General features: G+C 53.8%; 44 protein-coding genes (2 of these 44 running past the window's edge). 19 read left to right on the plus strand and 25 right to left on the minus strand.

Annotated elements, in window-relative coordinates; genetic code table 11:
• From JMJ04_RS08680 to JMJ04_RS08695, 4 genes are all read right to left on the minus strand, one after another.
• A protein-coding gene (locus JMJ04_RS08680) for a S53 family peptidase (protein ID WP_201370140.1) crosses the window boundary here: on the minus strand, positions 1–1,347 show its beginning. 1,863 nt of this gene lie to the left of the window's left edge; the window shows 1,347 of its 3,210 coding nt (coding positions 1–1,347); it begins with the start codon at positions 1,345–1,347; its stop codon lies beyond the left edge, outside the window.
• A gap of 567 nt (positions 1,348–1,914) precedes the next feature.
• Positions 1,915–5,124, minus strand: a complete 3,210-nt coding sequence (locus JMJ04_RS08685) for a S53 family peptidase (protein WP_201370141.1) — start codon at positions 5,122–5,124, stop codon at positions 1,915–1,917.
• Between the two features lie 151 nt (positions 5,125–5,275).
• Complete coding sequence (locus JMJ04_RS08690; protein ID WP_201370142.1) at positions 5,276–7,522, minus strand: S53 family peptidase; 2,247 nt, start codon at positions 7,520–7,522, stop codon at positions 5,276–5,278.
• 26 nt (positions 7,523–7,548) lie between these two features.
• A complete protein-coding gene (locus JMJ04_RS08695; protein WP_201370143.1) occupies positions 7,549–8,487 on the minus strand; it encodes a protease pro-enzyme activation domain-containing protein in 939 nt (312 codons plus the stop codon).
• A gap of 655 nt (positions 8,488–9,142) precedes the next feature.
• Between JMJ04_RS08695 and JMJ04_RS08700 the strand changes: the two genes are divergently transcribed.
• The 4 genes from JMJ04_RS08700 (at position 9,143) to JMJ04_RS08715 (ending at position 11,597) form a co-directional block, all read left to right on the plus strand.
• Positions 9,143–9,640: an NUDIX hydrolase gene (locus JMJ04_RS08700; RefSeq protein ID WP_007912934.1), complete on the plus strand. Its 498-nt coding sequence runs from the start codon at positions 9,143–9,145 to the stop codon at positions 9,638–9,640.
• Positions 9,641–9,779: 139 nt separating this feature from the next.
• Positions 9,780–10,055, plus strand: coding sequence for a hypothetical protein (locus tag JMJ04_RS08705; RefSeq protein ID WP_201370144.1), 276 nt, complete (start codon positions 9,780–9,782; stop codon positions 10,053–10,055).
• A 232-nt stretch (positions 10,056–10,287) separates the two neighbouring features.
• Positions 10,288–10,692 (plus strand): aspartate 1-decarboxylase, encoded by a 405-nt coding sequence (panD, locus tag JMJ04_RS08710; protein ID WP_007912939.1) that lies wholly within the window; start codon positions 10,288–10,290, stop codon positions 10,690–10,692.
• A 251-nt stretch (positions 10,693–10,943) separates the two neighbouring features.
• Positions 10,944–11,597 (plus strand): RecX family transcriptional regulator, encoded by a 654-nt coding sequence (locus JMJ04_RS08715; RefSeq protein ID WP_201370145.1) that lies wholly within the window; start codon positions 10,944–10,946, stop codon positions 11,595–11,597.
• Between the two features lie 86 nt (positions 11,598–11,683).
• Here the strand turns inward: JMJ04_RS08715 and JMJ04_RS08720 are convergent, their stop codons facing one another.
• Positions 11,684–13,969 carry a serine/threonine protein kinase gene (locus JMJ04_RS08720; RefSeq protein WP_201370146.1) on the minus strand — a complete coding sequence of 762 codons (2,286 nt, stop codon included), beginning with the start codon at positions 13,967–13,969 and terminating at the stop codon, positions 11,684–11,686.
• Between the two features lie 489 nt (positions 13,970–14,458).
• Between JMJ04_RS08720 and groES the strand changes: the two genes are divergently transcribed.
• Positions 14,459–14,761, plus strand: a complete 303-nt coding sequence (groES, locus tag JMJ04_RS08725; RefSeq protein ID WP_007912946.1) for a co-chaperone GroES — start codon at positions 14,459–14,461, stop codon at positions 14,759–14,761.
• Positions 14,762–14,898: 137 nt separating this feature from the next.
• Entirely contained in the window at positions 14,899–16,482 is a 1,584-nt protein-coding gene (gene groL / locus JMJ04_RS08730; protein WP_374226808.1) for a chaperonin GroEL, read from the plus strand.
• 227 nt (positions 16,483–16,709) lie between these two features.
• Here groL and JMJ04_RS08735 read toward each other — a convergent pair whose 3' ends face one another.
• Entirely contained in the window at positions 16,710–17,771 is a 1,062-nt protein-coding gene (locus JMJ04_RS08735; protein ID WP_201370148.1) for a hypothetical protein, read from the minus strand.
• Positions 17,772–17,963: 192 nt separating this feature from the next.
• On the opposite strand from JMJ04_RS08735, the gene JMJ04_RS08740 reads away from it, so the two are divergent.
• Complete coding sequence (locus tag JMJ04_RS08740; protein WP_201370149.1) at positions 17,964–18,743, plus strand: class I SAM-dependent methyltransferase; 780 nt, start codon at positions 17,964–17,966, stop codon at positions 18,741–18,743.
• 62 nt (positions 18,744–18,805) lie between these two features.
• Here the strand turns inward: JMJ04_RS08740 and JMJ04_RS08745 are convergent, their stop codons facing one another.
• The 5 genes from JMJ04_RS08745 to JMJ04_RS08760 all read right to left on the minus strand — a co-directional run bounded on the left by JMJ04_RS08745 (position 18,806) and on the right by JMJ04_RS08760 (position 27,602).
• Complete coding sequence (locus JMJ04_RS08745; RefSeq protein ID WP_236038140.1) at positions 18,806–19,399, minus strand: WD40 repeat domain-containing protein; 594 nt, start codon at positions 19,397–19,399, stop codon at positions 18,806–18,808.
• Entirely contained in the window at positions 19,357–19,962 is a 606-nt protein-coding gene (locus tag JMJ04_RS46465; protein WP_236038186.1) for a WD40 repeat domain-containing protein, read from the minus strand. The genes JMJ04_RS08745 and JMJ04_RS46465 overlap by 43 nt, the downstream gene beginning before the upstream one ends.
• Before the next feature lie 321 nt (positions 19,963–20,283).
• Positions 20,284–21,828 carry a carboxypeptidase M32 gene (locus JMJ04_RS08750; protein ID WP_201370151.1) on the minus strand — a complete coding sequence of 515 codons (1,545 nt, stop codon included), beginning with the start codon at positions 21,826–21,828 and terminating at the stop codon, positions 20,284–20,286.
• Between the two features lie 15 nt (positions 21,829–21,843).
• On the minus strand, positions 21,844–23,772 hold the full coding sequence (locus JMJ04_RS08755) for a S9 family peptidase (protein ID WP_201370152.1): 1,929 nt from the start codon (positions 23,770–23,772) through the stop codon (positions 21,844–21,846).
• 170 nt (positions 23,773–23,942) lie between these two features.
• Entirely contained in the window at positions 23,943–27,602 is a 3,660-nt protein-coding gene (locus JMJ04_RS08760) for a WD40 domain-containing protein (RefSeq protein WP_201370153.1), read from the minus strand.
• Between the two features lie 263 nt (positions 27,603–27,865).
• Here JMJ04_RS08760 and JMJ04_RS08765 point away from each other — a divergent pair, with 263 nt between their 5' ends.
• Both JMJ04_RS08765 and JMJ04_RS08770 read left to right on the plus strand, forming a co-directional pair.
• Complete coding sequence (locus JMJ04_RS08765) at positions 27,866–28,564, plus strand: hypothetical protein (protein WP_201370154.1); 699 nt, start codon at positions 27,866–27,868, stop codon at positions 28,562–28,564.
• 174 nt (positions 28,565–28,738) lie between these two features.
• On the plus strand, positions 28,739–30,082 hold the full coding sequence (locus JMJ04_RS08770) for a hypothetical protein (RefSeq protein WP_201370155.1): 1,344 nt from the start codon (positions 28,739–28,741) through the stop codon (positions 30,080–30,082).
• Positions 30,083–30,148: 66 nt separating this feature from the next.
• On the opposite strand, the gene JMJ04_RS08775 is transcribed toward JMJ04_RS08770, so the two are convergent.
• From JMJ04_RS08775 to JMJ04_RS08785, 3 genes are all read right to left on the minus strand, one after another.
• Entirely contained in the window at positions 30,149–30,631 is a 483-nt protein-coding gene (locus JMJ04_RS08775) for a peroxiredoxin (RefSeq protein ID WP_201370156.1), read from the minus strand.
• A gap of 100 nt (positions 30,632–30,731) precedes the next feature.
• Positions 30,732–31,142 (minus strand): DUF3037 domain-containing protein, encoded by a 411-nt coding sequence (locus tag JMJ04_RS08780; protein ID WP_201370157.1) that lies wholly within the window; start codon positions 31,140–31,142, stop codon positions 30,732–30,734.
• Positions 31,120–31,902, minus strand: a complete 783-nt coding sequence (locus tag JMJ04_RS08785; protein ID WP_201372347.1) for a HipA family kinase — start codon at positions 31,900–31,902, stop codon at positions 31,120–31,122. The genes JMJ04_RS08780 and JMJ04_RS08785 overlap by 23 nt, the downstream gene beginning before the upstream one ends.
• 506 nt (positions 31,903–32,408) lie before the next feature.
• Here JMJ04_RS08785 and JMJ04_RS08790 point away from each other — a divergent pair.
• Together JMJ04_RS08790 and otsB are read left to right on the plus strand one after the other, a co-directional pair.
• The gene (locus tag JMJ04_RS08790) at positions 32,409–34,580 is read left to right on the plus strand and encodes an amylo-alpha-1,6-glucosidase (RefSeq protein WP_201370158.1); all 2,172 of its coding nucleotides are present in this window, start codon (positions 32,409–32,411) and stop codon (positions 34,578–34,580) included.
• A gap of 92 nt (positions 34,581–34,672) precedes the next feature.
• The gene (otsB, locus tag JMJ04_RS08795; RefSeq protein ID WP_201370159.1) at positions 34,673–35,500 is read left to right on the plus strand and encodes a trehalose-phosphatase; all 828 of its coding nucleotides are present in this window, start codon (positions 34,673–34,675) and stop codon (positions 35,498–35,500) included.
• 201 nt (positions 35,501–35,701) lie between these two features.
• Here the strand turns inward: otsB and JMJ04_RS08800 are convergent, their stop codons facing one another.
• A complete protein-coding gene (locus JMJ04_RS08800) occupies positions 35,702–37,273 on the minus strand; it encodes an alpha,alpha-trehalose-phosphate synthase (UDP-forming) (protein WP_201370160.1) in 1,572 nt (523 codons plus the stop codon).
• 911 nt (positions 37,274–38,184) lie between these two features.
• Between JMJ04_RS08800 and JMJ04_RS08805 the strand changes: the two genes are divergently transcribed.
• From JMJ04_RS08805 to JMJ04_RS08820, 4 genes are all read left to right on the plus strand, one after another.
• Positions 38,185–39,336 (plus strand): hypothetical protein, encoded by a 1,152-nt coding sequence (locus JMJ04_RS08805; RefSeq protein ID WP_201370161.1) that lies wholly within the window; start codon positions 38,185–38,187, stop codon positions 39,334–39,336.
• A 12-nt stretch (positions 39,337–39,348) separates the two neighbouring features.
• A complete protein-coding gene (hisC, locus tag JMJ04_RS08810; RefSeq protein ID WP_201370162.1) occupies positions 39,349–40,461 on the plus strand; it encodes a histidinol-phosphate transaminase in 1,113 nt (370 codons plus the stop codon).
• Positions 40,462–40,767: 306 nt separating this feature from the next.
• Positions 40,768–42,072 carry a phosphopyruvate hydratase gene (gene eno, locus JMJ04_RS08815; RefSeq protein WP_201372348.1) on the plus strand — a complete coding sequence of 435 codons (1,305 nt, stop codon included), beginning with the start codon at positions 40,768–40,770 and terminating at the stop codon, positions 42,070–42,072.
• A 187-nt stretch (positions 42,073–42,259) separates the two neighbouring features.
• Entirely contained in the window at positions 42,260–43,129 is an 870-nt protein-coding gene (locus tag JMJ04_RS08820; RefSeq protein ID WP_201370163.1) for an alpha/beta fold hydrolase, read from the plus strand.
• 72 nt (positions 43,130–43,201) lie between these two features.
• Here JMJ04_RS08820 and JMJ04_RS08825 read toward each other — a convergent pair whose 3' ends face one another.
• Both JMJ04_RS08825 and JMJ04_RS08830 read right to left on the minus strand, forming a co-directional pair.
• Positions 43,202–43,486, minus strand: a complete 285-nt coding sequence (locus JMJ04_RS08825) for a hypothetical protein (RefSeq protein ID WP_007913004.1) — start codon at positions 43,484–43,486, stop codon at positions 43,202–43,204.
• A gap of 40 nt (positions 43,487–43,526) precedes the next feature.
• On the minus strand, positions 43,527–44,297 hold the full coding sequence (locus JMJ04_RS08830) for a hypothetical protein (RefSeq protein WP_201370164.1): 771 nt from the start codon (positions 44,295–44,297) through the stop codon (positions 43,527–43,529).
• Positions 44,298–44,723: 426 nt separating this feature from the next.
• Between JMJ04_RS08830 and JMJ04_RS08835 the strand changes: the two genes are divergently transcribed.
• Both JMJ04_RS08835 and iscB read left to right on the plus strand, forming a co-directional pair.
• Positions 44,724–45,554 carry an XdhC family protein gene (locus tag JMJ04_RS08835; protein ID WP_201370165.1) on the plus strand — a complete coding sequence of 277 codons (831 nt, stop codon included), beginning with the start codon at positions 44,724–44,726 and terminating at the stop codon, positions 45,552–45,554.
• Positions 45,555–45,909: 355 nt separating this feature from the next.
• Entirely contained in the window at positions 45,910–47,235 is a 1,326-nt protein-coding gene (gene iscB / locus JMJ04_RS08840; RefSeq protein WP_201370166.1) for an RNA-guided endonuclease IscB, read from the plus strand.
• Between the two features lie 18 nt (positions 47,236–47,253).
• On the opposite strand, the gene JMJ04_RS08845 is transcribed toward iscB, so the two are convergent.
• The gene (locus tag JMJ04_RS08845) at positions 47,254–48,660 is read right to left on the minus strand and encodes a glycoside hydrolase family 18 protein (protein WP_201370167.1); all 1,407 of its coding nucleotides are present in this window, start codon (positions 48,658–48,660) and stop codon (positions 47,254–47,256) included.
• 203 nt (positions 48,661–48,863) lie between these two features.
• A complete protein-coding gene (locus tag JMJ04_RS08850) occupies positions 48,864–49,808 on the minus strand; it encodes an LLM class F420-dependent oxidoreductase (RefSeq protein WP_201370168.1) in 945 nt (314 codons plus the stop codon).
• Between the two features lie 150 nt (positions 49,809–49,958).
• Here JMJ04_RS08850 and JMJ04_RS08855 point away from each other — a divergent pair, with 150 nt between their 5' ends.
• Positions 49,959–50,777 carry a helix-turn-helix transcriptional regulator gene (locus tag JMJ04_RS08855; protein ID WP_201370169.1) on the plus strand — a complete coding sequence of 273 codons (819 nt, stop codon included), beginning with the start codon at positions 49,959–49,961 and terminating at the stop codon, positions 50,775–50,777.
• A gap of 287 nt (positions 50,778–51,064) precedes the next feature.
• On the opposite strand, the gene JMJ04_RS08860 is transcribed toward JMJ04_RS08855, so the two are convergent.
• On the minus strand, positions 51,065–51,520 hold the full coding sequence (locus tag JMJ04_RS08860) for a carboxymuconolactone decarboxylase family protein (RefSeq protein ID WP_201370170.1): 456 nt from the start codon (positions 51,518–51,520) through the stop codon (positions 51,065–51,067).
• A 471-nt stretch (positions 51,521–51,991) separates the two neighbouring features.
• Between JMJ04_RS08860 and JMJ04_RS08865 the strand changes: the two genes are divergently transcribed.
• Complete coding sequence (locus JMJ04_RS08865) at positions 51,992–53,269, plus strand: MDR family MFS transporter (protein ID WP_201370171.1); 1,278 nt, start codon at positions 51,992–51,994, stop codon at positions 53,267–53,269.
• Between the two features lie 35 nt (positions 53,270–53,304).
• Here the strand turns inward: JMJ04_RS08865 and JMJ04_RS08870 are convergent, their stop codons facing one another.
• The 5 genes from JMJ04_RS08870 to JMJ04_RS08890 all read right to left on the minus strand — a co-directional run.
• On the minus strand, positions 53,305–54,066 hold the full coding sequence (locus JMJ04_RS08870; RefSeq protein ID WP_201370172.1) for an SIR2 family NAD-dependent protein deacylase: 762 nt from the start codon (positions 54,064–54,066) through the stop codon (positions 53,305–53,307).
• A gap of 370 nt (positions 54,067–54,436) precedes the next feature.
• A complete protein-coding gene (locus tag JMJ04_RS08875) occupies positions 54,437–55,072 on the minus strand; it encodes a LysE family translocator (RefSeq protein ID WP_201370173.1) in 636 nt (211 codons plus the stop codon).
• Positions 55,073–55,090: 18 nt separating this feature from the next.
• Entirely contained in the window at positions 55,091–55,594 is a 504-nt protein-coding gene (locus JMJ04_RS08880) for a GNAT family N-acetyltransferase (protein WP_201370174.1), read from the minus strand.
• 221 nt (positions 55,595–55,815) lie between these two features.
• Entirely contained in the window at positions 55,816–56,424 is a 609-nt protein-coding gene (locus JMJ04_RS08885) for a transglutaminase-like domain-containing protein (RefSeq protein ID WP_201370175.1), read from the minus strand.
• A gap of 384 nt (positions 56,425–56,808) precedes the next feature.
• Positions 56,809–57,671, minus strand: the 3' portion of a protein-coding gene (locus JMJ04_RS08890; protein WP_201370176.1) for an ABC transporter ATP-binding protein. The gene runs 724 nt beyond the window's last position; the window shows 863 of its 1,587 coding nt (coding positions 725–1,587); its start codon lies beyond the right edge, outside the window; it ends in the stop codon at positions 56,809–56,811.

The following is a 57,671-nucleotide window of genomic DNA, read 5'->3' on the forward strand; positions in this document are numbered from 1 at the left end:
CCAGGTGATCTCACCTATATAGTTGTTGTTACTGTCAGTTGACAACAATGTGCCACCTACACCCATAACATATGGATTACCGGCTGGATCATTTACACCGAGACCGTTATCACCTGGGCAACTAGAACTACCATAATCACCGGACGCAGCCACAATAGTCTGTCCTTGTGCGACTGCTAGCATAAACAGGTTATTCTCGGCATCCATCTCGGGACTCGTATGGGTGGTTGGGTCTATAAGAGTCGCATCACATATGCCCCAACTGGTGCTCACAACGGGAACATTATCAGCAACGATCTGAGAAAACTGACTTATTAAACCATCAAAAGTGTTTTCAGAGTCGTAGATACGCAATTGGTTGAGATTAGGAACCATACCCAGGATAATTTCCGCATCAAGTTCGACCTCCAATGCGCCATCATCAGTCGGAGCATTAACCGTTGTTTGTATATTACGAATACTGGTTGGGGTATTCTTATCGAAACAACTGATAAAAGTCTGCAAATCGCTGGCAGAGTAGGTTGCAAACTCAACAAGCGCGATTGACTGCCCTTCACCTTTGAAGCCTTTATTGTACAGACCCTTGAAGTTGTAGGCTGAAGCAAAATCAGAAGGAAGCCAGTACCTGGTACCAGAAGTATAAGAAGAAGGACACGAAACACTATTAGCAGTTGCATTAGCAGTACTGTTACTCTTCACAGGTGTTTTTTTAAGTGGAGGACGCGTAAAATTCGCGTAATTGTCCAGGCCCACGATGCTCTGCACCACGCCAGCAATATTCTGGGGCAGTGTTGGATCGTTGGCGTTGGCGTAGTACTGCTTGCCTGTAGCGTCAACATAGTTGTTGATCTGCACATGGAAGGCGCTCTCCACTTGGGAGACTGTGCCACTGAAGGAGATCAACAGGCGGTGGTTGTAGGTGCGATCGATCTTGAAGCCTTGAGACTGCAGGTAGCTCACAACGGCGTCATAGCTTGCCTGCGTCGGCGCGAAGGAGTTCTGTACCTGGTCGGCGGAGAGATAGCGGCCATAGTTGACCGACTTCTTATTCTTGGAGTCCTGCAGCAGGCCTTGCAGGGCCGTTTTGTTACGCAGTTTGAGACCAATTGCTAGCGAGAGGGTCTGGTCGCCCGAGACCGCGCTGACGTTCTTGCTATGTGCCACGACAGCGGGAACCGAACCGGGTATGGACGAGAACGACTTCGCCGAGGCTGACATATTCAAATTTACAAGGACGGTCGTGACCAGTCCGAGCAGGAGCGCGAGTCCAATTGAGGCGCCAATAAACCAGGAGCGTCGTCCGCGTGGTTTGGGCTGCTCGACACTCACAGGAGACTTAAAGGGCATATGCTTTTTACCCCCAGAAAATAAACTCAACAATTAAAGAGGAGACGTCTCCATCGACAAGCACCTATACAATGGTCGAGGAGAAAAGACGAGAAAGATGAAGGGTTAGAGGTTCACCATAGGAGGTAGAGAGGAATGGCTCGCTCAACTACCTGCATACGCAAGAAGTTTCTACAACAAAAATTTTTACATAGGCAGAAAGTGCAACATTTACATTGTTGCTGATCAATATATTGCATCGGAGCCGTCGAGAGTTCGACTTTGTGCGCACCACTAAAAACTCCCGCATAGAAGAGATTAACATAGAGCCTTTCTGAAAAGCAAAGATGCAAGCGGTAAAAGAATAAAGTACTAAAGTTGGTAAATGTCTTGTGAGAAGCAGAAGAAATACAAAAGCACAGAAAGGAACTCTTTGATACACAGTGCTAATCCATCCTGATGAGCGCGCAGGCAGAGTATGCCGCATATTAGGTGTATCTGCTCCCATGCTCTCGCACACAAAAAGGTGGCTCTGGAAGACTTCCAGAGCCACCTTTTACAGGCCAGTTCAGGCCTGCTATACCATGCTTAGTTGCCGGTGTAGCCGACGATATCGGTGCCACCGTTCTTGTCATGGTAGCCGAAGTACATCACGCGCTCGGCCACAATTGTGCCGCTCATCGCCTGCACCGTCGACGAATTCACGCCTGATCCAAAGGGCAGAATCGTGTCGCCCACATTGACCAGGATGACCTTGTGCGCCTTCACCACAAACTGCTGCTGGAAGACGCGATTATCGCCAAAGTAGGTGATCACCACCGTCTCATCGGCATCGGTTGGGTTCTGCACGCTCATGTACTCCGAGAAAGTATTGGTGACATAGCCTTCGGCGAAGGAGTAGACCCCCTGCGACTGAGGCGCACCAATCACATCTGTCAGGCCCGACTCGTTGGCGGGACCATAGTGGAAGAACTGTTCGCGGTCCACCACCACGGGCTGATCGGAGGTGATCTCCGCGCCAAAGATAGCGGGGTTGCTAGCGTTCAGCTGGTTCACGTCCACTGTCCACTGCGCATATGGTGCTACTTGCACACTGGTAGTGATAGGAGCTGTGGAATCAGGATAGGTCAATTTAATGGTCACAGTAGCCATGTTCGCGCTGTAGTTCGCCAGGATGTAGTACTGCTGATACTTCAGAGCGGTGTTACCCTGCGCGAAGTCCCAGGTCGTACCCGGCGTGACTGCACCTACCTGGCTGGCCGAGCCAGTGGTGATACCGCCAGCGGTCGCGATGTTGGTCTTCACATACATTGGGCGCTCAACCACGATGGGTAGGTCGGAGGTAACCCCAACCCCAACCTGCTTGAGCAAGCCCACTGCTGAAGGCGTCCCGGTGCCACGCATCAGCGCGCCAACGCTAATAGTCTGGGTCTTACAAGCTGGCTGCCCGATAGCGATATCACCGCAGGTGCCATTATCGTAGTAGGTCAATGTCACATGAGCTGTTTGCGTCGTGCTCGGATTCAGAATACTGATATAAGTCCACGACAGCGTGCTATCCTGGCGCGTATCGGCCAGCGGGAAGTAGTAGCTGGTGCCAGGATTGGAAGCGCCCAACACATCAGTACCGCTGCTGATGATGCCGCGATAGTTAAAGTACATCGGGCGTTCCGCCACAATGCCGGGTCCGCTCGTGACCTTCACAATCGTTGAGATGGCATACTGGGTGCTCTGAGGCAGGCCCAGCTCACCATTGACGTTCACCGTGAAGCGCGAGCTTGGATTGACCATGTACGATTTAACGCGTGCGGGCATGTTCGTGAACAGGTAGGTAATACTCACTTGCGACGCGGTCGTCGTGCTCGGGTTCTGCAGGGTGATGAACTCCTGGAAGGCACCACCACCACCGACGCTCCCTTCAGCAAAGTACCACGTCTTGCTCGTAGGAGCCTGGCGCGCACTCTTGCCCGCATTGGCCGCCGCTACCAGGTCATTGGCCAGGTTGCCTGCGTTAAAGCTCCCCAGGCCAGTCGCCATGTCATAACCACTTGTCGCGGGATATTGCCCACCTTGTAAACTGCGATAATCGTTGTCACCACTCGTGACATCGTGAAAATCGTTGTGGTAGTTGCTGCCACTGGCAATCTGGTAAAGATAAGGGTTAATAAAGCCCAGGTTATAGCCACCATTCTTGACCGACTGCTCGTTTGTCAAGGCCACAAAAGTAGCCCACATTGAGGTTGAGACAGGGGTTCCGACAAAGCCCCACCAGTTATCAAATTCACACCCTGCAGCAGCAGAGCAATATATCAAGTATTGTGCACCCATAGCAGCGTTCAATGCAACATCAGGCACTTGGCGGTTCACACTGGCATTCGTGCCAGGGGCAACCTGCCATGCAGGGTGTGACCAGTATGAACTGACACCACCACCACCTGCACCGACACCAGTGGAATCATTCCAGGTTGTTTCACCAATATAGTTGCTGTTGCCATCAACTGACAGCGATGTACCGCCTACACCTGTTACATAGGGTTGGCTGGCTGGATCTTCGACTGAGAGCGTAGTATTCCGGGCATCACTGCTCAAGCAATTGGAGCTACCCGAATCTCCAGACTGGGCCACAATGGTTTGCCCTTGGGCTGCTGCCAGCATGAAGAGATCATTTTCGACATCTCGAGTACCACTACTTGTCAAGGCTTCACAAAACCCCCAACTGGTGCTCACTACCGGAACATTATCGGCAATAATCTGCGCCCACTGCCCGAGATAACCTGATGTAGTATTTTCAGCCTCATAGATATTCAGCCGATTCAGGTTAGGGGCCATACCTAGAACGATATCAGCATCGAGCTCAACCCAATACGCTTGAAGAGCATCTGGGGCATTAGTGGATGTCTGAATAACAAGAATGCCAGTTGGAGTATTTTTGTCATAACAGCTGATATAGTTCTGCACATCGCTTTCAATAAAAGATGACAACTCGAAGAGCGCAACCGACTGACCCTCACCCTTATAGCCCTTCGTATACAAACCATTGTAGTTGTAGGCTGTAGCAAACTGCGAGGGTATCCGAAGTTGACTATTACCAGAAATAGAAGGACACGACACACTATTACCAACAGCAGCATTGGCAATGCTATTACTCACAGGTGCGCTGTTCGCTGAAGGGCGCGTGTACTTGGTATAGTTATCCAGGCCCACAATGCTCTGCACCATGCCAGCAAGATCCTGAGGAACCGTTGGATCATTGGCGTTGGCGTAGAACTGCCTGCCTTTGGCATCCACATAGTTGTTGAGCTGTACATGGAAGGCACTCTCTGCCTGGGAGGCCGTACCGCTGAAGGAGATCAACAGGCGGTGATTGTAGGTGTGATCAATCTTGAAGCCCTGCGATTGCAGGTAACTCACCACTGCGTCATAGCTTTGCTGCGTTGGCGCGAAAGAGTTCTGCACCTGGTCAGCCGAGAGATGGCGGCCATAATTAACCGACTTCTTATTCTTCGCGTCTTGCAGCAGGCCCTGCAGGGCCTCTTTATTACGCAGCTTGAGGCCAATCGCCAGCGAGAGAGGCTGGTCACCTGAGACTGCACTGACATTCTTGCTATGGGCCACGACAGCAGGCACAGAACCGGGGATGGATGACAGAGCCTTGGCCGAAGCTGACATATGCAGATTCACCAGAATGGTCGTCACCAATCCCAGCAGGAGCGCGAGTCCAATCGAGGCGCCAATAAACCAGGAACGTCGTTCACGTGGTTTAGGTTGCTCGCCACTCACAGGAGACGTAAAGGGCATACGCTTTTTACCCCCAAAAATAACACAACAAATTAAAGGAAATATATTCCAATAGACATTCATCGATGCAAAAGGTAGGGAGAAAAACAGCGACCCTGGAAACCTTCCAGGGCCGCCGCTTGTGAAGCAGTTCAGGACTGCTCTGCCATGTTTAGTTGCCGGTGTAGCCGACGATATCGGTGCCACCGTTCTTGTCATGGTAGCCGAAGTACATCACGCGCTCGGCCACAATTGTGCCGCTCATCGCCTGCACCGTCGACGAATTCACGCCTGATCCAAAGGGCAGAATCGTGTCGCCCGCATTGACCAGGATGACTTTGTGCGCCTTCACCACAAACTGCTGCTGGAAGACGCGATTATCGCCAAAGTAGGTGATCACCACCGTCTCATCGGTATCCGTTGGGTTCTGCACACTGACGTACTCCGAGAAGGAGGAGGTGACAAAGCCTTCAGCGAAGGAGTAGACCCCCTGCGCCTGAGGAGCACCGATCACATCCGTCAGGCCCGACTCGTTAGCTGAGCCATAGTGGAAGAACTGCTCACGATCCACCACCACTGGCACATCGGAGCTGATCTCCGCGCCAAAGATCGCAGGCTTGCCCGCGTTCAACGAGTTCACATCCACTGTCGATTGGCCGTACGCCGGAACCTGCACATTGGCGGTGTAAGGAGCCGTAGAATCGGAATAGGTCAATTTAACTGCTACATTCGCAGGGGTTGCGCTATAATTCGCCACCACGTAGTACTGCTGATACTTGGAACCGGTGTTGCCCTGCGCAAAGTCCCAGGTTGTACCAGGGGTGACCGCGCCGACCTGGCTGGCAGCGCCGGTGGTAAGACCCGAGTTGGGTACAGTCGCCTTCACATACATTGGGCGCTCAACCACGATGGGCTGGTCGGAGGTAACCGAGACTGCCACCTTCTTGAGCAAGCCCAGGGCAGTCGGCGTACCGGTGCCGCGCATCAGCGCACCAACGCTAATTTGCTGGGTCTTACATGGGTTACTCGCGGCACCACAGCTGCCATCATAGTAGGTCAGTGTCACATTGGCGGTATTCGTCGTGCTCGGATTGAGGATACTGATATAGGTCCAAGAGAGGTCCGAGCTGTTCTGGTTCGTATCAGCCAGCGGGAAGTAGTAGCTGGTGCCAGGATTAGAGGCGCCCAGCACATCGGTACCGCTGCTGATGATGCCGCGATAGTTGAAGTACATCGGGCGTTCCGCCACAATACCGGGCCCGCTCGTCACCTGAACAATTGTCGAGATGGCGTACTGGGTACGAGAATCAAGACCCAATTCACCATTGACGTTGACCGTGAAGCGCGAGCTTGGACTGACCGTGTAGGACTTCACACGCGAAGGCATGTTCGTGAACAAGTAGGTAATATTCACCAGGGACGCGGTCGTCGTGCTCGGGTTCTGGAGCGTGATAAACTCCTGGAAGGCGCCAGCACCACCGACGCTGCCTTCGGCGAAGTACCACGTCTTGCTCGTGGGAGCCTGGCGCGCATTCTTACCCGCATTAGCCGCCGCTACCAGATCGTTGGCAAGATTAGCCGCATTCAAGCTACCCAGGCCCGTTGCCATATCGTAGCCTGTAATTGCGGGGAAATTACCGGGCGAGTAATTATTGAGCGTGTTGTTACCCACAGTGACATCGTGGAAATCGTTGTTGTAGTTGCTACCACTGGCAATCTGGTAAAGGTAGGGGTTGATAAAGCCCAGGTTATAGCCACCGTTCTTGACCGATTGCTCATTCGTCAGAGCGATAAAAGTCGCCCACATGGGAGCTGCGGCAGAGGTACCGCCAAATCCATACCATCCAGGCTGGTCACACTGTGATGCTACTACAGAACAGTAGATTAGATACCCTTGGTTCGGCGTTGCATTTAGAGCAACATCAGGGACTTGACGATTTGCATTTGTAGCCGCAACAAAACCAGCCTGCCAGGTTGGGTGCTGCCAGTAAGAACTAATACCACCACCACCAGCACCATATGTATCGTTCCAGGCCATCTCACCGGCATAACCATTGCTACTGTTAACGCTAAGCGAAGTACCACCTACGCCTGTTACATAGGGTTGACTAGCTGGATCATCAACAGCGAGGCTGGTATCAGTTGAATAAGGAGGATTATAGCAATCGGAGCTGCCAGAATCTCCAGAAGCAGCCACAATGGTTTGGCCTTGAGCGGCTGCCAACATGAAGAGGTTATTCTCGGCATCTAAATAGCTTTGCCCCATACTCGCTATCACGCCAGATTCACACAATCCCCAGCTAGTGCTTACGACAGGAACATTGTCGGCAATGATCCGAGCATACTGATCCAGTAGATCGGGAAAAGTATTCGTAGCTTCATAAACCCGTAATTGGTTAAGGTTGGGAGCCATCCCCAAGACAATATCGATGTCACCTTCTACTTCTATTGCCCCCCCCCAACAGTTGGAGCGTTCACAGAAGTTTGGATAACACGAATATTTGTTGGAGTACCTTTATCATAACAATTGATAAAGTTTTGAACATCGCTTGCAGGATAGGCTGAAAGCTCAACAAGTGCGACCGATTGCCCTTCACCTTTATTGCCCTGACTGTATAAACCATTGAAGTTATATGCAGTGGCAAACTGGGAAGGAAGCAAATACCCACTTTGAGGATTCAAACAACTTACAGTAGCATTGGCATTAACTGCATTAGTGCTACTATTATTTACAGGCTTTTTATTGTGAACCGGCGTATGAGTAAGTTGCGCGTAGTTATTCAGGCCAACAATGCCCTGCACCACACCAGCCAGCTCCTGGGGCATCGTTGGGTCATTGGCGTTGGCGTAGTACTGCTTGCCTTTGGCATCCACATAGTTGTTGATCTGCACATGGAAGGCGCTCTCCACCTGAGAGGCCGTACCGCTGAAGGAGATCAACAGGCGGTGGCTGTAGGTGTGATCGATCTTGAAGCCCTGCGATTGCAGGTAGCTTACGACGGCGTCATAGCTCTGTTGCGTTGGTGAGAACGAGTTCTGCACCTGGTCGGCGGAGAGATGGCGGCCATAGTTGACCGATTTCTTGTTCTTCGAGTCTTGCAGCAGGCCTTGCAGGGCCTCTTTATTACGCAGTTTGAGGCCAATTGCCAGCGAGAGGGCCTGGTCGCCCGAAACCGCGCTGACGTTCTTGCTATGCGCCACAACCGCAGGCACCGAACCGGGTATGGACGAGAACGACTTCGCCGAGGCTGACATATTCAAATTTACAAGAATGGTTGTCACAATTCCGAGCAAGAGCGCGAGTCCAATCGAGGCGCCAATAAACCAGGAACGTCGTCCACGTGGTTTGGGCTGCTCGCCGCTCATAGGAGACTTAAAGGGCATATGCTTTTTACCCCCAGAAAATAAGCTCAACAATTAAAGAAGAGACATCTCCATCGACAAGTATCTATACAATGGTCGAGGAGAAAAGACGAGAGAGATGAAGGGTTAGAGGTTCACCATAGAGGTAGAGAGGGGTGGCTCGCTCAACTACCTGCATACAAAGTTTTTACAACAAAAATTTTTACATAGGCAGAAAGTGCAACATTTACATTGTTGCTGATCAATATATTGCACCGGAGTCGCCGAGAGTTCGACTTCGCGCGCACCACTAAAAACTCCCGCATAGAAGAGATTAACATAAAATCTTTTGGAAACGCAAACATACAAGCACAAAAAGAATAAAGTACTAAAGACAAAAAATGTCTTGCAAGACACAGAAGCTTCACAAAAATACTGAGAGAAACTCATCGAGATACAATACCTCTTTTACCCTTATCCATGTGAAACTGGTTGACACCTTTAGCATGGTACAATATTCAGAAATTAGAGGCTCAGGATGTTTTCTGCTTCTCTACTTGAGAGACATTTTCCGCTGGAAACGGGCATAAGCGTGCAGCAGGCATGAATGCGTCTGTCAAGTCTGCAAGCCTGCCATCCGTGCCTATGAGCCGCCGCCGGGATCGTCGTTTATGATGCTAGTCAGGAGAGTATACGAATGTCCGATCTGCACATCAAATATTGCCCGGTATGTGCTACGCCGCTGGTCAAAAAGCAACTTTTTAACGCAGAGCGCCTCGCCTGCGAGAACTGCGGCTATATCTTCTTCCTTAATCCCAAGGTGGTCGCGATAGTCGTGATTCGCCACGAGGGAAAATTTCTGCTTGGCAGGCGCAATATTAATCCAGGCAAGGGCAAATGGGGCTTCTCCGGCGGGTACGTGGACCGGGGAGAGACCGTTGAAGAGGCCGCACTACGTGAAGTTAAGGAAGAGACCAACCTGGATATCGAGCTGGGCGGCCTGATTGGCGTCTATAGCGAGACCAGCAGTCCCCATGTCATCATCGCCTACCAGGGCACCATCCTCGACAACACACTTCATACCCTCTCGGCCCAGGCAGAAGAGGTCAGCGAACTGGGCTTCTTCCAACCGGATGCCCTCCCCGAACTGGCCTTCCCCGTAGACCAACAGATCCTTGACGACCTTTTCAAATAAAAAATTGTTCTTTATAATATACTCAGCAGTACTCCAAAAACAGCGTGAAGCCGATGGCGATGTTGGGGAGTAAATATAATAGAGATAGCAGTTTGTTGCAGAGTTATCTATATCACAGACAACACAGGTGGAATATCTTATGCTTTCTACAGAGACCCAGGCACGTTTACAACAGCAAGGCCTTAGCGCCTTCGACGAAGTTTCCTTGCGCGAAGAGCTGGAGAAACACGCGTCAACCTACACGCTTATTCGCCTGGCGGCCTGGCCCGCACGCCGCTGGAAATGCCATTATCGCCTGATGCTGGGCGACGCCATCCATGATGCCCAAAACGTAGCTGAGGCCTATGCGATGGCTCTCCTCTCGCTCCTGGAGCGCCCTCTCGTCGAATCCGAGCCTCAGCCCAGCCATAGTTAGCAGGCGGCAAGCAATCGCCGCGCCACGCGAGCAAACAACCAATTAGTAATAGCCACTCTGCCTAAATATAGGACAAGTGGCAAAAGTATGGCTATAATAAGGGTGCGGATCGTTTATTCTTATGAATAGTTATAATAAGGGTAGAGTATTCAATACTCAGCCATTGTTAATGCGTATCGTTAGTTCTACATAAGCACATCATTTTGTAACGCGGAAAGGAACAACCACTATTATGCTGCGTACCATGTGTAAAGGGAAAATCCATCGCGCCACCGTTACCCAGGCCAATCTCAATTATGTCGGTAGTATCACGATTGACCAGGATCTGTTGGATGCGGCAGGCATCTACCCTTACGAGAAGGTACAGATTGTCAACATCAATAATGGTGCCCGCCTCGAGACCTACACCATCGCTGGCGCGCGTGGTTCCGGTGTCATCTGTTTGAACGGTGCAGCCGCTCGCATGACTGCTGAAGGCGATCTGGTCATCATTATTAGCTATGCTGATTTCACGGAAGAAGAGATTCGTACCCTGACTCCACATCTTGTATTCGTCGACGAGAATAACCGTTTGACCGAGAAAAAAGACGTTCCTCTGTACGAGATGTTGCCCGAGCCTGAAGCCGCCCTCTTCTAGGAGCGCAAGCTCCAAGTAGTCATTTCATTCAGCCAGGAGGTTGGATGAATTACTACTTACATCCAGCCTACCAAACGTTTGTAAGGTTCCCTCCAAACCCTCCTCATTTCACAGATCCACTCTAAGATTAGACCCTCTTCCACTTTTATAAGTATGTTTAAGAATAGGAAGGAAGCGTACTTTTGTCCGTGGGAAAAGGCTTATATGTGCCTCCACTTGGAGCCACACCGTAAAAAAACTATAATACCCCTATGCGAATTACATCACTGCAAACACAGGTCAATAATCCTGACCGTATAAATATTTTTGTCGACGAGCACTTCCTGCTCGGCGCCAATGCTATGCTGGTCTTACAGATGAGTTTACATGTGGGACAGGAGATCACTCCCTCCCAGGTTGAGCAGATCCAGCAAGAGGAGGCCCTACAGCAGTCGGTCGACCGCGCCTTGAACTATCTCTCATTTCGTCCCCGTAGCCGCCAGGAGGTTCGTAATTATCTTCGCCGTAAAGGTACCACTCCCGAACATATCCAGGTGGTACTAGAACGCCTGGACCGCATGGATCTGGTCAATGACCGCAGCTTTGCCTCGTTCTGGCTGGAGAATAGAGAGCAGTTCAGTCCCAAAGGCGCTCAGGCCCTTAAGAATGAACTGCGCCAGAAAGGTATACAGCGCGAAGTCATTGACGAACTTGTAGATGAGGAAAACGACGAGGGGCGCGCACAACGCGCCGCAGAGAAGAAGGCGCGCAGCCTGCTGCGCCAGCCCAGTATCGACTACGCCACATTCTATCGTCGCCTGGGAAGCTTTCTGCAACGTCGTGGCTTCAACTTCGAAATCACCAAGCGCATCGTCAAGCGCATCTGGGAGGAACAGCGACAGGAAACAGTAGGAGAGGAAGAATAGAGCGGAGACGTGGCCCGCTACTGGCATACGCGGCTACATATAGGGCATGATATGTAACCGCGTACGCCAGTAGCGGGCCGTTTTGCTCATTGCCCCATATAGCGAGGATCATATGGCGGGAAAACCGGGCTACCCATACTGTTATTATCATCGTTATTGTCGGAATTATCCGTCGTGGGCGTATTCTGCGGCGAGGGTACTACTGGTAGCTGGACGGAGGGCAGGGTCGCGGGATTCTGGCTTGACACTGTGATCTGCTGCACATTACCAGGAAGTGTATCGCCATACGAGAGATTGACCGAAACGCTATTGGGATCAATCCCCTCCTGCTTTGTGATATACGCCCGGACATCGCTTTTCTTCATGCTCTTGAGATGATTCTGCATAGCCTGGAGTTTCTGAGGCGTGATCTGATAGCGTATCACGCTGGCAATCGGCACCAGCAGCGTTGCCCCCTGCGCATCAGTTCCTTTAAGCACGGGTTGGCCTACGCGTACCGTAGAATTCATCACCTCAAAGTTCGCCCCAGCATCCTGCAACAGCTTCTGGCGCGCCACCGTCTGCGCATCACTGTTGCTGTAGTAGCTCAGTATCCCCTCCTCCGTCAGCGTCACGGAGACGGTAGAACTCTTCTGGCCAACTTCGGGCTGGTAGGAACTCTGCTTATCGTTAAAGGAAGGCTGCCCCAGCGGACTGGCGTTTTTGCCTTTGACCTCGTTATTCAAATCCTGGGTCAATTGTTTAATTAGACCTTGTTTGGTTTCAATACCTAGGTTAATAATATCGTTGCTGGCAACCACGGTCGGGCAATTAAAGAGGCAGAAGAAGGGACGACCCGTAGCTGGGCCAGAGCGTGTACCCGTCTCGGTCTTACGAGCCTCATTAATAGGAATGGTGCCCGCATTGGTATCCACATGTGAGGTTCCATCGACAGCTCGGATAGTATACACCTTGCTGATCGTCTGCACCTGTGGACTAAATGTTACTTTGGCCGTAATAGCATTCTGAAAGACAAAGAGCGACATCCCAACAATCAGTACAACAATTGCTACGATACCAATGGGAATCAGAAGGGCTAAAGGACGCCTGTTCTTTTGTGGCCTGGGTGCTGGAGGACGGCTCGTCTGTGGTGAGGATTGCCGCAATTGCGCGGGATCCACAAATGAGGTGGGCGCATCATAGTCGCCACCGCCAAAGGACTTCGTACTGCCAGGCAGGATAAACTCTTCGCGCTGCAAGACCGCCTGCTCCTTGCGAGGCGGAATAGGACTCTTTTTTCCAGGCAGTCCTTGCCCGAGATCGGGTGAGCTCTTCCCCCGCACCTGCATGCCCTCGGCTGAGGCAGCTTGGTAGCTACGTGGAGAGGCAGGAATCGCGGGATAAGCTCCCGAGGGCGTGCCAGACGCTGTCTTACTAGCCAGGTCACGTCCCTGACGTGTGGGCGTTGGTGGTACATTGGATGGTCCAGCAGATTTTGGTGTAGGCGAGACGGCAGGAAATTTATCGCTCAGGCCAGAGGGCCGCGTCTCGGGCGACACACGTAGAGATCGGTAGGCCTGCTCGAATGCCTGAAGTAGCTCGTCAGCGCTGGCATAGCGGCGCGCAGGATCAGGGGCGACAGAGCGCGCAACAACCTCCTCAAGTGGAGGCGGCAGCATCGTACCAGTGCTGATATGTGGCAGGTGCCCCGTAATCATTTGATAGAGAATAATACCCAGCGAATAGATATCGTTGCTGGGAGCTGCGACGCCATCAGCCCGTTCAGGAGCCATATAAGCTACAGTCCCCACCTCGTGATCAGCCGTGGTCAGAGGAGGACTGGCAAGCGACCCCTGGAGTGAGGCAATCCCAAAGTCGATCAGACGCACATAGACCTGGTTCCCATCATCCTCACGGTCCAGCAGGATATTGCTGGGCTTCAAGTCACGGTGAATGACGCCTCGCTTATGAATATAAGCGATAGCCTGCACCAGTGCCTTGAAGAGCTGATAGATTTCGCCATATGAGAGCGGCCCCTGCTGCAAACGCTGCGCCAGCGTGCCGCCCTTAATATAAGGGGTTACGAGGAAGAGGCGCCCCTGCTCCTCGCCAAACTCGAACAAGGGGAGAATATGCTCATGCTTCAGATGCGCGCTGACCTCGGCCTCGCGCAGAAAGCGCTTTCGCGCTACACTATCATAGGCCAGATCCGAGCGAATAATCTTGACCGCGACTTCACGGCCAAAGGCACTACGTTGGCGCGCCAGGTAGACCTCGCCCATACCACCCACGTCGATACGATGCACCAGGTCATAGTTGCCAAATTTCTGCGGGTTCGCTTGACCATCTGTCGCACCAGGCAAATTTCTCAGATTTCCACGCTGTTCTTTCATGAGTTATTTTTCGAGGGCCATAGAAAAGACGGACTCAGTAGAGTACTACGAAGACAGAAGCGATAAGTCGCAAGAAGATAAACGTTTTTCAGCCCAGTTTTCCACGTCCTCTCCTCCCAGGTAGCTCTCGTTGTCTACCACACCTACCAGTGTGTGCCTATAATATTCTCATTGGCTCTATTTTGCAGTATAGCACCTAAAAGGAAGGAATGGAAGAGAAGGTTATCATAAGAAGAGAAGGGGCGAAGGCAGTAACGTACTCATCAATATAACGTAGAGTCTCTCGCTAGCGCGTTATAGCTTTTCGTGTCCCTTAGCTGCACGCTATAGGCAAAATTTGGGTGCGAAACCCTTGCACATTCGCTATTGATGGTGTATTATGTATGCGGTTCGCACTCTCATGCGCAGAGTGCTAAAGTTAAAGGTCATACAAAGATCCGATCCAGTTGCCTGGAATAAAGCAAAGCAGTAATCAGGGAGAAAAAGAGTATGCCAACTGTGAGTGTCAAGCTTCGACCACTTGGTGATCGCGTGGTAGTTAAACCCCTGGCTCGTGAAGCCGTCACGAAGAGCGGTATTGTCCTGCCGGATACAGCCAAAGAGAAGCCTCAGGAAGGCGAAGTGCTAGCAGTTGGTTCTGGCAAAGTGCTAGACAACGGCAAACGCACCACTCTCGAGGTTCAGGTTGGTCAGACCGTCCTATTTGCGAAATATGCTGGTACTGAGATTAAGCTCGAGGGTGAGGAGTATCTGATCCTCCGCGAGAGCGACATCATGGGTATTATCGAGTAGACCAAGACACACATCATTGAAGAGAAGGCAAACAACTTCTCCAAGAAATACAACCAATGTACCATAAATAGGAGAGATGTATCGTGGCTAAACGTGTACAGTTTGATGAGAAAGCACGCTATTCTCTGAAACGGGGCATGGATGTGCTGGCCGACGCCGTCAAAGTGACGATTGGTCCTAAGGGCCGCAACGTTGTGCTGGACAAGAAATTTGGCGCCCCCACCATTACCAACGACGGCGTCACCATCGCCCGCGAGATTGAACTGCCCGACCAGTTCGAGAACATGGGCGCTCAGCTGCTCAAAGAGGCGGCGACCAAGACCAACGATGTCGCTGGTGACGGCACCACTACCGCTACTGTGCTGGCGCACGCCATCGTGACCGAAGGCCTGAAGAACCTTGCCGCGGGCGCCAACCCCATGATCCTGCGCCGTGGCCTGGAGAAGGGTTCTGAGGCTGTCATCAACGAGATCAAAGCGATGAGCAAGCCCGTTGAGACCCGCGAGCAGATCGCCCAGGTCGCCTCGATCTCCGCCGCTGATCCTGAAATCGGTGACCTGATCGCCGAGGTCATGGAGAAGGTCGGCAAAGACGGCGTGATCACCGTCGAAGAGGGCCGCGGCATCGAGATGGAGAAAGAGTATACCGAGGGTATGCAGTTCGACCGTGGCTTCATCTCCCCCTACATGACGAGCAACAACGAGCACACCCTGGCCGAGCTCAACGACCCCTACATCCTCATCACCGACAAGAAGATCAGCGCCATCGCTGACATCCTGCCTATCCTGGAGCGCGTGCTTCAGAGTGGCCGCAAGGACCTGGTGATTATCTCTGAGGATATCGACGGCGAGGCCCTGGCAACCCTGGTTGTCAACAAGATGCGCGGTGCCTTCAACGTCCTGGGCATCAAAGCTCCTGGCTTCGGCGATCGCCGCGAGGCCATGCTGGAGGACATCGCCATCCTGACCGGTGGCGCCGTTATCACCGAGAAGAAGGGCCTCAAGCTTGAGAGCACTTCTCTTGACGACCTGGGTAGCGCCCGCTCCGTAACCTCGACCAAGGACTTCACCACCATCGTCGAGGGTGCCGGCTCCAACCAGGCCATCCAGGCCCGCATCGCCCAGATTCGCACCCAGATCCAGGATACCACCAGCGACTACGACCGCGAGAAGCTCCAGGAGCGCCTGGCCAAGCTGGCTGGTGGCGTTGGCGTTATCAAAGTCGGTGCCGCGACCGAGGTCGAGATGAAAGAGAAGAAGCATCGTGTTGAGGATGCACTCTCCGCGACCCGCGCCGCAATCGAAGAGGGCATCATCCCTGGTGGTGGCTCAGCGTTGATCAAGGCCCTTAAGGTCCTCGACAACGTCCAGGCTCCCGCTGGTGACGAGGCTACTGGTGTGACCATCCTGCGCCGCGCGCTCGAAGAGCCTCTGCGCCAGATCGCCAAGAACGCCGGTCTCGATGGCTCCGTTATCGTCGACCAGGTCCGCAAGGCTGATGGCTTCGTTGGTTTCGACGCCTACGCGAACCGCTACGTCGACATGTTCGACGCCGGTATCATTGACCCCGTAAAGGTGACCCGCTCGGCCCTGCAGAACGCGGTCAGCATCGCCGGAATGGTCCTCTCGACCGATACCCTGGTCTCCGAGATCCCCGAAGAGACCCCCGCAGCCCCCGCCGGCGGCATGCCGGGCATGGGCGGCATGCCCGGCATGATGTAAGCCTGCCCGGCCTACGCAATAAGCACAAAAGAGGAGTGGCCCTGGATCTCCAGGGCCACTCCTCTTTTGTGCTTAAGGGAGCTAATCATCCAGAGAGACAATTCCCTCAGGAGTAACAGTAGAAGTAATCTCACCCTTGATAAACGTTTCAGCATGCTTTATGCGGTTTTTCGGGCTGCCTTTTCCCTGGCCATCAAATACCACCAATTCAGTATTGGCAAGATGAATCAGGATATCAGAAAAAGCAGCAATATTACCCGTAAGCTGTAAGGCACCTTCATCGACTTGAAGAATATTATCCCCCAGAGGCGTGAAAAATAGTTCTTCTTGAAAGAGAGCAATGCCCAACATAGAACTAAAAACAGAGGCACATTGGCAGATCCTTCCACGCCTTGAAGGAAAAACAAGGATCCGTAGGCCAGATTCGCCAAACCAAAAAGTAGCAAGAGGCATACAGATTCATAAAAGCAATTCATGACAAATGCCCGTATTGCTGTACTTCTTTTCCGATGACCTACAGCAACCGCTAAAAATGCCTCAAGCTCCTGGATGGGAAATATATATGCCATCTTCTGCGTTATGGCAACGTACGAACGACTTCCCCATCCCAACAGCATCATTTCCGCCCCTAACGTCTTGAAAGGACTGTCAATCACAATAATACCTGCAATTTTGGTCGAAGCTTGCGCAGTGAACTCGACTAATCGCTGTGGGAGTGGGCCTGTCTCTAGATGCCAGAATGAATGGAAAGGCCATAATGACCAGGGAAGCAAACTACTGAGGCAAAAATTAAATATACCTAGAAGTAAAGCAACCTCTAGCCACCAGAGATTTGGTTGCAGAGCAGCCAGCAAATAAATAATCTCAACTAAAATAGCATTACCCACCACCAATACAAATTGACTCCAGACAATATCTAAAAAGCGTTTCCATACTGGCCGGTCCATACCATACAGATTAGGTAGTAAAGCTTTGTTAAACCAATCCGAAAGAACATAGCAGGCCGCAAAAATAAGGGCACAAATACCATAATAAAATAGAACAAGCCAGGGAAACCAATCATGTACCGGCTCCCAGCTCAGGAAAGGAAAAGCCAGGCGACAAGCAGCGACAAACTGGAAAGGGAAAATAGGTTTCATCGAAAGGGGCAGTGGAATGGGCCAAAAATAAACAAAACCAATATAACCTCCTATACAGGCGCCAACAATACAACCCAGAACATTGCCTATGTTTACACGAGTTTTATAGTACGCCTTCACCCTTTGCTGACGCTCTTCATTAAGAAGCATTCTGCACCTCAATAACAGGCTAGTAGAGTAGACAAAACTATGAGTAAGATACGTTACGCATGCGTATATCTAATCTCATGCATTATAGAGGTTACAATGCCTGCTTGTCTATAAACAGCCCATCAAAATTCTCTTAAATGTGGTACTATGACGGGCGTATTGATCCAGTTCTAAGATAAGGAAACCACCGCTATGCCTATCAATTTTCATGCCTCAAGCAATCGCAACTCTTACGCTGACCGCCATGCCGATGACTCCTGGAAGCGCTTTGTCTCGGCGCTTGTGGAGATACCAGGGAAAGAGGTGGCCGATATCGCCTGTGGCGGCGGCATCTATAGCATCGCCTTCGCGGAGCTGGGTGCAGCCCATGTTACAGGCGTCGACTTCTCACAGGGGATGCTAGAGGCGGCACGTGCATTCAGCCGAGACTATCCCACTATCTCTTTCCAGGAGGGAAATGCGCTGGCGACCGGGTTGCCTTCTGCCAGTGTCGATGTCATTCTCGAGCGCGCTCTGACTCACCACCTCAAGATAGAAGAGCTGCCCATCGCCTTCGCGGAGGCCAGGCGTCTGCTTAAGCCAGGTGGCACCCTCTTGATCCAGAACCGCACCCCAAAGGATTGCCAACTTCCAGGGAGTGCCACCAATCCACGCGGCTATTTCTTCGAACGCTTCCCTCGCCTACTGGAGATTGAGATTGGCAGGCGGCCAGACAATGAAACTATACAAGGAGCACTAAAGCAGGCAGGCTTTACACAGATCGGGGAGCATCACCTGCTTGAGCACAAGGAGATCTTCCCTGACTTCGAGGCCCTGGCGCAGAACATTCGCTCGCGCAAGGGCCGCTCCATCCTGCACGACCTCTCAGACGCGGAACTGGCCGAGCTGGTCGCGTACATGCGCGAGCGCTACCAGAGACACACAGGCCCCATCGAAGAGACCTGCTGGTGGACAGTCTGGAGCGCGAAGTAGCTAGAAACATCAATGGGGCAGAAGCTTATTCATCGGGCTTCTGCCCCAGCAAGCAAGACTTTTTATACTGCCTGCCAGACACGTACCGTATTATCATAGCTAGCGGAGGCGATACGCGAGCCATCAGGCGACCAGGCAACGGTTGAGACCAGGCTGCGATGCTCAGTATATGTATAGGCAAGCTGTTGTTTAGCAACATTCCAGATTTGTACCTGCGCCTGGTCATTTGCTACTGCTATATATGCACTATCAGGGGACCAGGAGATGGTATGGGGATGTAAACTAGAGAAGAGTGATGATCCAAAAGAAACGAGATTCGTCTGACACGTCAGCAGCACCTGACCTGTCTGCACATCCAATGCTTGTGGAGGTGTCGAGGCAGTGCCGACAGCAACCATCTTGTCATCAGGAGACCAGGCCGCAACATCAGGTTTGGAGCCAGCAAAGTAGTGAAGAGGTTCGCCAGTATGAGCATTCCAGAATTGGAGAGAGTGGCCATCTTTAGCCGCAGCAGAAGCGATAGTATTCCCATCAGGGGACCAGGTAACGACTTTAGATAATTGTGGTTGAGTCAATAATGGGGCAGGATAGGAAAGGATTTTTTGCCGCGTGCTTACATCACAGATCTCCACACCACGGTTTCCTGCAATAGCCAGGTGACTACTGTCGGGCGACCAGGTAAGCTGATGAAATTGAGATTCGGATCTACCCTCATATGTTCCAAGAGATTTCCCCTCTGGGTATCCCAAAAGCTAACCCAGTCATTCCCTCCAGCGTCAGACAATTCACAGATGGCAATCATTTTACCATCCGGTGACCAGGCCAGTGGGGCTGGCATAGCGCTAGATTGGTTGATGCTGAATGTTTCGTTTGGTTCTCCTGTCCTGGAGTTCCATACATAGAGTTGTGATGGCTTTCCTTTGCCTACTTGAGAGTAAATACCATTACTGGCGGAAATAATATAAGCACTATCTGGTGACCAAGCGATATCGTCAACTTGTTCTGTATGTTTCTGACAAACATACAAAGTCGTGCCGCGAGCCACTTTGGACGTGAGGGTTGTGGTTGGCTGAGACGTTGTGCCTGGCGTTGGTTGTAGCGTCGAAGTGTTCGTGCCGTCAAACGAACAGCCGGTCAACGCAGCTCCCATCAATCCTGCCAGCCCCAGGACTATCTGACGTCGCTCGAAGGTAAAGGTGCTTTTGCGTCCTTCAGGCATAAATCTGCTTCCCCTTTGCAGGAAACCTATTCATTTTCAAGTGACACTTATTATACAAGAGCTTTGCTAGTCATAAATGTGGCGTATTTCACATTTTCACTGAGGCATCCGGTAAAAAGTGTAGGAACCATGCTGGCATGGCCTTGTCCCCATAGTATTTAATCCCCTCCAGCGGGAGAGTCCAAGCAAGCATGGACCCCATAACTGGGTAGGAGATATGGTGTGCCCTGGCAGACGCAGTCTGCCAGGGCACACCATATCTCCTACCCAGGCGAGCGCCATAGGCGCGAGAAGTCACGCATGTGGCGCCACTTAAGGCATCTAGAGATTGTAGATGCCGGAGAACTTCTCGGTCAGGTAACGGACGAAGTACTGGGGGTCGGCCTCCTCGCCCACGACACGCTTGAGCAGGTCGGCAGGCTTGTAGGTCGCGCCATAGGCGTACATGTTTTCCTGCAACCAGCTCAGAACGAAGCGGGTATCGCCCTGCTCCAGGCGCGCATCGAAATCGGGGAAGACGCTGCGCAGCTTGGAGTAAATTTGGGCGCCATACAGGTTGCCCAGGGTGTAGGACGGGAAGTAGCCAAAGCCAGAGGACCAGTGGACATCCTGCAACACGCCCAGGGTATCGGTTGGCGGCTCAACGCTCAGGTACTCTTTGTACTTGCTGTTCCAGATGCTGGGCAGCGACTCAACGGCGATATCGCCGTTGATCAGGGCGCGCTCGATCTCAAAACGAATGATGATGTGCAGGTTATAGGTGACCTCGTCGGCCTCGGTGCGGATCAGGCTTGGCTCCACATGGTTAAGCGCGTGGGCAAAGGTTTTGGCATCCAGGTTCTGGAACTGCTCGGGGAAGGCGCGCTGGACCATGGGGAACTGGCCACGCCAGAAGGCCTCAGAGCGACCAATCCCATTCTCCCACAGGCGCGACTGCGACTCATGCACGCCCATTGAGGCACCACTGGCCAGCGGGGTGCGCAACAGCGAGGGCGCACAGCCCTGCTCATAGACGGCGTGGCCACCCTCATGCAGGGAGGACATGATCGACCAGGGTAGATTCTTCTCGTCGTAGCGCGTGGTCAATCGCACATCGAGAGGCGAGCCAAAGCTGGTGGTAAAGGGGTGCGCGGAGACCGCCATCTGCCCACGATTAAAGTCATAGCCCATGCTCTCTAGCAGGTGCTTATTCAGTTCTTGTTGCTTCTCGACAGGGAAGGTATTGGAGAGGCTACTGGTGTCGACCGTGTGGCCACTCTCCTGAATACGCTTGAGTATGGTGGCGCTGGCCTCGCGCACGGGAGCGAAGAGCACATCGACGCGGCTAGCAGTCAGACCCGGCTCGTAGAGATCGAGCAGGGCATCATAGCGGCACTCCTGGTAGCCAAAGCGGTCCGCGACCTCGCGCTGAAACTCGACCGTGCGCTGGAGCCAGGGCGAGAAGCTGGCGAAGTCGTTGTTGTGGCGTGCCTTGACCCAGGCCTCGAAGCTCTTCACGCGCACGCGCTCCATCTCTTCAACCATCTCGCGTGGGAGCTTGGTCGACTGGTCATAGGAGCGACGCGCATGATACACCAGGCCACGATCAGCATCGGTATACTCCGGCTGCTTGACGACCTCTTCGAGCTGCAATACCAGCTCACCCAGGCGAGGATTGGTCAGGCGCTCGTGAATCAGTCCCTGCATGGTTGCCATCTGATGCGCACGCGCCTCGCCCGCCCCCTCTGGCATGCCCGTCTGCTGGTCCCAGTCGGCCAGGGCGGAGAAGGCCCCCAGGTCGGAGATAATATTCATATGCGTGAGCAGTTCGTTGATGTGTTCGTCGCTGCTCGTAAATTGAAGATTCTTCGGTTCTGTCACCGTCACGGTATGTCCTCTCTTCTATAAATTCTCTATCTCGACTGGCTCAACCTCGTCTGCAAGCGAGAAGCCAAAGATACGGGAGTAAAAGTATAGTTCGGCCTCCAGGGAACGTTTGATGTTCTCCGCCATGCGGAAGCCATGCTGCTCTCCCTCAAAGGGGAGATAGGCCACGGGAATTTTCTTGGCGCGCAGGGCTTCAACCATGACCTCGGCCTGGCTGGGAGGTACGATCTTATCTTCAAGACCCTGGAAGAAGATAATCGGACGAGCAAGCCGGTCTACGTAGGTCATGGGCGAACGCTCAACATAGAGCTGCTTGGCCTCGGGATAGGGACCAACCAGGCCAAAGAGGTAGCGCGATTCAAACTTATGTGTGTCATGCACAAAGGTCGTGAGATCGCTAACGCCAAAGTGACTGGCCCCGGCGGCAAAGATGTCGCCGAACGAGAGGGCACACAGGGTTGTATACCCGCCCGCGCTCCCGCCATGAATGAGCAGGCGCTTGCCATCGGCCAACGAGCGTTCAACCAGGTAGCGCGCGCCATTGGCGCAGTCATCAACATCTACAACGCCCCACTGGCCCCTCAGGCGCTCACGATAGGCTCGACCATACCCAGTACTGCCACCATAATTGACGTCCAGGAGCGCAAAGCCCCGGCTGGTCCAGAAGAGGCGGCCCAGGTTGAACACGCTTGATGTTGAGCTGGTCGGGCCACCATGAATTTCCACAATCAACGGTGGGAGCTCGCCCTCCGGAGCCTGGAACTCAGGATTCGTTGGCGGATAGTAATAGGCATACGCCGTCTGACCATTGGTAGTGGGAAACTCGATTGGCTGGGGTAAGGCGAAGTAGCGCTCGTCGAGCGCAACAGCTTCAGCGGCACGTAGGGCCTCAAGTTTCTTGTTGGCGAGATCATACTGCACAATCGCCGGGCGCTGGGTCGGTGAGCCAGCAGTGAAGACGACGCGCTCAGAAGAGATGGCGGGCGGCCCCAGCGAGGTATAGGGCGTCTCTATCTCCGTTAATACACCGGTCTTCAGGTTGATACTTCCCAGGTGGTCGCCGTTCTGGCCATAGATGCATACCAGGCGCTCAGCCGAAACAAAGCCATAGGTGCTTGTACCAAAGACCCATTGCGGACGCCCAAACTCGGCCTCCATCGGGCAAACGGCCTCGATGGATTCGCCCTTCAGGCGGTAGAGGTTCCACCAACCGCTGCGATCAGAGACGAAGTAGAGCGTGCCATCAGGCGACCAGGTGGGCTGAAAAATCGACTCGCTCGCTCCCCCAGCGACATATTGGGCGTAGCTCACAAAGCCGTTGGCATCCAGTTCGCCAACCCAGAGTTCGGTGCCATCCCAGGGCATGTTGGGATGATTCCAGGTCAGCCAGCAGAGGCGTGTCTTATCGGGACTCAGGCGTGGTGTGGAGTAGAAATCATTGCCCGCGACCAGTGTATGAACCGATCCGCTTCCGTCCAGAGCAATGCTCACCAGAGTATTGACGGCCTCGCGCTGTGTATTGGTATGGTCCTCACAGACACAGAGCAGGCGCTGGCGCTGCCCATCAATAACCAGGTCGGCATAGCGCTTATTGCCGGCCTCAGTTAGCGGCTCTGGCTCTCCACCAAGAGGCTGACGGTAGAGGCGCTGATCGCTAAAATTCGCGAAATACACTGTATTTTCGTGAACTATATAATCGCCGCCGCCATATTCGTGGACCCGCGTGCGGGCGTTAAACGGAGCTGGTGTGATATCCTGCGTCACACCATCGGCTCCCTGGCACACGATTACACCACGCCCACCTTCTTCGGGGCGCACTTCCAGCCAGTAGGTATCCTGGCCCTGGACCTGCACCTGTCCCCGCCTGACCGCTTTAGCGACAATCATATCGGTCGTGATAGGAGATGCCCAGGCACCATAGGGGGCAATTTGTGGTTTTGTCATGATGTGTATTCTTCTCCAAATATATTCTTCCCTGCTATATACTAGCACATTGCCATATGGGCCAACTACTTTTCAATGTTCTCCTGAGGCGGGTATAGATAACATTTGAGATAGATGGTGCGCCCTGGCAATCGAAGGTTGCCAGGGCGCACCATCTATCTCAAATGTTATTACTCCTCCACGGCTCCAAGGGCGCGGAGCATGGCACGCTGGGCGGATGAGATGCCAGTCACACCGCGAATATTCATGCGCTCGTATGGGCGCTCCCGGCGGAGCGTTTTGAAGCACTCGCCATTCTGCACGTCCCAGAGGCGAATGGTACCATCATAGCTCCCGCTGGCAACCATATGCCCCTGAGGGTGAAAGGCCACGGCATAGATGCGCTTGTTATGCTCGCTTCCCGTCCAGAGCAGGCGCCCGCTTGCGACGTCCCACAATCTGACGCTATTGTCATCCCCACCGCTGGTCAGGCAGCTCCCATCGGGGCTGAAGGCGACCGACCAGATCCAGTTGATATGACCCTTAAAGATGCGTACACATTTGCCGGTCGCTAGTTCCCAGAGCCGGATTGTACTATCATCGCTACAGCTTGCCAGCACCAGGCCATCCGGGCTAAAGGTGACGGAGCGCACACGCCGCTCGTGCCCATGCAGCTCTCTCAGGCATTCACCCGTCTCCTTGTGCCAGAGGCGCACGACGTTGTCCTCACCCCCACTGGCAATCGTATGGCCGTCCGGGCTGAAGGCGACCGACCACAGGCGGCTCTGCCGATGCTGTAAGATGCGTATGCAGAGACCGGTGTTGACTTGCCAGAGGCGCACAGTCTGATCATCGCTACCACTCACTAGCTGCGTACCGTCTGGGCTGAAATCGACGGCGCGCACCCAGTTCTCATGCCCTCCCAGGGTACGTAGACAGTATCCAGTATTCACGTCCCAGAGGCGAATGGTCTGGTCATCACTGCCACTGGCGACAATATTGCCATGAGGACTGTAGGCCACAGCATAGATCCAGGTGCTATGGCCTTGCAGAGTCTTGATGCTCTGGCCACTTGCCACATCCCAGAGGCGCACGGCGCGATCATCACTACCACTTAAGAGGCGTGTGCCATCCGGGCTAAAGCGCACCGAGCGCACACGGCTACTATGACCCTGGAGCGTTTTAAAACACTGGCCGTCCTCGCAGTTCCACATGCGAATGGTCTGGTCATCGCTGCCACTGACGATGACGCGGTTGTCAAAGCTATATGCCAGTGCCCAGACACGATTATGGTGCCCCCTGAGTGTGGAGAGGCACGTCCCGCTAGCGACATCCCAGATACGGATAGAGCGGTCCTCGCTACCACTGGCAAGCTGCTTACTATCATAGCTAAAGCGCACAGGCCAGATGCGCCCGGTATGTCCCTGTAGGTTTTGTACACACTCACCGCTTTGTAGATCCCACAGGCATATTATCTGGTCCTCACTTCCGCTCGCCAGGTAACGCCCATCGGGGCTGAAGGTCACAGAGTGCACACGCCCGCTATGTCCCTTGAGCACACGCACGCACGCGCCACTCTCCACATTCCAGACACGCACAGAAAAATCGCTGCTCCCACTGGCAACATAGGCTCCATCCGGGCTATAAGCCACAGACCAGATGCGGCTCTCATGCCCGCGAAAGATGCGCAGACACTCGCCCTTCTCCAGGTCCCAGAGCATCAAGGTCATATCATCACTACCGCTGATCGCCCGGTCGCCTGCGGGTGCGAAGGCGATTGAACGAATGCGGTTGGTATGACCCACCAGGGTCTTCAAGCACTGTGTAGTCCTGGTATCCCAGAGGCGAATGAATTGATCATCGCTGCCGCTGATCACACGCTTGCCATCGTAGCGAATATCGACCGCGCGCACCCAGTCAGTATGCCCCTGACAGATGCCCTGCGGCGCACCCGTATGCGCGTTCCACAATCTGACGTCGCCATTAGCAGTTCCCGCCGCCAGGCGCTCCCCATCGTTGCTGAGGGCCACTGAGAGGATACTACCAAAGGTATCACTAAAGACACAGCGCTCCAACTGGGCATTGGAAAAGTCAACCTCGGGGAGCGAGACATCTTGCAGATAGGCGTTCCAAACTACCAAGTTAGAGAAGTCATAGCCACGCAGGTCAATCTTAAGCTGGACCAGCAGGTTGAGAATATTCCCCGCCACATATTCAGGCGTTTGCGGGCGCTGTAGCTGGAGATTGCGCAGCATCGTCTTCAGCCGCGCCCCACACTCCACCATTCCCAGGCGCGTGAGGAGTTGAAGCGCGATTGGCTCCAGAAAGAGGCGCACCTGGTTGTTACGGATATGGTCCTTGGCCTCGGCCCGCACCAGGGCGTGGCTGGTGAGGAGCGCGTATTCATCTTGCTCAATCTCACGACAGAAGCTGCTCACCAGGGCATCGGTCACATACTCCATGATGACAGGCTGGAGGCCGAAGCGTGCGCCACTGCTATTCTCAATCATAGAGCGCCGGCGTAGAGAATCAAGGGCAGCAAGGAGCATACGACGCGGAACGGGACGCACAATCTCTTTGGAAATATCATTCAGAGAGACCGGCTCGCAGGCCAGCGCCAGCCAGTAAATCATCTCGCGTTCCTCGTCTGAGAGGCGATGAAACTGTTTATCAATGAGGTCATAGACATCGCCAATCACCATGCCACGCTCGGCGAGAAACTCTGCGATATCTCCACCAAAGACCTCGCGGATGGGCGCGGCGACCAGTTTGAGCGCCAGGGGGTTTCCAGCATAGCTCTGGATCAGCCGGGAAAAGTCCTCCTCGCTGCCAAGGAGCTCGCGTTCTTGAAGGATCATACGTCCCTCATCCAGGCCAAAACCGGATAGATGAAGCACCTGTCGCCGGGGATGATTCCAGAACTCTACCTCCTGGGGCAACTCACGACTCGTCAGCACCAGGCTACTCATATGCTCGCTATTGCCAACATATTCAATAAACTCGCCATATCCCTCGTAGCCCGGGCGATAGCTTCCTACACTCTGGCCGCTCGCCAGAATGGTCTCCATATTATCCAGGATCAAGAGGCAGCGATGGGCACGTAAATATGAACCAAGCTGTTTAATCAGATCACCAACGTCATCTGGCAGCTCTACCTGTTCCAGGCCAGAGAGAAAGCGGATACAGTCTACGAGAAATTCTTCTAGTGGTAGTGCATTTTGGAGTGTCCGCCAATAGACAAAATCAAAGGTCTCTTTCAGGCGTTCCTTAAGCATAGAGGTTAGCGTTGTCTTGCCAACTCCACCAATGCCCAGGATCGCCGCAATACGACAGTGATCCTGTGCTAACCACTGTTCCAGGGTTGCCAGTTCCTGGTTACGTCCATAGAAGTTTGTGATACGGGGCGCTTCACTGGTCTGCTCCTGCGCGCGAGCAGCTTCTAGTACCGTGGCCTGCTCGCTTACATCTAGATGCGCGGCCCGCTTATGATTGGGCGTCTCCAGTTCCTCTTCACCAGGCTCAGTTCCATGCCTTTGCATCTCCATATCTGGATGTAGCACACTACTGCCAATGCCAGCCGTGACAGGCTGGGCTACGATCACAGGTTTGCCGATCTGCTCCAGAAGCGTTCCTCTCGCAAGTGCTAACGCCTGTTCATATGCCAGGAGTAGTTCTTGCGAAGGGCGGCCATACCCATTTTCAACTGCGGAGAGTCGGCTTTTGGTGTAGCCTATCTGACGCGCCATATCAGAGAGGCGAATGCCCTTCTCCTGGCGTGCCAGGCGCATCCTGGCCCCTACCGAGGTTGCCTCCCCATTCTCAAGTTCGATATGCTTTTCTTTTCGACCCATCGCGTTTTCCTCCTCTTTCACAGTATAACGCAAAAAGAGTAAGAACAAAATAGTTTTGTCAACAAAAATTGCTCAGTAATGTATTGCCCTCTTATAGTTTTCTATGTTATTATTGTTTTGTAAGCAACAATGAAACAAAGAAACAATTTTTACTGTTCTCCTTTAAAAACAAAAACAATTTTTACTGTAGGGAAGACCCCACGTAGTAAAGTAACACCCATGGATGGACACCACAGCAGTAAGCCATATAAGGAGACTCGATCATGCAAGCGACCATGGCGGTGCCAGTAGACACAGAACCTCCCCTATATCCTGGTGGGCAAGAGATAGACCGCTTTTTTGACCAGTACGACAGCTACATCAGTCTTCAGGCACAGCGCCGCTTTAGCCGGAAGAATAGTATGGCCCGCGCCGAGACATATGATTTGGACGTGGATGATGTGAAGCAAAGCCTGCGCCTGCATTGCTGGCTCGTGCTGCGCCAGCACACCATCGAAAATCCCAGGGCCTATATCAGCCGGGCGGCCTTCAATGAAACAGTCTCGCTCGCGCGCCAATATAAACCATGCAGTCAGCTTACCCTTGACGATGATGGCGAGCTCTTCCAGGGCAACATCTCTCAGACCTTTCATACGAGCAACCAGGACCCCGATCCCGCTGAAGTGGTGGAGCATAACGAAGACGCCACTCACTGGCTGGAGCTAGCCATTAACGCCATAGTGCAGCTACCACAAACACAGCGTTATGCCATGCTCAGCTCAATCAAAGAGCGCTTCGATGATCCGCAACAGTTGCGCGCCGTTTGCCATAAACACAATATTGATCTGGATGACATTCAATGGCCTGAGCATCCAGTTGAGACGCAGCGCCTGCGCGCCTCGCTCTCGGTCGCACGCAAAAATAAAACGATGCAGCACCTACGCCTGGCCCTTCAGCATAAGCTGGAAAATCCCGCTGAATGACTTTTCGTTTACCTGTTGACAGGATGATAGTTATGCCTTACTTTATACTGGATATAAAGGAGCCTGCACACCGAGAAGGTCACAGCTCACTGGTTTTCTCAGCACAATAACAAAACTAGAATTTTCTCTGGCATTTCATAATTTTTATCTAGCATCAAAGTAAGGCAACAACATATGGGAAGTAGTATTCAATTGCCAGCTTATGGGCATAGATTGCAGGTCCGTTTGCAGAAAGGCGACCTTTATCGCCTCTTTACTTCTCTTGAAGATGCAAAACATGAGGAGGCTATACTCCGCCAGCTTGGGCCTTTGCGCGAGACCTTCGCCAGTTTCCTGGGGCACGAGCGAGAGCTCGATCCACCCGATAACGCGGCGCTGGCACGCTATTTTGACGCCTGTAGTGATCCAGAACAGGGTTCACAGGAGCTGCTAGAAATCCTGCGGCTCCTCTCGCCGGGCAATGGACATATCGGGCGAAACCAGGTCAACTTTCTGGCCGATCACCTGCGCACACGCGTTGAACATTTTCTACAGAGCAAGCAACAGGATCTATCGCTTCTGCACACACACGACCACGTCTTCGGTAGCGGCGGTGACTTCTGCAAAACAATTCACGCTAGCACAGCCGCCGCGATTGTCGCTGCTCCCCTGGTAAAAATTTGTAAGACCGGCACCACCAACGTTACTTCCTATCATGGTAGTGCCCAGGCGATGGAGACCTTTGGCTATCGGCACCCGCACTTATCTATTCCTACACTTAATCAAGAGCTTGATAGCAACGGCTTTACCTTTATTCCACTCTCGGCCTTAAATTTCCCCTACTCCCAGGCACTCAAAGAGGCACGCGAGGCACTCTGGCACGAAGCCATGAAGCAGTTAACTCAGCGCTGTAACGTAGGCGACCCCAACTGGCAGGAGACGCTACGCACCACCCCACTTACGCTGGATATCTTCAAGATTGTTTCACCTAACGCCCAGGTCCTTCGCCCCGCTCACCACTCCACGGGCGTCTGTAGCCTGGCGATGCTTCCCTACGTGCTCTCACTCTATCTTCACCTGGAGAGCGAGGGCATCATTGTGCATTGCTATGATGGCATTGATGAGCTCTCCAATGCCTCCAGCGTTTCCGATCCCCAGCAACCCATCAACCTGCTCATCCAGGTCACACGCGACGAGGTCATTTTTGAGGAATGCTCACCGGAGGATATCGGCCTGACACGCGCACAACTTGCGGATATTCGCGAAGAAGTAGATTTAGCAGCCACTCAGAGCGATATATGGCATATCCTCTCAGGTGAGGAGCAGGGGCCTAGGCGTGACTTCATCGTCGCCAATGCGGCCCTGCTGCTGGTTGCCAACCAGGGCATCATCCCTCCTCAGGACAACCTGCACATCCAACTACGTGAGGCCATTGCCCGCATCAACGCCGTAATCGATTCGCACCAGGTCGCCGACAACTTCACCCAGCTCCTCAACGCCCACCAGCAGCAATATACACAACAGCAAAAACAACTATAGATGATACAAAAGCGGCTCTCGGCGAACACCGAGAGCCGCTTTTGTATCATCTATAGTTGTTTTAATCTAAAATTGTTTTAGAATCTTTAATGCCTCATCAACATGCTTCTGCGGCGCGAACTGCGACGAGAAGATGTGGCGCACAACTCCCTGCTTATCAATAATATAGGTCACACGCCCTGGCAAGAGACCAAGCGTCGAGGGAACTCCATAGCTCTTCCGAAGCGCACCACCCTCGTCGCTGGCGAGAATAAAGGGAAGGTTGTTCTTCTTCGCGAAGTTTTCGTGAGACTCGCTCGAATCTGAGCTTACGCCAATCACTTCCGCGCCCGCCTCCTGAAAGACCTCGTAGCTATCGCGGAACGAGCAGGCTTCAGCAGTGCAGCCTGGGGTATCGTCTTTTGGATAGAAATATAAAACGACACTCTTTTGTCCCTGAAAGTCGCTCAAGTTGACCTTGTCGCCTTTAGAGGTTGGAAGGGTAAAGTCAGGGGCCTGGTCGCCAACCGTGACGCTTCCCGAGGTACGTTCCTGTGTGCTCATGCTCATACTCCTTATGATTAGAGAACATATTTTTATTCTCTGCTCTAAATAAACATACCATAAGCCGAACTTTATTTCCCACTAGTGCCAGCTCTCAATCTCTTCTTTATGCTCGCACTATCTTCTGCTTGCGTAGACGGACCATGGTATCGAGGAGGTGCTGGAGCGCTGCGGCAGGATCGCTACAGAGGCCTGAGTGGACCGCCGAGATCTGGATGATAGCGCTACGCGGCGCGACCAGCCAGTGGAAACGCTCGGAGAGCGAGAGGTGCGCGATTGGCCCCCCCTCCGCCTTCCCCTCACAAATCAAGGCGATGGTCTCCAGGTGCTCGCGTACCGCCGCCACGTCGATATCTGGATCGAGCGCGAGCAGGCGGTGCTCATCAAGCTCGATGCGCGCGCAGAGGAACTGGCGCGTGCGGCAGAAGAGGATCACACCCACATTGAGGCACTCACCACGCTCCACGCTTGGCACTACACGCACAAGGGCGTAATCATACGAGCTGTTCGCGGGCATGCAACGCCTCCTCTACAAAAACATGTGAAGCCAACAAACGATCCTGTAAATAGGCCAGGTATGCGGCTCGATGCGCATCGGGATCGATATAACGTTCGTCATTCTCCAGCCAGGATGTAGGGATGGCGGCGACAATATCGGCCAGGCGCGCAACGGGCAATAAAGCCTTCATGCGCGCGTCCACCTCTTGCAAGCCATTGGCAAAAGGTAGGAGAACATGGTCTTTGATAGCCGCAAATGGGGTACGACTGCGCTCCATATAGTTGATTGGCATATGGTGAAAATAGAGCGAGGATCCGTGATCAATCAGGATCAGGCGGCGATGCCAGAGCAGCATATTCGTATTGCGTGGCGTACGATCCACGTTGGAGACATAGGCGTCGAACCAGACAATGGAGGCGGCCAGGAATGGGTCTAGCTCACGCGCATCGCGTGGATCAAAGGCCAGCGCGCCCGGCAGGTAATCTAGCGCCAGGTTCAGGCCCGCGCTCTGCTTGATCAGGGCCTGGATCTCAAAATCTGGCTCAGAGCGACCCAGCACAGGGTCCAGCTCCACAAAAACAATTTCAGGCACGGGGAGATCAAGCGCACGACCAATCTCGCCAGCAACCAGTTCGGCAATCAAGGCCTTTGGTCCCTGGCCGGCGCCGCGAAATTTCAGCACATACAGGCCATCATCATCGGCCTCTACAATCGCGGGCAGTGAGCCACCCTCGCGTAAGGGTGTCACATAGCGTGTAGCGGTAAGTGTTCTTAACATGGGGTTATTGTAGCATACATTAGGCCAAAAAGTCCTATGCACCCTTCGCTCTCTTTTCTGAAGGCCGAGAGAAACCTTATATGCCTACAAGCAAACAAACAGCCCATGAGTACTAGGAGAGCACTACACATTTTTGCCAGCCCCCATCATCAAAAGCGTTTCCCTGTTATTATTTCTCTAATCTCTGTGTTAACTCAGGCATAGAGACGCTTGCAGAAGCCTGTAAGCACGCTAGAGTGCTCTCTGGTAAGATGTCTTTCTCGTAGTATCACGCTACGTCACTTTCTGCCCTTAACCAGAGGAGAAGAAAGTCGCATTCAGATATTGAAACATGTCTGAACTTTAGCATCGGTACAATTAAAGCTAGCCCCTGGAAGGGTGTAACACGGGCAGGAAGCATATAACATACCGGGTACCCCTCACACTCCTGGCGTTTCGCGCGCCTGGCGTGACTATTCACTCTTAACGCATCGTAGCGAAGTATCAGGTAGAAAGTTATTAGTATTATGACGGATCACAAGCCAGATGTACTGCTGCTTCCAGCAGAAGAAGGCCCCGATGGAGCCTTCAAGCAACCAGAGATAGTCGAAGAAAAGGCCCATTCAAGCGCCACACACATTACTTTGAAGAGCGGAGATGCTTTTCTTGTCGCCAATATACGTGGCGATTTGTTGGGCGCGAACCAGGCTATGGGTCTCTACTGGCATGGGACGCGCTTTCTCCGCGAGAGTAATTTCTTTCTGGAGGGTCACCCTCTGGCCATGCTTTCTCACCACATCTCACCAGCGGGGCTTGCCAGCCAGGTAGATTTAACGAATCCAGCGCTCAGAGTCGACGCGGACACCTTCATTGAGCAAGGCGAAATCTATGTCAGTCGACTTCTGGAGCTACATAATGAGGAGCTGATCCAGACCTTTACCATTACAAGCTTTCGCGAGCTTCCACAACCGCTCCGTTTTAGCCTCAAGTTTGGTAGCGACTTCTGCGACCTCTTTGAGGTGCGCGGACTCAAGCGCGAAGAGCGTGGTCAGTTACAGCCAGCCCAGCTTACCGACAAGGGCGTAACTCTGAGTTATATCGGACGTGACCAGGTCACTCGCGAGACGCAAATTACCTTTACGCCACATAGCAAATATATCAGTGAGGATCGCGTCCACTGGTCGCTCCAGCTTGAGCGTGGCAAACCAGTCGTGCTCCAGATGCGCGCCCAACTGCGCGAGCTTAATGCCGAACGCTTTGCCAAACATATCGAAGTTGAGGGTGTTCATCCTCTTGAACGACCAACAATACATACCGATGACTATCTCTTGAATCGCCTACTCAAGCGTGGGATGGATGACCTGTTAATGCTCTGCACACTGACGCCTTATGGCTACTATCCTTATGCGGGTATTCCCTGGTTCTCCTGTCCCTTTGGGCGCGATGGCCTGATTACCTGCCTGCAATATCTTCCCTGGTTCCCCCAGGTCGCACGCGGCACGCTAGCCTTCCTGGCTATGCACCAGGGTACAAAAACTGACGACTTCACTGAAGAAGAGCCAGGCAAGATGCTCCACGAGATGCGCACAGGCGAGATGGCAAACTGCCGCGAGATTCCCTATGTGCCTTACTATGGAAGTATCGATGTCACACCGCTCTTCCTCATCACCCTCGGCGAGTATATTCGCTGGACCAATGACCTCGATTTTCTGCGCCAGCTCTGGCCAAATGCGCAACTGGCCGCGCGCTGGATGATTGAGTATGGCGACAAAGATGGTGACGGCTTCCTGGAGTACCACCGTATCCTTGATAGCGGTATCCTAAACCAGGGCTGGAAGGACTCCTGGGACTCCACCTCTCATGAGAACGGCGAGTTGGCTCGCTCTCCCATCGCGCTCAGCGAGGTTCAAGGCTACGCCTTTGCCGCGTATCGCAATATGCATTACCTGGCCGGTCGCCTGGGTTACCAGGATGAAGCTGAACGCTGGGAGCAGAAGGCAAGCGAGTTTCAGGCCAATTTCATGCGTACTTTCTGGTGGGAAGAGGAGCAGAGCATCTATATCGCGCTGGATCGCGAGAAGAAGCCTTGCAAGACGGTTAGCTCCAACGCGGGCCAGTGCCTCTGGAGCGGGATTGTCCCCAAAGAGCAGGCAAAGCTGGTCATCGAGCGCCTGATGCGCGAGGACATGTTCAATGGCTGGGGCATGCGTACCCTCTCGGCCAACGCCATTCGCTATAATCCTATGAGCTATCACAATGGCTCTGTCTGGCCACACGATACGGCCATGGTTGGAGCTGGCTTCGCACGCTACGGCGGCAAGTCTGAGGCATCTCAATTGCTCAAAGGACTCTACCAGGCCAGTCAGCACTTCGAGGATGCGCGCCTGCCCGAGCTGTTTTGTGGCTTTATCCAGCGCGAGGGCTTTGGTCCGACGCGCTACCCTGTCGCTTGCTCACCTCAGGCCTGGGCCACGGGCGCACCTGGACAGATCTTTAACGCACTCCTTGGCCTGCGCGCCGACGCCGAGCAGAAGCGGCTTGTGCTTGAACAACCGACCTTACCCTCCTGGGTCAATATGCTGGAGGTACGCGGCATCTACATAGGTGACCAGCATGTACACTTCCACGTGCACCGTCATGGCTCACAAATAGAGGTTCAGCCAGGCACAGAGAACGAAATAGAAATTATAGTCAACTAAAAAGAAGTCCGCTGGGCAAATTGCCCAGCGGACTTCTTTTTAGTTGACTATAATAGGGGGGACGGCTCCGTATTTAGGAGAGAAAGGCATGTATGAACAAGATACAATTGCAAGATGTTCTGGCACAGCGGCCGCTGGGACTGGTTTTTGATATTGATGGTACCCTAAGCGAGATCGTTCCCACCCCTTCAGAGGCCCGGCTCTACCCGGGCGTCGCTGAGCTCCTTACTGAACTGGCTAGCTACGCCGAAATAGCCATTATGACGGGCCGGGCCGCAGAGGATGGCGCGCGAATGGTTCAGGTTTCCGGACTGACATATATAGGAACACATGGACTGGAGTGGAGCGAGGACCTGCCGACAAGCAGTGCCCAGATCCAGCTTGTGCCCGAAGCGCTGAATTATGTAGAGCCTGGTAAGCGCCTGCTGACCCTGGTAGAGCGCGAAATGGCACATGAAACCGGCATTATTGTCCAGGCCAAAAGCGTGGGCGGCTCCATTCACTATCGTCAGTGTGCCAATCCAGAGGAGATACGTGAGCAAATTCTGGCGCTACTCGAAGAGCCTGCGCGCCAGGAGGGTATGGTGATCGACGAGGGAAAGCGTGTCGTCGAGGTACTCGCGCCCTTAAAAATCAACAAGGGTGAGGCGCTCAAGCGCTATATAGAACGCAAGCGGCTTCGTGGCGTGGTCTTCGCGGGCGATGACCGCACCGACCTCAACGCCATCTACGCGGTACGTGAGCTACGCCAGGAGGGATTCACCGGCTATACCATCGCCGTCCGGCATACAGACGCCCTACCCGAACTGCTGACAAGCGCGGACGAAGTAGTGGACGAGGTGCCCGGCATGGTAGAACGCCTGCGGCAGATACGGGATATGCTGGCTACACTGCGGCAATCCGGAAAGCATGAGGAGTAGAGTGGGAGGGGAGAAGAGAAAATAGAAGCCCGCTCTTCGGTGATGACGCAACCATTGCGTCCACCGAAGGTGCTTCCAATCCTGATATATAGATGACCTCTATGAGGATACTATCGAGGGTGCGAGAAGCCAGCTTGTGGGCTACTGGCATCTATTCATCTATCTATCTAAAGAGTTCGCTCAGTTCGCTACGAAAAGTCTCTACCCTACGTTCGCGACGACATCGTCTGGGGAACCTTCGGCTTCTTCAACTGGCGTCTCCGCTGGCTCACGCTCAAGGAGATCATTGATATCATTGATCTGCTTCGCGAGCCAGGTTGTCAGATTGCTACGCTCCACCGCCTGGCATGTGAAGGTCGCCTTCGCGTGACGCTCCTCTTTCGACATTGTCAGCGCCTTATAGAGCGCCTGCGCTGTCTCCATCACATCTGTGGGCGAGGTAGGAACCGACCCCTTCGCGAGTTGCTGGAACGCGCCAACGGTACGCGAGAGCACCAGCACCCCATCTCTCTGATTGACGACCGGCCCTTCTTTGGCAACCAGGTTCATACCATCAATAATGGGGTTAACCAGCAGCACATCATAGAACTGCATAGCCGCAAGGGCCCGTACACGATCATTGCCATAAAAGGCGCGAATAGGCGTCCAATCGTCGGTACTGTATTTCTGATTGATCTCCTCTACAATCGCCTGAACCTCCACAGTTGTACGGCGGTAGATGGGCAATGATTGGCGTGAAGGCACCAGAAAAGCCAGGAAGTTCACGCGACCAATCAGCTCTGGATGCTCCTCAAGCATATAATCATATGCCTGGAAGCCACGAAGAATGTTCTTAGTGGGCTCAATACGATCTGTGCGCATAATCGTAAATTCGTTGAGGAGAGACTTCATCTCCTCGGCGGCACGTTTGCCGGGCGCGCTTTTCACAACGCGTCGCTCTTCATGAACGGAGATCGAGATGGGATAGGCTCGCGCCTGCGTGCGGTGGCCCTGCCACCAGACAGCCCCCTCTTCAAAATCCACCACGGCCCCCTCTAAGAGGGTGCGTGCCCCTTCCAGGAAGTTGCGTGCATCGCGTTCTGTCTGAAAACCAACGATATCGTTGCCTACCAGACCGCTATAGATAGCCTGGGTGATATTACTTGGCAGAAAATGCCAGCAGCGAACATCGGGCCAGGGAATATGAATAAACTGCTGAATAACGATTGAGGGGTGAACTTTGCGAATGAGCGAGGAGACTAAGTAGAGATGATAGTCATGTAGCATAACAACTGGCATCGAGTCTTCGCGCTCAATTTCGTCGACTACAGCATCCGCGATAGCCTGGTTGGCCTCGCAATACCCATTCTCCCAGGCGTCTTGCAACTGTCGCATGTTGCTTTGAACGGGATCATACATATAATGCTGTAGGAACCAGAGCAGTTCATTACTAATCTTATCATAATGCTTACGGTAGGTTGTTTTGGGAACCGAGACGTAGTGCAGTTTCATCTTCTGACCACGTAATGGAGAAGGCATTACGCCTCCATGTTGCTCCATCTCCTTGACGATCATGCGATCGCCTTCGGTCATGGTCATCGCAACCCATGTCATATCGAGTTGGTTCCCAACATCAATGAGGGCAGTTACCATTCCACCTGCGCCACGTCTTGCTTTGAGCGTATTATCCTGGCCGAGTTGGAACTCAACGGGACCGCGATTGGAAGCAATAATCAGACGACGCGCATGCTTCAACTGCGGAAGATGAACATCCGTCTTCATCCGCGTGGGCATGAGGTTTGTCCTTTCTAACAGGTGCTTACTGTTATAGCCTGGGAGACCGGCTACAATTGTTTCCTCCAGGTGGGAAGCAAATTTACCCCTCTTATCTCAAGAGTACACCTGGCACATACAAAGGTATGATCAGACCAGACAATATAAGAAAGCGTTACGCAAGACACCATGTGTAATGTTACCATACAATGGAGCAGAATTACCAGAACACACCAATGCCTATGGAAATAATGCGACGCTGCACCCGCATTCAAGGCTCTCTTAGGAGTTATGCCTTTATCTCGACAGTACTTTGAGAACACAGGACGGTTCCTTCATCTATGATACGAATCAGTAGATGAAAATAGACTCAACAAGTGGTTCTTATTGGGAGTGAGGTGCGCCAGAGGCGCAAGAAATCCCCCAGAGAGTTAGACGCAAATTGCAGCCATCTTATCAAATAGCTCGTTAGAGAGTAGCCAAAAGTTTCATGGTTCTCCGACTGATACTGCTAAAGCACGCGTCTGCATATGGGCCATATGTAGACGCGTGCTTTAGCAGCGTCGCCCTACACACCACGCCCAAGCTATCGCATGTTCAGGACCATAGTACTGCCTGTCGTTTCTTCTCACGACGCTCCTCGTTGTAAAGAAGAGAAAGAAGGCAAATAACTGTCGTGTGCCAGGACTGCCACCTCGTTTTTCCGCGCCTCCCTGGTCAAAAACATGCCTCGCTATCTGTTATTTAAAGATAACATCGAAATAAAATCAAGGTAGCGCAGAAGCATCGACATCACCCATAACTACCTGCCTTCTAGACAAAATTTGCAGTTAAATAGGGCGCATGCTAGAATCAGCTTTGCATAAGCCCAAGAAACGTATCGCAAAAATAGTACTCTGTCGAACCAGTGGCAGAACCGAGAGGAGCGCATTTTGGAAGAGAGGAAAGGCAATAGCTGGCTTAAACGCATCCTGGATTTTGTGAATCCACTGCGCGATCCTAGCCTGATGGTCGCCGCAGTACTAACCTTCATAGAAGAAGCGGGAAATCGTGACCCCTGGTACATGATTGTCATTCTGGCGCTCGTAAACTGGTTAGCAGTGCGCGGTATCGTCTGGCTGGTCGTCAATTTTACATTTGCCTCAACGTTCCTGGTCCGCCGCTTCTGGTGGGCAATGAAACACCCTCGCCTGGCCTGGCGCATTCTGGATGCCGTAGGCCACGAAGAGATCGTGATTGGTGGCCTGCCCTCAGAGGGTGTGCTCCTGCAAGATGGAACCGCCATCATGGGACCTATGCTTGGTGCCAGTGGCATTCAAGTCATTGGTGAGCTCCCCGCAGGCACTGAGATTCCTATGCTTGGCCTTCCCAATCCCAATGGGCAGATGGGCCAGTTTACGACCGATGGTCAGAACATGCATACTCCTGGGTTCTTTCCCGGTGCTGGATCATTCGCGAATGTCAATGGTTTCGGCAATCAGGGTATGGGCAATAATAATTATATCAGCACGCAGAGCACGGATGGCTTACCGCGCAGTTTCCCTCAACGTTCATCTGAAGAGGAAGAGCGCCTGCGCCAACAACTGGCTACCTACTCGCGCCTCCTCGACGACTGGATTCAGTTTACCGAAGAGAAATGGCGCACGATCAGCGACGGCCAGCTTGGCTGGAAACCTCTCCGTGGCCGTTGGAGCGACTGGGACGATATCTTCCAGGATGTCTACGCCGCCAAAACCTCCGACCCCATGGCCGAGGCCGCGCAAGCCGCGGGTGCCGCGACATCTCGACGCTTTGACTCCTCTCGCGAAAAAGGGTCCGCCGCCTCAGCTGTCGCTTGCTTTATGCGTGATATGATGACACTGCGCCAGGGTCTGGATATCTTGCAGGGTTCAACGAATGCCGAAGGCGAGGCTTCCAGCACAAATGCCCAGCAGCAACAGTCCCCTGTCTCGCCGCTTAATCGCTCATTCGGAGGCATGAATAGTGGCAACCTGGGCAGTAGCACTACAGGCAGCTTTAGCCCGCGCAGCACTCTCATTCGCAGGCCCGCACAGATCTTCGTCGACGCTGATTCAGAGAAGTAGGACTAGTCGTACATGTATACATACTCTTCTCCCCGTCTTGTTACGGTGCGCCCAGAGATGGATCGCCTGGCTCAATATGCTCCAGGCGAGTCTCTGGAGGCATTTAGCGAGCGCACAGGTATTCCCATAGAGGATATTATTAAACTTAATAGTAATGAAAGCCCCTATGAACCCGCACCTACAGTATTGCAAGCACTCAGCAATTTTAGAAACTATAATAATTATCCCGACGCGAACTCAACCGCTTTACGCAATGCACTCGCCGATTATACTGGTGTCAATGGACGCCATATCGTCGTGCATCATGGGAGCGCCGAGCTTATCAATCTCCTCTGGCACCTCTTTCTCTCGGTAGGAGATAACATTCTCTGCTGCCCCCCAACCTTTTCACTCTATACCTCGGTCACGACCTTCTGTGGCGCGCATGTACTGGAGGTTCCTCGGAAGTCAGGCTATGAGCTTGATATCGATGCCATCCTCGATGCGCTCACTCCTGAAACCAAGCTCATTGTGCTAACTTCGCCCAATAACCCCACTGGCAACGCCATTTGCGAGCAAGATATATTAACGCTGCTCGATACAGGTCGCATTGTGATTGTGGACGAGGCATATGTGGAGTTCGCGGATAATTCTCGCGGCTTCGCGTACCTGGTACCTCAGCATGAAAATCTGATCGTGATGCGCACCTTCAGTAAATGGGCCGGGTTAGCAGGACTCCGCATCGGCTACGCCCTGACCCCTGAGTGGATTCAAGCCTATATGCGCCGCGCACAGTGTCCCTTTGAGGTGAATGTCGCCGGTCATATCGGCGCGATTGAGACCCTCAAGGCCCTGGATTATACTCTGGATAACGTCCGACGCATTACGCAGGAGCGCGAGCGGCTGTACGCCCTTCTGGACAGCTACTCCTTCCTTCATCCAGTACCCTCGCAAGGAAACTTTATCCTGATGCGCGTAGATGAAGACCAGGTGAGTGTGCGAGAGATTCGCGCAGCGGTTGAGGCCCATGGCATCCTGCTCCGCTACTTCTCGCAGCCAGAGATGCGCGACTTCATCCGCGTCACCGTGGGCAAGCCAGAGCACACCGATAAGATCGATAGCGCTCTACATAATCTCTTACCATAACACGGTACCTGCCTATGCTAGTATCGAAGAGAGGTACATGGTTTATGCTCGCCCGAGGGCGAGCATAAACCATGTACCTCTCTTCGATACTAGAGGGATTGCTTGCCCACCTCCCTCTCCAGGATGTACAATAGCCACGGCGAGGATGTATGGCACTTACTACATCCTGTACTGGTATGGCTATACTACCTATGTATGGTATAGCACAGCTTCGAGGGTCCCGCATGGCGCTATCATAGCAATGCAATAGATATCGAATCTTGTTTTCGTGGAGGATTTTGTAGTATGCCACTGAATACGGATGATCTGACAACAATTGAAGAGGTTACCGCGCACGAGATACTCGACTCGCGTGGCAATCCAACCGTTCAAGTTGAAGTGCTTCTGATGGGCGGAGCACATGGGATCGCAGCGGTTCCCTCGGGCGCGTCAACCGGCGCCCACGAGGCCGTCGAACTGCGCGATGGCGACAAGAGCCGTTATGGCGGCAAGGGAGTACTCAAGGCCGTTGAGAACGTTAACGACCAGATCAGCGACGCCCTTGTTGGCCTGGACGCCTCCGACCAGGTAATGATCGACGAGATCATGATCGAGCTGGATGGAACCTCTAACAAAGGAAAGCTGGGGGCGAACGCCCTCCTGGGCGTCTCTCTGGCCGTTGCCAAAGCCGCAGCCCAGGCCCATCAGCAGCCGCTCTACCGCTACCTGGGAGGCGTCTCAGCTCGTACGCTACCTGTACCAATGCTCAATATTTTAAATGGTGGCAAGCACGCCGATAATTCGACTGACTTCCAGGAATACATGATTCTCCCCGTTGGTGCGCCTTCCTTCCGCGAGGCCCTGCGCTGGGGTGCCGAGGTCTATCAGGGCCTGAAAAAGGTGCTGCACGGCAAGAAGTTTAATACCAACGTCGGCGACGAGGGTGGCTTCGCGCCTTCGCTCTCATCCAACCGCGAGGCCCTTGAGCTGATAGTCGATGCCATCGAGGCTGCGGGCTACAAACCAGGCGTAGATATCTTCCTGGGTATGGACACGGCCTCGACTGAACTCTATGAGAATGGGAAATACGAGCTCGCGCGCGAGGGTCGCACCCTTAACTCTAAAGAGATGATCGATCTCTATGAGCAGTGGATTGGTGAATATCCCATCGTTACTATCGAGGATGGCCTGGCGGAGGACGACTGGGAAGGCTGGTCTATAATGCGCCAGCGCCTGGGAGGCCGCGTCCAACTGGTAGGCGACGACCTGTTTGTCACCAACACTACCCGCCTCAAACGTGGCATTAGCGAGGGTTCAGCCAACTCCATCCTGGTCAAACTGAACCAGATCGGTACGCTGACCGAGACCCTGGAGGCCATTGAGATGGCCAAGCGTGCGGGCTATACCGCAGTCGTCTCGCACCGCTCCGGTGAGACCGAGGATACGACAATTGCCGACCTGGTCGTGGCCACCAATGCCGGGCAGATCAAGACTGGCGCACCCGCCCGCAGTGAGCGCGTCGCCAAGTACAACCGCCTGCTGGTGATCGAGGATGAACTAGGGGCTGAGGCGGCTCGCTATGCTGGCTTTAACGCTTTCTACAACGTACCTGCTCTGTACGCCAAAGCCTAAGCACGCTATAGTATAGATAACCCGTGTGCAAAACCTTCATGGTTGGTGGTGTGATGCTCCCTGGTGACCAATGGTCACCAGGGAGCATCACACCACCAACCATGGCGAGCACCGCAGGCGCGAGAAGTCAAGCCAGAAAGAATGCACACAACACATAGATATCATTTATCCAATCAAGAGAGGACTTATGCCTACAAGATTCAATACCTCACGGGAGCGGCGCACAGGGCGCGCCATCCATTACAAATATAGCTATATCGTCCAGAATGCCGAGCGTGGTCCCGAGGGGGCAATCGTGCTCCTGCACGATCTTCCTGCTGGCGCCTTCGCCTGGGAAGAGATCATGCCCCAGCTAGCTGGCCTGGGTCGCGCGGTCTATGCCTTCGATATGCTTGGCTATGGCCAGTCGGAGCATCCCTGGCCCGCCGATACCTCGGTCTGGGGGCAGGCAGACGGCCTGGCCCTGCTCTTCAAAGACCTCAAATTGAATAATATCATCCTGGTCGGACATGGCGTTGGCGGTGGCGTCGCGCAGATCCTGGCAACGCGTCTGTATCGCGAGCAGACCTCGGCCCTGGTCCTCCTGGATACGATTAGCTACCTCCACTCCTTCGACGAGAACTGGCCCCTGTCCGAGATGAGCAAGCGCCAGGATTTTGATGCCCCTAAAGAAGCTTCAGTCGAGGATGTGGTGCGCGATCTGCGTGAGACCCTGGGCAAGGGCGTGGTCAATGTCAAAGGCTTCGCCAACGTGATCGATAACTATATCGCGCCCTGGGACAGCGAAGTGGGCAAAGAGGTGCTCTACCAGCACATTCGCCTGCTCATCCCTTACTATACCAATGCCGTCTCAACCGATCTGGCGGTGCTCAAGAAACCAGTCCTCCTCATCTGGGGTGAGAAAGATCAGCAGATGCCGCTCACATATGCCGAGCGCCTACACCGTGAGATTCCCCATTCCAGGCTGGCAATCATCCACAACGCCGGCCACCTGGTCAACTTCGATGCTCCTGAGGCCGTGGCCACAGAGATCGTCAATTTCGTCAATGGCCTGTAATATCGTAGGTCAAAAAAAGAGGACGCAACCCATCTGGTTGCGTCCTCTTTTTTTGACCTACGATATCCAACCCTACGAGGCTTTCCTACGCTGACGACGCTCCTTTGGGCGCTCCTCGCCTTGGGACACACACATAAGCTGTTGCGAAGTCCGCACAGCGGGCAGTGTGCTTCTGGCCTGCTGCTGCTCCACGAGATAGGACTCGGAACATCGGTTATACTCTTCGACAGCGAGCATATACGTGTTAAAGAGCCGCTCAAGGGTTGGGAGCGAGGCTCCCTGCTGCTCGGCAAGCGCCAGGTCATACCATTTCTGTTTCATACGCTTTTCGGCGTACTCGATATCGCTAGGAGTCATGTAGTTTCAAGCTTTCTGGAGGGCAAGTACTAACTACTAATCAGGACGCCTTTTTCTGTTGCTTCTGCGCCCTATACTCCTCCGTAAACTGCTGGAGCAACTGTTTCGCATTTAAGAAGGTCAGGTTCGAGAGGTTGTCTGGTTCTGGCTTCTCCAGGTGCTGACAGAGCTTCTTAATGCTAGAAATCTGCTGCTCCGTCGCAGCCGCGTCAGGCGCTGGTTCACTCTTGCTCGCGCCTCCATTTGGGCCCTGCGCGTTCGCGCTCTGCTGCCCCTGACCGCTAAAGCGCCCATTGGCGGTGGCCGCAAATCCCCCCTGTGTGTGACTATTGCCATTGCTACCAGCATAGCTGCCATTGGTGGGCCGCTCTACGGGCGCATCGACAATGCGCTGCTCCTCATTAAGTTCTGGCGCGAACTGTGTGCCATATCCAAGCGCGGCCAATGCACGGCCAATAGAGCCCGACTCGGCCTTCTCGATAAAATCTGGAAAGTTCGCCGCGTTCTCCGACTTGGTCCCCGTCGCCGATCCACCCTTGCCATCATGGACAGTTGCCCGGAAGATGGCTACCCCCTTCGCTGTCTTCACGACCTTCTCGCTACGCCGCTTCTCAGCGTTCCACACAAAGGTCTCCGCCTCGACATCCTTATCCAGGTCCAGGTGTACGATTTCGGTTTCAATCGTACCTTGAGGGCACTCCTGGCGGAACCACACCAAACGCCACTTCACCTCCAGGTACTCCGATACGCCCTTCCCATTCTTAATATTTATCAGGTGTTCTCTAGGGTTAAACGTCTGGCCGTTACTCATTGCTAACACTCCTATTAGATGATCAATCACGTTGTCTTCTCTGGGAAATATGCGCTTTGCCCAGTATGTACGCCTACTCAATACAACTCTACTGTGCCATCCCTGACAGAAACACCCATTCACGTTCCGCTAGAATCTCGCCCCATTCAATCCACATCTTGAAAATTTGTTCTAACATTATAGAACAACCTGGAGCATGCTGTCAAGTTATGAAGATTGGTCACGAGAAGGCTGCTAGCGTGGCTTGAACCCTATATCTACCTCGCCTATCGTGAGGAAGATTCTCGTTATCGTGTCACTATCATATTCTTTTCACGTAGGCCAAAAGAGGAAAATACTAGCGGCCAGGGGAGAGGTTGCAGTCAGCGTAATAGTATAATAACAGGATAAGTATTCAGTGATTGAGTAGTATGCGAGAGGTGGGCAATGACTGCCATTACTTTGTACAATGAGATTCAGGCGGCCCTGCGACGTGGTGAGCGCGTCGTCGTGGCCACAGTTGTAAAGACGATGGGTGCGGCCCCTTGCGAGATTGGCACCAAACTGCTAATCGCGGCGGACGGCACGCCCCAGGGGCGTATGGCGGGACCCGTCACGGATAAAAAGGTCGTCGATGAGGGGTTGAAGGCGCTGAGTGAGAATCACTCACACCTGGCACATATCCATATCGATGCCGATAACGGCGAGTCGGTCGGCAGTTGTGGAGCAACGCTGGAGGTCTTTTTTGAGGTCCTACGCCCCGAGCCACGCCTGGTTATCGTAGGCGCGGGCTATGTGGCACAGGCCCTGGCGCACCTGGCGCATAGGCTGGACTTCCGCATCGTCGTGGTGGACGACCGGCGCGACCTGGCCGATCCTCAGCTCTTTGGCGAGAAAGTACAGCTCATCTTCGGCGATATCCCCGCGACCATCCAGGCCCTTGAACCTGATGAATCAAGCTGGCTGGTGATCGTCACGCGTGGGCATCAACTGGATAGAGACGCCTTAAAGGCCGCGCTATCCACCCGGGCGGCCTATATCGGTATGATCGGGAGCACCAGCAAGGTCAAACAAATTTTTCACCACCTGCGCGAAGAGGGCATCCCACGCAAGCAACTGGAGCGTGTCCACGCCCCCATCGGCCTGGACCTTGGCGCGGAAACTCCCGATGAGATCGCGCTGAGCATCGCCGCGGAAATGGTGATGCTACGCCGCCAGGGAAGCGGCCTCTCGCTCAAAAACAAGCACAATCTTCTAGGGGATGAGGTGCTCGCCTGAGCACCTCATCTCACACGCCAGGAATAGACTAATCGTCTGAATCAGAGTCATGTACCCCCGCATCGAATGCGGGGGCTTGCGAGGGGCGTTCGCGCCGTCCGCAGGCCCGAGACATGAGCAGACTCAGCCAGGGGAGGAGCAGGCTCCTCCCATCGGGCTCCGTTGCAAGCGAATGCGGCACCGCCGATGTTCATAGGCACGTTCAGGTGCTTCACCAGCCTGAACCTCTGCGGGAAAGCGTTAAAAGGTGTAGAGGGTGAAGCCGGTGCGCTTTCCAACAAACCGCTTGCACACGTTGTCGAGGTGAGCATTACCCGCGCAAGCGGAGGCCCGCAAGGGCACAAAGGAAGGAACCATGTCGAACGTCTTTGTCGTCGATACGCTCAAGCACCCGCTGACCCCGGTCCATCCGGGGCGAGCACGTCGATTGCTCACCGCCGGAAAGGCAGCCGTCTATCGGACTGCTCCCTTTACCATCATCCTCACGCGGGAGGTCGAGCATCCTGCCCCTGCCCCGCTGCGGCTCAAAATCGATCCGGGCGCCCACACCACCGGGCTGGCGCTGGTGGACGACGCGGGCGGGGAGGTCGTCTGGGCCGCCGAACTCACCCATCGGGGTGCCGCGATCAAAAAAGCCCTGGATACCCGCCGCAATGTGCGCCGGGGGCGCAGATCCCGCAAGACCCGCTATCGCGCTCCGCGGTTTGCCAACCGGAGGCGCAGAGCCGGATGGCTGCCCCCGTCGCTCGTCTCGCGGGTGGAGAACATCCTGACCTGGGTGGCGCGGATCAGCGGGATCGCGCACGTGACCACACTCTCCCAGGAACTGGTGCGCTTCGACCTGCAGAAGTTGGAGCACCCGGACATCTCCGGCGTCGAGTATCAGCAGGGCACCCTGTTCGGCTACGAAGTGCGGGAATACTGCCTGGAGAAATGGGGAAGGGCATGTGCGTACTGCGGAGCAACGGGCATCCCGCTCCAACTGGAACACATCCTTGCGCGCGCCAGGGGGGGCAGCCAGCGGGTCTCCAACCTCACCCTGGCCTGTGAAGCCTGCAATCTGGCAAAAGGCACCCAGGATATTCGAGACTTCCTCGCTCATGATCCTGTGCGCCTGGAACGCATTCTCAGGCAAGCGAAGACCCCGCTCAAAGCCGCGGCGGCCGTCAATGTCACGCGCTGGGAACTCTTCGAGCGGCTCAAGGCGACCGGTCTGCCCGTGGAAACGGGGTCTGGAGGCCTGACCAAGTACCATCGAATCACGCGGGCCCTCCCGAAGACGCATTGGCTCGACGCGGCAGTTGTGGGAGCCTCCACCTCTCAGCGCCTGCGCACGGGGGACGTCGTGCCCCTGCTCGTGCACGCGACGGGGCGCGGGCATCGACGGCTGTGCAACGTCAATGTGCTGGGGTTCCCGGTTAGCCATCGCAAGCGCCGCAAACGCTATTTTGGGTATCAAACGGGGGACCTGGTGCGAGCCGTGGTCCCCGAGCGCTTTGCCTGCCGGGGTACCCACGTGGGGCGTGTAGCGGTGAAAGCCAGCGGCTACTTCACCATCACGACGGCGCACAGCAAGGTCACTGATGTGCCTCACCGCTTTTGCCGGCTGATCGGACGCAGCACTGGCTACACCTACCAGGTTGGGACACGGCACGCTGCCCCATCCCCAAGCAGGCCGTAAGGAACGGCCACCGCGCCCCTATGGGGTTCCTCCCCAGCTTGCAAAGACCGGGGCTCCCTGGCCCGTATTTCTGTGGAAGCCATTGTAGACTGTCGTGGTCAGGGTAGCCGAGCTATCATCCCCATCCAGCGACCAGAACATTGCGCCAGCCAGATCGTGGCTTTTCACATAATGGACCTTAGTAGCTACCGCCGTGGCGTCATCAAACGACCAGAAGGTGGTGCCATCAAAGATCCAGGATGCTTTTGTAATGGGGTCGCGATACGTAGGATAATTGAGCTGTGCCAGGACGTTGTAGTCATTAGTGCCAGCCTCGTACACGCCTGGCGCGGGCTGCATGTCCGGACTGCTCTGGTAGAGTCCATGGTTCTGATTTGGTACATTCGTCCAACCATGACCATAGAAGGGAATACCGACCACCAGTTTTTCTTCCTCAAAGCCCGCTCTCAAGTAGGCGCGCACAGTGTTATCGACGCTGTACGCGTTTGTGGGAGCAGGGGAGGGATCCTTATGGCTGCTATAGAGCGGGGCAGCAAAATCGGTTGGTCCCTGGGCATCCCATGCTCCATGCAGATCATAGGTCATCAGGTTAGCCCAGTTCAGGTAATGACCAATCTTATTTAGCTCGATCTTCTGATACTTATCCGGGCCAGCAGGCAGGGCAGCCGATAGGAGATAGCGCTTCCCGGTCTGCTTGCTTAAGGCATCAAGCTGATGGCGGAACTCAGCCAGCAGGGCCGTAAAGTTCTGCGTATCCTCGGGCCGGTAGACATTACCAGTGTTACCAGGCGCGGCTGGATACTCCCAGTCAATGTCAATGCCATCGAAGACGCCAGCCCCCGCGCCATTGGCGGATGGCAAATTGCCCTTGATGTAGAGATCGATGCAGGACTGGACAAAGGCCGCCCGATTCTGAGGTAGTGCCGCGTCCGAGAAGAGCGCGGACCAACTCCAACCGCCAATCGAGATCATGGTCTGAAGCTTAGGATGCAAGGCTTTCAGCTCCTTGAGCTGGTTAAAATTGCCCCGCAAGGGATCAGACCAGCTATCGGCCTGGCCGTTCACGGCCTCGGTGGCAGCGAATGGTCTGTCAGTATCCGCCCAGCTATCCCCAAGCTGACACTTAAGATCGCTACTGATGTTGCTAAAAGCATAGTTAATAGTCGTCAGCTTGCTGGCCTGACCATTCACATCTACGTTATGCAAATTATAGTTGCGTCCATAGATGCTCCAGGCCGTGAAATAACCCACAATACGCTTGCTCGTGGGAGCTGGCGCGGCAAACATGTCATTGCCGCTCTTAGCAGCAGAGAACGTCTGTGCATAAGCCTTGCCACCACCATTGAGCAGGGTAAAAGCACAGAGATAAAAGAGGAGCAGAAAAAGGGTGCCTCCTAGCACCAGGGGTCGACGAGAGTGCGTCATACAGCTCTCCTTTCTGGCAATCATTGCCAGCACCTTTTACTTAAACATCTTTAATACGCTTTTTGGGACCTATACCCGAACGATATATTCTAAAAGCAACATTACCCACTTCCTATGACTTTGTCAAGACATCTAGACCACTAGACCTTATAAATAAAATTGTAGGGCCCATGCTGGCATGGGCCCTACAATGACTGTTCCGTTTACGCAATGAACTCTTGAGCGAAGAAGCGCAAGGTGTCCAACTGCAAACTATCGGAGGAGAAACTAATGATTACTTCCTGGATACCAGCTTCCTCCAACTCAGCAAGCTGGCGACGAATTGTATCCGGACTACCGATCAGCGCGCCTGCTGCTACCGGCCTGCCCAGGAGCGCGGCGGGAAACTTCGCCCTGGCCTGCTCATCGGTCTCGCCAATGGCACATAGGCAGGTGATCGTGCGATGAATGCTCTCGTAGTCGCGCCCGACCGTTTCGCAATGCTCTTTGAGTACGGCCAGTTTTCGCTTAATGACCTCTAGATCGCCACTAAGGTTGCACGCATCAGCGTACTGTGCGACCAGCTTGAGCGTCACTTTTTCGCCGCCACCTCCAATGAGCAGGGGGATATGCGGCTTTTGCACACCTTTGGGCTGATTGATAGCTCCATGTACCTGGTAGTATTTCCCCTCAAAGGCGGCTTCCTCCTGAGTCCACATGGCTCGAATAACCTGCACAGCCTCTCGCAGGTACCGTAGGCGCTCAGGGGCTTCGGGATAGTCATATCCATAAGCGCGATACTCATGCTCAAACCAGCCTGCTCCGATACCAAAGTTGAGTCGCCCATGCGAGAGCACATCGACGGTACTGGCCATTTTCGCGAGCAACGCGGGGTGACGATAACCATTGCAGGTAACCAACTGGCCGATGCGCATACGCGTCGTATCACGCGCAAGGGCTGAGGTGGTGGTCCAGCATTCAAAGGTGAACTCCTGGGATGGGCGTGGAATAGTATGAAAGTGATCAACAAGCCAGGCGGATACAAAGCCCACTTCTTCAGCAACCTGAGCCACGCGCGTCATTGCTTCATAGGCTTCAACTGGATCCTTAATTCCCACCAGTTCCATTGCCCAGCCTTGCGGCAGGGATACACCAAATTTCAGAGACATAGAGTAATTTCCTCGATTCTGGGCAAACATTTACAGAGTGATCAGGCCCTGTTGACGCAGGCGCCTGGCTTGACTATACTCTGTTGCTGATGCCAGGAACAGGGTTTCTTAATCATAGGTCTCTCACCACCAGGATAAGGAGCAACCAATATGCATGAGCGTGAACGCCGTCAGACCCTCGCTACTTTTTTACGCCAGCGGCGGATGCACCTTTCGCCTATCGATGTGGGGCTGCCGCCTGGTATCCGCCGTCGCACTCCAGGACTGCGCCGAGAAGAGGTAGCACAGCTCGCCAATATTGGCACCTCCTGGTATGTCTGGCTGGAGCAGGGACGCGATGTGCATCCCTCGGCCCAGGTTCTTGAGAGTATCGCCCAGGCGCTCAAGTTGACCTCAAATGAACGCCGGCACCTCTTTGTGCTCGCCGGGCAACCACTGCCAACTCCGCTTTCTCCTACAAACGAGAGTGTTAGCCCGGCGCTCCAACAAGTGCTTGACGATCTTAATCCATCTCCCGCTTATGTCGTGGGCCGCCGGTATGATTATCTAGCCTGGAATAAAGCCGCTGATGTCGTCTTCTCCATTTCAAACACAACCTCCACATACACGCGCAACTTGATATGGCGCCTCTTTACCAGCCCCACGATGCGGGCACGCTCAAATTGGGAAACGATTGCGCGAGGCACATTAGCAGAGTTCCGCGCGGCTAGCGCACGCTATCCCGAAGATCCCTATTTTGAGGAGTTAATTGAGGATTTGAAGCAGGTAAGTCCCGAGTTTTGCCAGTGGTGGCCCCACCATGATGTACGGAGCGCGCTAGAGGGTCCCAAGGTCATAGAGCATTCAACCCTGGGCACTCTGGAGTTTGAGCATTTCACCTTGCAGATGCTCGGTAGTGCTGATATCAGGCTTATAATCTACACACCTAATAGCCGGACCCGAGCAATTCTGCAAAGCCTTGACGCTTAGACCTCGCCAAGGACGTCCCTCGTTTTATTTTCTTTGTCTCCGTCGTGGGATCAGAAATACCTCTCTTCCCACTCTCAAGACGAGCGCTCCCCTCTCTTACTCACCTGGTCGAGCTTCCTCTTTTACGCCCAGGCTGTGCATCGTTGGTGATAAGAAGCCACCTACCCCTTGACATGATACGACACCAAATGTCCAAGCAGGGAAGGTGAACGTGGGTATCGAAGAAATCTGGAACGACGAATCTCAAACCGGCGCGAATCGCGCCAGTTTGAGATTCATCATTCACATTACCAATTCTGGCCCGCCACCTGCCTGGTGGTGGCGTTGAGGCGGTTGAAAAGGTTAGTCGTGGCGATCATAAGGACGATGGCCGCGAGCCCCTTCTCGTCGTAGTGGCTCGCGGCCTCGTTCCAGATCGAGTCTGGGACCGGGTCAGTCCGGTCGGCGAGGCGGGTGGCAGCCTCTGTGAGCGCGAGAGCGGCACGTTCGGCGTCGGTAAAGTAGGGCGTCTCGCGCCAGGCTGCCACGGCGAAGAGACGCTCATCTGTTTCGCCTGCCTTTTTGGCGCTGCGTGAGCCTGAGTCAACACAGGCACTACAACCATTGATCTGGCTCGCGCGCAGGTGGACAAGCTCAAGCGTCTGCTGCGGTACGCCGCCCTTTCTCGTGGCCTTGAGCAGGGTGAGTATGGCATTCATGGCGTCAGGAAGAATCGTTGCTGGATTGCTCATTCGTGCTTGCATGATGGATTTCTTCTCCTTATAGGTATCTTTGTTGTACGTGGTTAGATGATACTGAACCGGGATGCTGGTTTACGCATGTTTCAGCATGCTACCGGTACCATCAGTCAGTTTCCCAAGTGTGCGGCTTTTGTGCGGCTTTGTGGTCGAAGCACCCAGGAAGCGGCAATGAGAAGAACTACGGAACCGGTCGCGATGAGGTGGATTTCCCTCGTCACTTCTCTGACGGAACGCGGCGAGAGAATGTGACCGAAATCTCTACTCTCTTTGCGATTCTCCTATGCCAAAGAATAGCGTAAGGACTGTGTATTGATGGGCAATCCTGCAAAACCTTAACATTTAGCCCTCTTCCCGCCAGGCTTGGCGCACTAGCTCCGGCAGGATCTGCCCGACAGGTCCATTGAGCTGGTACTGGGTTGGCTGCTTCGCACTATAATCTATGAGAGAACCCCTCATCTACGAAAGGATTTCGCTATGCAGCCGCTTACAAAGCGCTTTACAGATATATTGGCAAACTATCGCTTCTCGCGCCCCTTCTGGCTTCTTGCCGCAGGATCATTTATCAATCGAGCAGGCCACTTTGTTGTGCCTTTCTTCGCTTTATACCTCACATCATCCCTGCATTTCACGGTCAGCGAAGCCACACTGGTCATCTCGATTATGGGCCTAGGATCGCTGGCCTCGGGCATATGTGGTGGTGTACTCTCGGACATTATTGGACGCAGGCCAACCATCCTGATAAGCCTGCTCATAGGTGCGGGCATTCTACTGGCTCTGGGCTTTGCGTCACACATTGTAATTATCACTGGACTAGCTTTGCTATACACGTTTTTCGCCGACCTTGCTGGGCCAGCGATATCGGCGGCGGTCGCCGATACAACGCCCTCTCAGAAGCTTCCTCAAGCCTATAGCCTGCGTTATTGGACAAACAATATCGGGTCAGCGATAGGCCCGGTCCTGGCGGGCCTGCTGGCTCCAATCTCATATCTGCTACTCTTCCTGGGGGATGCGCTGACGACCTTTTGCTTTAGCCTCCTGATCTGGTTTGGTCTACCTGAGACACATCAGCCACGCAAGACCGCCACCAAAGAGCATTTAGAACATCTACAGCATCTAAGCATCGCTCTGACCGATCCCTGGCTATGGAGTTACGCACTCCTGGCCTTCCTCTTCGATTGTGTGTATATGCAATCCATGACCGCGATACCGCTGGATATGCAGGCACACGCTCTGAGTCCATTCGCGTATGGCTCCATCATGGGAATCAGTGCCGTGGAGGTCGTCCTGATCAGCTTACCTGTGACTGCGCTCTGCAACCGTTTCTTTCCCAAAACCTCGCTGAGTATTGCGGCGCTGTTACTGGGAATTGGTATGGGCCTCTTTAGCATGCTACACACCTATCAAGGCTTTTTGCTGGGCGTCGCCATCTGGACCCTTGGCGAGATACCTTACTTCCCCACCTCGGTCGCCATCATCGCGGATATATCGCCAACACACCTACGTGGCACTTACCAGGGCATATTCCAGACGATACGCGCCGTAGCGGTAGTGGTCGCGCCCGGGCTAGGTGGCTTTGTCATGCAGCAATTAAATGCTGCCTTCCTCTGGCAAATCTGCTTTGTGATCGGGCTGCTGGTCGCAACAGGCTACTTTGTGTTAGGACGTTTACATCATAGCCATAAAAGCCGCGCCGTGTTGCCAGTCAGCAATAACAATCACGCGCTGCCCGCTGAAGTTCTCAGCAAGGACTAGAAGCATTTGTGAACAATCCTGCAAAGCCTTAACATTTAGACCTCGTCCCGCCAGGCCTGGCGCACTAGCTCTGGCAGGATCTGCCCGGCGGGTCCATTGAGCTGGTAGAGGTCAGGCGAGGCCAACGGCTCGACTTCAAGATTGATGACGACAATGGTGGCCCCAGCCCGGCGCGCGACCTCTGTCAGCGATGCGGCTGGCTCCACAAGGCCCGAGGTGCCGATAGAGAAGAAGAGATCGCAGAAGATCGCAGCTTCTAGCGCCTGCTCAAAGGTCTCCTCTGGCAGCGATTCCCCAAACCAGACCACGTCTGGTCGTAACAGGCCACCACAGCGAGGACAATGCGGAGGCACCTCGCCATTCGCTGACCAGGACTCCACCAGCGTATCCTCTTCAAAGCACCTGGTGCGAGTGATATTGCCATGCAGTTCCAGCACATTCCGGCTGTCCGCTCGCTGGTGCAAACCATCGATGTTCTGGGTGACGAGCGTAAAGGTCGCGGCATGCCGCTCAATAGCTGCCAGGGCCGCATGCCCCGGATTGGGCTGAGCCTGGCCCATCAGTTCGCGTCGGTGCGCATACCATTCCCAGACCAGTTTAGGATTGCGCTGGAAAGCCTCAGAAGTCGCCAGGTCCTCTGGGCGAAACTTCTCCCAGAGACCCGTCTGAGGATCGCGAAAGGTAGGCAGGCCACTCTCAGCCGAGATGCCCGCCCCCGTCAGGACAGCAATGCTTTTCGCGCCACGCAACGCCTCCACCAATCCTGGAGGAATCGAGACCGCAGATTGCTCACTCATAGTTCATCTCTTCTTTCTTAAAAAATCAGCTTGCCTCTATTTTTAATATTAACCCGCAAACATGACCTCTCGCCGCTACATGTAAATACAAACATTATCATAGTCAACAATCACACAATTGTCCTGGTAAGCAAGCTGCTTGGATAGCTCGTCCACTAGGATTTTTTTTGTAAAAGTGGCCAATTAAATGGCTTCTCTTCCGCACTTTGCGTGAAGCCAAAAGGGGGGAGAAGACTTGTGTTGAGAGGGATCGCTGCTCAAGCCTCTCAAAGCACGCTTCTCCTTGCTAAAAGCTCTTGCATTCAGCAAAGTGCGGGAGAGCCATTTCATGTTGGGATTTACAGCCCTGGAGGACCTGTTCAATCCTCTCTTACTTTTTCTCTGAACCAATCACCGCAGTGAAGACACCCAGCGCGATATAGACAGATCCTGTAATAAATCGCTGAATGCGCTGGAAGGATGCACTCCTGGTGAGGAACCGCCCCACGACAGAGCCAAACAGGGCGTAGAGGCTATCGGTGCAGATCCCCACCAATTCGAAAAGTATTCCAAGCAAAAGCATTTGTCCGGCTATCGAGCCTTTCGCAGGATCAACAAATTGAGGTAAGAAGGCGTAAAAGAAGAGAGCTGTTTTGGGATTGAGCAAGTCTACCAGGAAGCCCTGCAAAAAGAGCCGAGAGAAACTCTTGGGGACCACTACCACTACCTGCTGTGGCTTTTGTCGGTTCAGGAGTGTGCGCACGCCCAGGTAGATCAAGTACATAGCCCCCAGATATTTCACCACACTGAAGGCGAGAGCGGAGGAGAGGAGCAACGCTGAAAGCCCCAGAGCGGCTGCAATTGCGTGCATGAGACCCGCTAACTCAATGCCTAAGACAGAAGCGAGTCCTGCCCGCTTTCCTTGCACAGCACTGTGAGTCACGATGTACACGACTGAGGGACCAGGAATGAGCAACAACCCCAACGCTGCGAGGGAAAAGAGCATGATGGTTGACCAAGTGAGCATAATAATCCTCTTTGCTTGTTAGTAAAACTGCATGAGCATCACAAATGATTCGCTTCCTACCCGATTGAGAGCGGTATCCACGATTTCAAAGCCCATCCGCTCGTAGAGGTATCGCGCAGGATTGCTCTTACGGACGCTTAGCATCACCGCTGGATAGACCTTGCTGGCTGCTTCCAAGAGGTGCTTGAGCAACTGCGTGCCTATCCCTTGACCCAGAACATCTGGCAAAACGGCAATCGCGAGTTCTGGTGTGCCGTCAGGAATCAAGTGAGACGTTTTCTTTTCTTCGATGAGCAGGCGAATCCAGGCAGCTCCCAGCGGGCGCTGATCGTGTGGAGACAGCGCGAGGACTCCTATGTCGGTCTCGCGTCCCCATTCCTGAACATATTTCTGTAACCCAGGATTGTTCTTCGCCGCATCAGAGGAGGTCTCACCATCTTCTTGCATATGAGCGGCATAATAGAGCATTTTCCAGAGAAATGGTTCGTTGTCCGGCCTCACTGGTCGAATGAGGATATGCATGTCGTTTCTCCACATTCCGTCATTTTTGTGGAAGATATTCCCTCGTGGCACACTTCTTGAAAGGGGAAAAAGCTATCGGGCACATGACAACACTCCTGTTCCTTTGCTCCTACTTCCTCTCTGGCTGTAAGAATGGGGCATTATTCTGGCCTCGACATCTCTTACGCTTATGGTGCCAAAATAGAGCATAGCCTCCTGCAAAACACAACCTCTGTCCGATGTTACAGCCTTTCAGACAAGCAGAATTGCTGCATATGCAGGCTATCTGTATGCTGGCGTAGCACATCTACGACCTTGCGTTGTGGACGAGCATAGATGGTGGGATAATCGATCTCATCAAACTCTGGGCGAACGGGAAAGGCCAGTTTCTCCTGATCAAGCGAGAACTCCGCCTGTACACCAGGCTTGTTCCCTCTGGCGTCGATACGTACCCACTGGGCAAGTGCTGAGATATAGACGGCATTTAATGCGTGCAGCACATAGCCGCTTTCAGGTGTATCCCCAAGTGTCAAACGCTGATAGCAAAAGCCCGCTGGTATGCCTTGCGCGCGTAGTAGGGCCGCGAGCAGGTGCGACTTGGCATAGCAGATGCCTGTCCTCTGCTCCAAAACCTCTGATGCGCTACAGGTGATATGGGGATTTTGCGCATCCCAGGAATGCGGAATGGCGTCACGCACAAAGGTAAAGGTCGCGTTAATGCGGCTCAGTTCCTGGTCAGAAGCCGTTTGTAGATGCCTAGCAGTTTCTTGTACGAGAGGATGTGAGTAATTGACAACGTCGTCTTCGGCCAGATAGTCCGTTATCTGAGAGGTTTCATAGGTAAGCTGCATGATTATTGGGTCTCCTCCCACTTGGGAGGGCAAGTTTGAGGGGCTGATGTGTACCTTTCTTTATTATTGGCACACATACTCCCTTTCTGTCCAATCGAAAGAAATAGTCCACCTTGCTCTCTCCATGATGCTCATCCTAGCCCTGGGAGCCTTCAGCATCGCTTACAGAGAAATCATGACTATTTCACAGCCCGTCAAACTGCATTTGCCAGATGTACCGCGAAGAGAGTCTACCATCTAACAAATAGTGCTTGTAAATCCTTCTTGCTTCGTTTCAGTAAAGAAAGGCCATTTTAAGGAAAGAAGAACTATGTAAAAAGAAGAAGATCTTAAGCTCTACCGGAGAGGAGCCTGAAAACGCATATTCAGACTCCTTTTGCCCAATCATCCGTGATGACCACCGCCGGTCATGAGTACGCCGAGTTCCTCCTCGGTGACCTCTGGTCCGACGATGTCTACGATTCGCCCTTCGTACATGACCGCGATGCGGTCGGAGAGAGAGCGGATCTCATCCAGCTCGGCTGAGATCAGGAGCACAGCCTTACCAGCATCACGCTGCTCAATCAGGCGACGATGAATGAACTCGATGGCACCAATATCGACGCCACGAGTAGGCTGGGCCGCGATCAGGGCCTCGGGATTGCTCGCAAGCTCGCGCGCGATGATCACCTTCTGCTGGTTACCGCCGGAGAGCGCTCTGGCGGGAATATCAACCGATGGCGTACGCACGTCAAAGTCCGCGACCAGCTTGCGCGCCGCCTCACGAATCTTGCCCAGCGAGAGCAAGAACTTGCCACGTGCGAACTCGGGCCAGCGCTGACGTCCCAGGATGATGTTGTCGCTAATTGACTCGCTGAGCACCAGTCCGCTCTCGCGCCGGTCTTCGGGAATATGCGCCAGGCCCATTAAGCGCTCATCATCGGCGTGCATATTGGTCAGATCGACGGTCTTGCCTGCCTTCCCCTCCTTGACTGGAGTGATGGTGATCTGCCCCGAGGTCGCCTTGCGCATGCCAGAGATAACCTCGATCAACTCAGACTGGCCGTTGCCCTCGACGCCCGCGATGCCCAGGATCTCGCCTGAGCGTACCTCGAAGTTGACATCATGCAACACGTCAAGGCCCAGGTCGGACCTAGCACAGAGATCCTTCGTTTGCAGCACCACAGGTCCCGGCTGGGCAGGCGTTTTCTCCACCCGCAGCAGTACGTCGCGGCCAACCATCATACGCGCGATCTCGCGCCGGTTGG

It is taken from the genome of Ktedonobacter robiniae, assembly GCF_016587375.1.
GTDB lineage: Bacteria > Chloroflexota > Ktedonobacteria > Ktedonobacterales > Ktedonobacteraceae > Ktedonobacter > Ktedonobacter robiniae.

What these genes read in the sequence shown, in the direction of transcription:
- JMJ04_RS08685 (WP_201370141.1), bottom strand. Translation starts at nt 5,124, where the DNA reads ATGCCCTTTACGTCTCCTGTGAGTGGCGAGCAACCTAAACCACGTGAA.
- JMJ04_RS08695 (WP_201370143.1), bottom strand. Translation starts at nt 8,487, where the DNA reads ATGCCCTTTAAGTCTCCTATGAGCGGCGAGCAGCCCAAACCACGTGGA.
- JMJ04_RS08700 (WP_007912934.1), top strand. Translation starts at nt 9,143, where the DNA reads ATGTCCGATCTGCACATCAAATATTGCCCGGTATGTGCTACGCCGCTG.
- JMJ04_RS08705 (WP_201370144.1), top strand. Translation starts at nt 9,780, where the DNA reads ATGCTTTCTACAGAGACCCAGGCACGTTTACAACAGCAAGGCCTTAGC.
- panD (WP_007912939.1), top strand. Translation starts at nt 10,288, where the DNA reads ATGCTGCGTACCATGTGTAAAGGGAAAATCCATCGCGCCACCGTTACC.
- JMJ04_RS08715 (WP_201370145.1), top strand. Translation starts at nt 10,944, where the DNA reads ATGCGAATTACATCACTGCAAACACAGGTCAATAATCCTGACCGTATA.
- JMJ04_RS08720 (WP_201370146.1), bottom strand. Translation starts at nt 13,969, where the DNA reads ATGAAAGAACAGCGTGGAAATCTGAGAAATTTGCCTGGTGCGACAGAT.
- groES (WP_007912946.1), top strand. Translation starts at nt 14,459, where the DNA reads ATGCCAACTGTGAGTGTCAAGCTTCGACCACTTGGTGATCGCGTGGTA.
- groL (WP_374226808.1), top strand. Translation starts at nt 14,899, where the DNA reads ATGGATGTGCTGGCCGACGCCGTCAAAGTGACGATTGGTCCTAAGGGC.
- JMJ04_RS08735 (WP_201370148.1), bottom strand. Translation starts at nt 17,771, where the DNA reads ATGCTTCTTAATGAAGAGCGTCAGCAAAGGGTGAAGGCGTACTATAAA.
- JMJ04_RS08740 (WP_201370149.1), top strand. Translation starts at nt 17,964, where the DNA reads ATGCCTATCAATTTTCATGCCTCAAGCAATCGCAACTCTTACGCTGAC.
- JMJ04_RS46465 (WP_236038186.1), bottom strand. Translation starts at nt 19,962, where the DNA reads ATGCCTGAAGGACGCAAAAGCACCTTTACCTTCGAGCGACGTCAGATA.
- JMJ04_RS08755 (WP_201370152.1), bottom strand. Translation starts at nt 23,772, where the DNA reads ATGACAAAACCACAAATTGCCCCCTATGGTGCCTGGGCATCTCCTATC.
- JMJ04_RS08760 (WP_201370153.1), bottom strand. Translation starts at nt 27,602, where the DNA reads ATGGGTCGAAAAGAAAAGCATATCGAACTTGAGAATGGGGAGGCAACC.
- JMJ04_RS08765 (WP_201370154.1), top strand. Translation starts at nt 27,866, where the DNA reads ATGCAAGCGACCATGGCGGTGCCAGTAGACACAGAACCTCCCCTATAT.
- JMJ04_RS08770 (WP_201370155.1), top strand. Translation starts at nt 28,739, where the DNA reads ATGGGAAGTAGTATTCAATTGCCAGCTTATGGGCATAGATTGCAGGTC.
- JMJ04_RS08775 (WP_201370156.1), bottom strand. Translation starts at nt 30,631, where the DNA reads ATGAGCATGAGCACACAGGAACGTACCTCGGGAAGCGTCACGGTTGGC.
- JMJ04_RS08780 (WP_201370157.1), bottom strand. Translation starts at nt 31,142, where the DNA reads ATGCCCGCGAACAGCTCGTATGATTACGCCCTTGTGCGTGTAGTGCCA.
- JMJ04_RS08785 (WP_201372347.1), bottom strand. Translation starts at nt 31,902, where the DNA reads ATGTTAAGAACACTTACCGCTACACGCTATGTGACACCCTTACGCGAG.
- JMJ04_RS08790 (WP_201370158.1), top strand. Translation starts at nt 32,409, where the DNA reads ATGACGGATCACAAGCCAGATGTACTGCTGCTTCCAGCAGAAGAAGGC.
- otsB (WP_201370159.1), top strand. Translation starts at nt 34,673, where the DNA reads ATGAACAAGATACAATTGCAAGATGTTCTGGCACAGCGGCCGCTGGGA.
- JMJ04_RS08800 (WP_201370160.1), bottom strand. Translation starts at nt 37,273, where the DNA reads ATGCCCACGCGGATGAAGACGGATGTTCATCTTCCGCAGTTGAAGCAT.
- hisC (WP_201370162.1), top strand. Translation starts at nt 39,349, where the DNA reads ATGTATACATACTCTTCTCCCCGTCTTGTTACGGTGCGCCCAGAGATG.
- JMJ04_RS08820 (WP_201370163.1), top strand. Translation starts at nt 42,260, where the DNA reads ATGCCTACAAGATTCAATACCTCACGGGAGCGGCGCACAGGGCGCGCC.
- JMJ04_RS08825 (WP_007913004.1), bottom strand. Translation starts at nt 43,486, where the DNA reads ATGACTCCTAGCGATATCGAGTACGCCGAAAAGCGTATGAAACAGAAA.
- JMJ04_RS08830 (WP_201370164.1), bottom strand. Translation starts at nt 44,297, where the DNA reads ATGAGTAACGGCCAGACGTTTAACCCTAGAGAACACCTGATAAATATT.
- JMJ04_RS08835 (WP_201370165.1), top strand. Translation starts at nt 44,724, where the DNA reads ATGACTGCCATTACTTTGTACAATGAGATTCAGGCGGCCCTGCGACGT.
- iscB (WP_201370166.1), top strand. Translation starts at nt 45,910, where the DNA reads ATGTCGAACGTCTTTGTCGTCGATACGCTCAAGCACCCGCTGACCCCG.
- JMJ04_RS08845 (WP_201370167.1), bottom strand. Translation starts at nt 48,660, where the DNA reads ATGACGCACTCTCGTCGACCCCTGGTGCTAGGAGGCACCCTTTTTCTG.
- JMJ04_RS08850 (WP_201370168.1), bottom strand. Translation starts at nt 49,808, where the DNA reads ATGTCTCTGAAATTTGGTGTATCCCTGCCGCAAGGCTGGGCAATGGAA.
- JMJ04_RS08855 (WP_201370169.1), top strand. Translation starts at nt 49,959, where the DNA reads ATGCATGAGCGTGAACGCCGTCAGACCCTCGCTACTTTTTTACGCCAG.
- JMJ04_RS08860 (WP_201370170.1), bottom strand. Translation starts at nt 51,520, where the DNA reads ATGCAAGCACGAATGAGCAATCCAGCAACGATTCTTCCTGACGCCATG.
- JMJ04_RS08865 (WP_201370171.1), top strand. Translation starts at nt 51,992, where the DNA reads ATGCAGCCGCTTACAAAGCGCTTTACAGATATATTGGCAAACTATCGC.
- JMJ04_RS08870 (WP_201370172.1), bottom strand. Translation starts at nt 54,066, where the DNA reads ATGAGTGAGCAATCTGCGGTCTCGATTCCTCCAGGATTGGTGGAGGCG.
- JMJ04_RS08875 (WP_201370173.1), bottom strand. Translation starts at nt 55,072, where the DNA reads ATGCTCACTTGGTCAACCATCATGCTCTTTTCCCTCGCAGCGTTGGGG.
- JMJ04_RS08880 (WP_201370174.1), bottom strand. Translation starts at nt 55,594, where the DNA reads ATGCATATCCTCATTCGACCAGTGAGGCCGGACAACGAACCATTTCTC.
- JMJ04_RS08885 (WP_201370175.1), bottom strand. Translation starts at nt 56,424, where the DNA reads ATGCAGCTTACCTATGAAACCTCTCAGATAACGGACTATCTGGCCGAA.